This is a genomic window from Acinetobacter cumulans, from assembly GCF_003024525.3.
GTDB classification, from domain to species: Bacteria; Pseudomonadota; Gammaproteobacteria; order Pseudomonadales; family Moraxellaceae; genus Acinetobacter; species Acinetobacter cumulans.
This window is the reverse complement of sequence record NZ_CP035934.2, coordinates 2,650,726-2,708,396: the sequence shown is the minus strand read 5'-3', so window position 1 is coordinate 2,708,396 and position 57,671 is coordinate 2,650,726. Positions and strand designations below refer to the sequence as shown.

General features: G+C 40.3%; 48 protein-coding genes and 8 tRNA genes (2 of these 56 only partly in view). 38 read left to right on the top strand and 18 right to left on the bottom strand.

The features are described from left to right. The 3 genes from minC to C9E88_RS12750 form a co-directional block, all read right to left on the bottom strand. A protein-coding gene (gene minC / locus C9E88_RS12760) for a septum site-determining protein MinC (RefSeq protein WP_106985089.1) crosses the window boundary here: on the bottom strand, positions 1 to 245 show its beginning. It extends 481 nt beyond the left edge of the window; only the first 245 of its 726 coding nucleotides appear in the window; its start codon is at positions 243 to 245; its stop codon lies off the left edge, out of view. A 122-nt stretch (positions 246 to 367) separates the two neighbouring features. Next, complete coding sequence (locus tag C9E88_RS12755; RefSeq protein WP_106985088.1) at positions 368 to 1,426, bottom strand: preprotein translocase subunit SecA; 1,059 nt, start codon at positions 1,424 to 1,426, stop codon at positions 368 to 370. 19 nt (positions 1,427 to 1,445) lie between these two features. Next, the gene (locus C9E88_RS12750) at positions 1,446 to 2,369 is read right to left on the bottom strand and encodes an acyltransferase (RefSeq protein ID WP_106985087.1); all 924 of its coding nucleotides are present in this window, start codon (positions 2,367 to 2,369) and stop codon (positions 1,446 to 1,448) included. A gap of 246 nt (positions 2,370 to 2,615) precedes the next feature. Between C9E88_RS12750 and C9E88_RS12745 the strand changes: the two genes are divergently transcribed. Continuing rightward, positions 2,616 to 3,269, top strand: a complete 654-nt coding sequence (locus C9E88_RS12745; RefSeq protein WP_106985086.1) for a YiaD family glycine zipper/OmpA-like lipoprotein — start codon at positions 2,616 to 2,618, stop codon at positions 3,267 to 3,269. A gap of 139 nt (positions 3,270 to 3,408) precedes the next feature. Here C9E88_RS12745 and gigC read toward each other — a convergent pair whose 3' ends face one another. Beyond that, positions 3,409 to 4,287: a LysR family transcriptional regulator GigC gene (gigC, locus tag C9E88_RS12740; protein ID WP_106985085.1), complete on the bottom strand. Its 879-nt coding sequence runs from the start codon at positions 4,285 to 4,287 to the stop codon at positions 3,409 to 3,411. Positions 4,288 to 4,372: 85 nt separating this feature from the next. Here gigC and C9E88_RS12735 point away from each other — a divergent pair, with 85 nt between their 5' ends. After that, positions 4,373 to 5,134, top strand: a complete 762-nt coding sequence (locus tag C9E88_RS12735) for a ferredoxin--NADP reductase (RefSeq protein ID WP_106985084.1) — start codon at positions 4,373 to 4,375, stop codon at positions 5,132 to 5,134. 96 nt (positions 5,135 to 5,230) lie between these two features. Next, positions 5,231 to 6,031, top strand: coding sequence for a hypothetical protein (locus C9E88_RS12730; RefSeq protein WP_106985107.1), 801 nt, complete (start codon positions 5,231 to 5,233; stop codon positions 6,029 to 6,031). Between the two features lie 68 nt (positions 6,032 to 6,099). On the opposite strand, the gene C9E88_RS12725 is transcribed toward C9E88_RS12730, so the two are convergent. After that, the gene (locus C9E88_RS12725; protein ID WP_106985083.1) at positions 6,100 to 6,405 is read right to left on the bottom strand and encodes a hypothetical protein; all 306 of its coding nucleotides are present in this window, start codon (positions 6,403 to 6,405) and stop codon (positions 6,100 to 6,102) included. 449 nt (positions 6,406 to 6,854) lie between these two features. Between C9E88_RS12725 and apbC the strand changes: the two genes are divergently transcribed. The 7 genes from apbC to C9E88_RS12690 all read left to right on the top strand — a co-directional run bounded on the left by apbC (position 6,855) and on the right by C9E88_RS12690 (position 16,445). Next, entirely contained in the window at positions 6,855 to 8,126 is a 1,272-nt protein-coding gene (gene apbC, locus C9E88_RS12720; protein WP_106985082.1) for an iron-sulfur cluster carrier protein ApbC, read from the top strand. A 261-nt stretch (positions 8,127 to 8,387) separates the two neighbouring features. Then, positions 8,388 to 8,981, top strand: a complete 594-nt coding sequence (locus tag C9E88_RS12715; RefSeq protein WP_106985081.1) for a LysE family translocator — start codon at positions 8,388 to 8,390, stop codon at positions 8,979 to 8,981. A gap of 124 nt (positions 8,982 to 9,105) precedes the next feature. Then, positions 9,106 to 9,675 (top strand): dCTP deaminase, encoded by a 570-nt coding sequence (gene dcd / locus C9E88_RS12710; protein WP_067730924.1) that lies wholly within the window; start codon positions 9,106 to 9,108, stop codon positions 9,673 to 9,675. 242 nt (positions 9,676 to 9,917) lie between these two features. Beyond that, the gene (locus C9E88_RS12705) at positions 9,918 to 11,936 is read left to right on the top strand and encodes a hypothetical protein (RefSeq protein WP_106985080.1); all 2,019 of its coding nucleotides are present in this window, start codon (positions 9,918 to 9,920) and stop codon (positions 11,934 to 11,936) included. An 11-nt stretch (positions 11,937 to 11,947) separates the two neighbouring features. Then, a complete protein-coding gene (locus C9E88_RS12700) occupies positions 11,948 to 12,661 on the top strand; it encodes a hypothetical protein (protein WP_106985106.1) in 714 nt (237 codons plus the stop codon). A 26-nt stretch (positions 12,662 to 12,687) separates the two neighbouring features. Further along, entirely contained in the window at positions 12,688 to 15,021 is a 2,334-nt protein-coding gene (locus C9E88_RS12695; protein ID WP_106985079.1) for a DUF6160 family protein, read from the top strand. 26 nt (positions 15,022 to 15,047) lie between these two features. Further along, positions 15,048 to 16,445: a hypothetical protein gene (locus tag C9E88_RS12690; RefSeq protein ID WP_106985078.1), complete on the top strand. Its 1,398-nt coding sequence runs from the start codon at positions 15,048 to 15,050 to the stop codon at positions 16,443 to 16,445. A 50-nt stretch (positions 16,446 to 16,495) separates the two neighbouring features. Here the strand turns inward: C9E88_RS12690 and C9E88_RS12685 are convergent, their stop codons facing one another. The 4 genes from C9E88_RS12685 to C9E88_RS12670 all read right to left on the bottom strand — a co-directional run bounded on the left by C9E88_RS12685 (position 16,496) and on the right by C9E88_RS12670 (position 23,257). Next, positions 16,496 to 18,211, bottom strand: a complete 1,716-nt coding sequence (locus C9E88_RS12685) for a proline--tRNA ligase (RefSeq protein WP_106985077.1) — start codon at positions 18,209 to 18,211, stop codon at positions 16,496 to 16,498. 96 nt (positions 18,212 to 18,307) lie between these two features. Further along, on the bottom strand, positions 18,308 to 21,412 hold the full coding sequence (locus tag C9E88_RS12680) for an efflux RND transporter permease subunit (protein ID WP_106985076.1): 3,105 nt from the start codon (positions 21,410 to 21,412) through the stop codon (positions 18,308 to 18,310). Positions 21,413 to 21,435: 23 nt separating this feature from the next. Beyond that, complete coding sequence (locus tag C9E88_RS12675; protein WP_106985075.1) at positions 21,436 to 22,563, bottom strand: efflux RND transporter periplasmic adaptor subunit; 1,128 nt, start codon at positions 22,561 to 22,563, stop codon at positions 21,436 to 21,438. A gap of 49 nt (positions 22,564 to 22,612) precedes the next feature. Next, the gene (locus C9E88_RS12670) at positions 22,613 to 23,257 is read right to left on the bottom strand and encodes a hypothetical protein (protein WP_106985074.1); all 645 of its coding nucleotides are present in this window, start codon (positions 23,255 to 23,257) and stop codon (positions 22,613 to 22,615) included. A 289-nt stretch (positions 23,258 to 23,546) separates the two neighbouring features. Between C9E88_RS12670 and pilG the strand changes: the two genes are divergently transcribed. The 6 genes from pilG (at position 23,547) to C9E88_RS12640 (ending at position 32,155) form a co-directional block, all read left to right on the top strand. Beyond that, positions 23,547 to 23,930, top strand: a complete 384-nt coding sequence (gene pilG, locus C9E88_RS12665; RefSeq protein ID WP_106985073.1) for a twitching motility response regulator PilG — start codon at positions 23,547 to 23,549, stop codon at positions 23,928 to 23,930. Between the two features lie 28 nt (positions 23,931 to 23,958). Then, a complete protein-coding gene (locus tag C9E88_RS12660) occupies positions 23,959 to 24,327 on the top strand; it encodes a response regulator (RefSeq protein ID WP_106985072.1) in 369 nt (122 codons plus the stop codon). Positions 24,328 to 24,333: 6 nt separating this feature from the next. Beyond that, positions 24,334 to 24,870: a chemotaxis protein CheW gene (locus C9E88_RS12655; RefSeq protein WP_106985071.1), complete on the top strand. Its 537-nt coding sequence runs from the start codon at positions 24,334 to 24,336 to the stop codon at positions 24,868 to 24,870. Between the two features lie 46 nt (positions 24,871 to 24,916). Next, positions 24,917 to 26,989, top strand: a complete 2,073-nt coding sequence (locus C9E88_RS12650) for a methyl-accepting chemotaxis protein (RefSeq protein ID WP_106985070.1) — start codon at positions 24,917 to 24,919, stop codon at positions 26,987 to 26,989. A gap of 173 nt (positions 26,990 to 27,162) precedes the next feature. After that, positions 27,163 to 31,704 (top strand): hybrid sensor histidine kinase/response regulator, encoded by a 4,542-nt coding sequence (locus C9E88_RS12645; RefSeq protein ID WP_106985069.1) that lies wholly within the window; start codon positions 27,163 to 27,165, stop codon positions 31,702 to 31,704. Then, positions 31,697 to 32,155, top strand: coding sequence for a hypothetical protein (locus C9E88_RS12640; protein ID WP_106985068.1), 459 nt, complete (start codon positions 31,697 to 31,699; stop codon positions 32,153 to 32,155). Before C9E88_RS12645 ends, C9E88_RS12640 begins: the two co-directional genes overlap by 8 nt. Before the next feature lie 58 nt (positions 32,156 to 32,213). Here the strand turns inward: C9E88_RS12640 and dapE are convergent, their stop codons facing one another. The 3 genes from dapE to C9E88_RS12625 form a co-directional block, all read right to left on the bottom strand. Further along, positions 32,214 to 33,350: a succinyl-diaminopimelate desuccinylase gene (dapE, locus tag C9E88_RS12635; protein WP_106985067.1), complete on the bottom strand. Its 1,137-nt coding sequence runs from the start codon at positions 33,348 to 33,350 to the stop codon at positions 32,214 to 32,216. A gap of 130 nt (positions 33,351 to 33,480) precedes the next feature. Then, entirely contained in the window at positions 33,481 to 33,630 is a 150-nt protein-coding gene (locus tag C9E88_RS12630; RefSeq protein ID WP_106985066.1) for an entericidin A/B family lipoprotein, read from the bottom strand. A 142-nt stretch (positions 33,631 to 33,772) separates the two neighbouring features. Continuing rightward, the gene (locus tag C9E88_RS12625) at positions 33,773 to 34,630 is read right to left on the bottom strand and encodes a DUF1853 family protein (protein WP_106985065.1); all 858 of its coding nucleotides are present in this window, start codon (positions 34,628 to 34,630) and stop codon (positions 33,773 to 33,775) included. 119 nt (positions 34,631 to 34,749) lie between these two features. On the opposite strand from C9E88_RS12625, the gene C9E88_RS12620 reads away from it, so the two are divergent. The 11 genes from C9E88_RS12620 to C9E88_RS12570 all read left to right on the top strand — a co-directional run bounded on the left by C9E88_RS12620 (position 34,750) and on the right by C9E88_RS12570 (position 37,540). Further along, the gene (locus tag C9E88_RS12620) at positions 34,750 to 35,151 is read left to right on the top strand and encodes a YbaN family protein (RefSeq protein ID WP_106985064.1); all 402 of its coding nucleotides are present in this window, start codon (positions 34,750 to 34,752) and stop codon (positions 35,149 to 35,151) included. Beyond that, positions 35,151 to 35,648 carry a cell wall-recycling L,D-carboxypeptidase ElsL gene (elsL, locus tag C9E88_RS12615; protein WP_171356357.1) on the top strand — a complete coding sequence of 166 codons (498 nt, stop codon included), beginning with the start codon at positions 35,151 to 35,153 and terminating at the stop codon, positions 35,646 to 35,648. The genes C9E88_RS12620 and elsL overlap by 1 nt, the downstream gene beginning before the upstream one ends. A gap of 416 nt (positions 35,649 to 36,064) precedes the next feature. Continuing rightward, positions 36,065 to 36,140 (top strand) — tRNA-Val (locus tag C9E88_RS12610). 26 nt (positions 36,141 to 36,166) lie between these two features. Beyond that, positions 36,167 to 36,243, top strand: a tRNA-Asp gene (locus C9E88_RS12605). A 50-nt stretch (positions 36,244 to 36,293) separates the two neighbouring features. After that, positions 36,294 to 36,370 (top strand) — tRNA-Asp (locus C9E88_RS12600). A 22-nt stretch (positions 36,371 to 36,392) separates the two neighbouring features. After that, positions 36,393 to 36,468 (top strand) — tRNA-Val (locus C9E88_RS12595). 12 nt (positions 36,469 to 36,480) lie between these two features. Continuing rightward, positions 36,481 to 36,557, top strand: a tRNA-Asp gene (locus tag C9E88_RS12590). Between the two features lie 23 nt (positions 36,558 to 36,580). Next, a tRNA-Val gene (locus tag C9E88_RS12585) sits at positions 36,581 to 36,656 on the top strand. 43 nt (positions 36,657 to 36,699) lie between these two features. Next, positions 36,700 to 36,776 (top strand) — tRNA-Asp (locus C9E88_RS12580). 110 nt (positions 36,777 to 36,886) lie between these two features. Then, positions 36,887 to 36,962: transfer RNA gene (locus C9E88_RS12575), tRNA-Val, on the top strand. Between the two features lie 116 nt (positions 36,963 to 37,078). After that, complete coding sequence (locus tag C9E88_RS12570) at positions 37,079 to 37,540, top strand: DUF2750 domain-containing protein (RefSeq protein WP_106985062.1); 462 nt, start codon at positions 37,079 to 37,081, stop codon at positions 37,538 to 37,540. Between the two features lie 25 nt (positions 37,541 to 37,565). Here C9E88_RS12570 and C9E88_RS12565 read toward each other — a convergent pair whose 3' ends face one another. From C9E88_RS12565 to yccS, 4 genes are all read right to left on the bottom strand, one after another. Continuing rightward, entirely contained in the window at positions 37,566 to 38,336 is a 771-nt protein-coding gene (locus tag C9E88_RS12565; RefSeq protein ID WP_106985061.1) for a YdcF family protein, read from the bottom strand. A 119-nt stretch (positions 38,337 to 38,455) separates the two neighbouring features. Next, entirely contained in the window at positions 38,456 to 41,080 is a 2,625-nt protein-coding gene (locus tag C9E88_RS12560; RefSeq protein WP_106985060.1) for a PepSY domain-containing protein, read from the bottom strand. Positions 41,081 to 41,264: 184 nt separating this feature from the next. Next, positions 41,265 to 41,825, bottom strand: coding sequence for a hypothetical protein (locus C9E88_RS12555; protein ID WP_106985059.1), 561 nt, complete (start codon positions 41,823 to 41,825; stop codon positions 41,265 to 41,267). 85 nt (positions 41,826 to 41,910) lie between these two features. Beyond that, positions 41,911 to 44,085 carry a YccS family putative transporter gene (gene yccS, locus C9E88_RS12550; RefSeq protein ID WP_106985058.1) on the bottom strand — a complete coding sequence of 725 codons (2,175 nt, stop codon included), beginning with the start codon at positions 44,083 to 44,085 and terminating at the stop codon, positions 41,911 to 41,913. Between the two features lie 142 nt (positions 44,086 to 44,227). Here yccS and C9E88_RS12545 point away from each other — a divergent pair, with 142 nt between their 5' ends. Then, positions 44,228 to 45,439 (top strand): multidrug effflux MFS transporter, encoded by a 1,212-nt coding sequence (locus C9E88_RS12545; RefSeq protein ID WP_106985057.1) that lies wholly within the window; start codon positions 44,228 to 44,230, stop codon positions 45,437 to 45,439. Between the two features lie 50 nt (positions 45,440 to 45,489). On the opposite strand, the gene C9E88_RS12540 is transcribed toward C9E88_RS12545, so the two are convergent. After that, positions 45,490 to 46,197: a nitroreductase gene (locus C9E88_RS12540; RefSeq protein ID WP_106985056.1), complete on the bottom strand. Its 708-nt coding sequence runs from the start codon at positions 46,195 to 46,197 to the stop codon at positions 45,490 to 45,492. Between the two features lie 718 nt (positions 46,198 to 46,915). Between C9E88_RS12540 and C9E88_RS12535 the strand changes: the two genes are divergently transcribed. The 10 genes from C9E88_RS12535 (at position 46,916) to C9E88_RS12495 (ending at position 57,225) form a co-directional block, all read left to right on the top strand. Beyond that, complete coding sequence (locus tag C9E88_RS12535) at positions 46,916 to 48,229, top strand: DcaP family trimeric outer membrane transporter (RefSeq protein WP_106985055.1); 1,314 nt, start codon at positions 46,916 to 46,918, stop codon at positions 48,227 to 48,229. Between the two features lie 477 nt (positions 48,230 to 48,706). Beyond that, positions 48,707 to 49,948, top strand: coding sequence for a sodium/glutamate symporter (gene gltS / locus C9E88_RS12530; protein ID WP_106985054.1), 1,242 nt, complete (start codon positions 48,707 to 48,709; stop codon positions 49,946 to 49,948). Positions 49,949 to 50,017: 69 nt separating this feature from the next. After that, positions 50,018 to 51,493 (top strand): alanine/glycine:cation symporter family protein, encoded by a 1,476-nt coding sequence (locus tag C9E88_RS12525; protein WP_106985053.1) that lies wholly within the window; start codon positions 50,018 to 50,020, stop codon positions 51,491 to 51,493. A 351-nt stretch (positions 51,494 to 51,844) separates the two neighbouring features. Continuing rightward, a complete protein-coding gene (locus C9E88_RS12520) occupies positions 51,845 to 52,822 on the top strand; it encodes a patatin-like phospholipase family protein (RefSeq protein WP_106985052.1) in 978 nt (325 codons plus the stop codon). Positions 52,823 to 53,162: 340 nt separating this feature from the next. Then, positions 53,163 to 53,354 carry a hypothetical protein gene (locus C9E88_RS12515; RefSeq protein WP_106985051.1) on the top strand — a complete coding sequence of 64 codons (192 nt, stop codon included), beginning with the start codon at positions 53,163 to 53,165 and terminating at the stop codon, positions 53,352 to 53,354. Positions 53,355 to 53,652: 298 nt separating this feature from the next. Beyond that, positions 53,653 to 54,174: an acyl-CoA thioesterase gene (locus C9E88_RS12510; protein ID WP_106985050.1), complete on the top strand. Its 522-nt coding sequence runs from the start codon at positions 53,653 to 53,655 to the stop codon at positions 54,172 to 54,174. A 53-nt stretch (positions 54,175 to 54,227) separates the two neighbouring features. Next, positions 54,228 to 54,398: a hypothetical protein gene (locus C9E88_RS17555; RefSeq protein ID WP_162368844.1), complete on the top strand. Its 171-nt coding sequence runs from the start codon at positions 54,228 to 54,230 to the stop codon at positions 54,396 to 54,398. A gap of 109 nt (positions 54,399 to 54,507) precedes the next feature. Beyond that, positions 54,508 to 55,083, top strand: coding sequence for a TetR/AcrR family transcriptional regulator (locus C9E88_RS12505; protein WP_106985049.1), 576 nt, complete (start codon positions 54,508 to 54,510; stop codon positions 55,081 to 55,083). Next, positions 55,084 to 56,322: an MFS transporter gene (locus C9E88_RS12500; protein ID WP_106985048.1), complete on the top strand. Its 1,239-nt coding sequence runs from the start codon at positions 55,084 to 55,086 to the stop codon at positions 56,320 to 56,322. It begins immediately after the preceding gene. A gap of 3 nt (positions 56,323 to 56,325) precedes the next feature. After that, complete coding sequence (locus C9E88_RS12495; RefSeq protein ID WP_106985047.1) at positions 56,326 to 57,225, top strand: LysR substrate-binding domain-containing protein; 900 nt, start codon at positions 56,326 to 56,328, stop codon at positions 57,223 to 57,225. 429 nt (positions 57,226 to 57,654) lie between these two features. On the opposite strand, the gene C9E88_RS12490 is transcribed toward C9E88_RS12495, so the two are convergent. Beyond that, a protein-coding gene (locus C9E88_RS12490; protein ID WP_106985046.1) for a bifunctional 3-(3-hydroxy-phenyl)propionate/3-hydroxycinnamic acid hydroxylase crosses the window boundary here: on the bottom strand, positions 57,655 to 57,671 show its final stretch. It continues 1,591 nt past the right edge of the window; only the last 17 of its 1,608 coding nucleotides appear in the window; the start codon falls outside the window, past its right edge; its stop codon occupies positions 57,655 to 57,657.

Below are 57,671 nucleotides of genomic sequence, written 5' to 3'. Positions count from 1 at the left end.
GCGCGAGCTTGGTCTGCCAAGACACCGTCTGTTACAGCAATCGGCTGTAACTCAAGGCTAATCAGCAATTGAATCAGTTCAATAAGCTCTTGTTCAACACTGCTTTCAATGACCGCAAGCGTTCCGATTGGGAAGGCTTTTTGAAGCATTGGGCTAAGTTGCTGGCGGATCGCATCATGATCATTTGTGTCAAGGTTAATGCGGATTGCATTGACCATTCTGCCTTTTATCCGTATATCAGCCATAATTATTCCTTCAAACTTCTCACTGTTGATTTTATGTGGAAGTGATATTTTAAGTAGAGCAAATGCTAGAACAAAATGAGGCATTTCTCTAGCAGAAACAGCAATTATTTTTGAACTATAGATTAATCTTTAGCTTGATCTTGTGCTTGGAGTTCTTGTTGCCATTGTTTTACTTTTACTTGCTTACGAATGGCCTCTAAACTTTCAAAAACAGCCGAGCGAACCAACGCATCAAGTTTGTCATTTTTTTCAATTTCAATGGCACTAATCCGTGTTGCAATATCTGTATATAAATTAGGATGCCGTGCTGTAGACGCATTTGGTGATGCTAAAGGATCAATTAAGCCTTGGGTAATATTTTCACCTAATCGCTGTCCGATGCTTTGAATTTGTTGTTCTATACGGCCACCGACAATCGGGATAAGGCGCAGTAATTGCGTCAGCTCAGGCGTATCTTCAATTGCTTGATTGACAATTTGTCCCACGCTTTTTGCAATACGTTCACGATCGGCTTGTAGCTCACGACTTAAATTTTCTTGCAGAATTTCAGCCAGCGCTTGGGAGAATAAATCCCGATGATGCTGAATGACATTGCTGATTAAATCTTTATGTGTTGTGCTGGTTTGAAGCTCATGTTTGAGACCATCTAAAACCGTTACCACTACACGATCGGATAATTCCTCCATCACGACGCGATAGTAAAATAAGCCTTTTTCCTGCCAAGAGGTTGGAAAAATTTGATAACCCATTTCATAGAGGCGGTAGGCCACAACCCCTGCACGAAATAATCGTAAAAAGCGGAAATAGGGCACAATGGCAACAATTTCATACCAATGGATAAACGGAAAGAAAAACCAACGTTGGTGATGTTTCTGTACGATTGCAATTGCCCAGCGCGTGAGTAATTCCACAATCAAGAAAATTATGAACCACGCTTCTGTAGTAATTACCCACGGGTGCAAGTATTCACGATAAAATTCAAGTACACTCGGTAAATGGATGGCATTAAAGAACCAGCCCCCAATATTACTCATGAGGAAGAAGTTCATGCCTAAGCAGAACAAGTTAAAAATAATAATAAATACCATGAAAATGTCATAGGCCAAAAAAGCTTTGAAATAGAAGCTTTTGGGGTCTAAATGCTGGTATTTAGATTTTTTAACAGGGATGTTCTGCGACATAGAAGCGGGCTCCGTGTATTTAGACGACAGGTGAATATTTAGATTTCATTTCTGAAATCAATTGATCTTTCTCAGTCCAAATTTGATCTACCCATTGCTGGAATTTCTCACGGAATTCGGCATCTTCTTCATAATTACCACCTGCAACCCATGCAGGGATATCAATTTTACGTAAATTTACAGCAATTCTAGGCACCTCGCCCAGCCAAAACTCACCATAACCTGGTACACCATCAGGATAAACAATGGTCATGTCGACCAAAGCATCAATTTGATCACCTAAAATATTCAATGCGAGTGCTAAACCACCTGCTTTAGGCTTAAGTAAATTTGTAAATGTTGATTTTTGTTGCGCGTGTTTTTCCGCCGTAAAGCGTGTTCCTTCGAGGTAATTGAGCAAGGTAAATGGCTGGCTTAAAAGCTGTTCACAAGACTTGCGCGCTTCTTCCATATCACGATGCTTGAGCTCAGGATTTTTAGCAATTTGTTCTTTGCTATGGCGTTTCATCATTGGGAAACCCAAGATTTTAAATGCTTGACCCACGAAAGGAATAAAGATCAGTTCCCATTTGGTAAAGAAACGGGTGAGTGGCATACGTGTTAAGCCAAAATACTGATTTACTGTGGTATCTACCCAGCTTTGATGATTACACATCATCAAATAACGGCCTTGCATATTCAGATCAAGATCATCATCAATCGAGATATCCCATTGAGTGTTAACCAACACATGATCAATGAGCCAGTTATTTACACTCAGCCAACTGTTGGTGATTTTTATATTGGTTTCATCAACCTTTTTTGATTGTTTAAAGAGCTTGGTCAGTCCTAGAGCCAATACAGGTGGCCCGTGGAAAAAAGTACTTCCTGTGATAACCGAACCGACAGTCAGCCCGCGTGTGACTTTTTTTAATGCTGGTTGCTTCTTGCTGTGCGATGACATATAAAAGTCCTAATGGGGAATAGTCTAACGTTTGCCAATTCACACAAATATAGAGCGTGTTTTGAAAATAAAAAAGCACTTCAGAACAACTGTGGAGAAAATTTGACGAAGTTGGCATTATTTTCTTATTTAAATATTACAAATTGTAACTAAACGATTTATTATTAACAAAAAATCAATGGTTACTCGATTTTTTTTACTTCATCATTCCATCCATACAACAAAACACAATCAAGGAGGCATGCGATGCGTGCACTAGCAATTTCAGCAGCAGTAGCAGGGGCTTTGGTACTATCTGGCTGTCAAACAACAGGTAATAATATTGGCGGTATGGAATACGACAAAACTGCTTTGGGTACTTTAATTGGTGCTGCAGCGGGTTACGGTATTTCTAAAGGCAATGCAAACTCTAGTTCTCAAAACAACCGTGCAGCAGCAATTGGTGCGGTACTTGGTGGTGCGACTGGTGTTTATCTTGATAACAAAGAGAAAAAACTACGTCAACAAATGGCGGGTACTGGTGTAGAAGTTAACCGTAATCCAGATGGTTCTGTTGGTTTAGTTATGCCAGGTAGCATTACATTTGATACAAACAAATCAAATATCAAACCTAACTTCTATTCTACTTTGAACAAAGTTGCGCAAACTTTAACTGAAGATAACAAGAGCGGTATCTTAGTTACAGGTTATACAGACAACACAGGTAATGATTCAATCAACATTCCATTGTCTCAAGCACGTGCGCAATCAGTTGCTAGCTACTTAGCGTCTCAAGGTGTTTCTACTTCACGTATTAATACTCAAGGTCAAGGTGCAGCAAACCCAATCGCATCTAACGCTACAGCGGCTGGTCGTGAACAAAACCGTCGTGTAGAAATCAGCATTTATGCAGTTCAATAATTCAGTAAACTCTGAATCTTGAATTAAAAAACCGCCTTCGGGCGGTTTTTTAATTTATACATACATGTTTATACAATTAGATGTTGAAGTGACAGACCATAAAAAAGCACCCTTGGGTGCTTTTAAAATGAATTGAAACTTATTTTTCGCAGAACTTCATAAATGCCTTTAAGCCGGGGCCTTGGTATTTCTGACGATGCACCAGCATAAACAGTGGACGAGTTAAAGACCAAAATGGGGTATCTAAAACGACCAATTGACCTTTTTCACGTAAAGGTTCAATGGCAAGTTTAGAAATACACGACATACCCAAACCGCCAGCGACAATTTTTAAAATCGCTTCATTATGACCTAGGGTAAGGCGAATATTGGCATTCGGTAAGTCTTTTAAAATCGCATTGTCAAAAACTTCCCGTGTGCCTGAACCCTCTTCACGCAATATCCATTCAACAGAATTGAAATCATCTGCGGTTAATGCACGGTTGAGTTGTGCCAAAGGGTGGTTGGGCGCACAGCACACTGCCAATTCGTCATCACGCCAATGGATGCATTGAAGCTGTGGCAAATGACAAGAACCCTCAATTAAAGCCAAATCCAATTGGAATTGATTTACTGCTTCAATCATTTGGCGGGTATTACCCACTTGTAATTGTAAATGCGCTTGTGGCTGAATTTTTAAGAAATCAGCCATTAAATCAGGCATTAAGTAATCACTAATGGTTAAGGTTGCACCCAAGCGCAAATCAATACTTTGTAGTTCACCTTTGGCTGCTTGTTCAAAGGCATCACAGCGACCTAAAATTTCAAGAGCTTGAGGCAGTAAGAAACGCCCTAAATCATTGAGTTGCAGTCGTTTACCCAGACGGTCAAATAAAGGTGCGCCTAGCCCATCTTCCAAATCTGCAAGCGCCATGCTGGCAGCACTTTGTGTTAGCTTGACAGCATCACTGGCTTTGGTCACAGTGCCTTCTTGAGCGACTGCTACAAAAACAGCCAACTGGCGTAATGTCATGCGCATGAATATAGCCTTAACATTTAAAAAATATTAATAAAATATGCTGTCATGCTAACATGAGCACAGTCTTTCACGCCACGTCGAAATCATGTCAATTGAAAAATTTAGCTTAGAAAAGGTTTTATCTGTACATCGTTGGACCAGTACCTTGTTTAGTTTTACCATGACGCGACCAGCTCATTTTAAATTTACAGCAGGGCAGTTTGCGCGTATTGGCTTAAAAGTGGGTGACGAGCTGGTAGTACGTGCTTATTCAGTGGTGTCTTCACCATTTGATGAAACATTAGAATTTTTCTCAATTGTTGTACCAGATGGTGCATTTACTTCAAATTTACAGCATCTTCAAATCGGCGATGAGCTGTATTTAGAAAAAGTCCCTTATGGCTTTTTAACCTTAGCACGCTATCAGTTGCCTGCACCGAAAGACTTATGGTTACTGGGTACAGGGACGGGCTTGGCTCCATTTATCTCCATGCTTCAAGATTTTGAAACATGGTCAAAATACGAAAAAATCAATCTAGTTTATAGTGTACGTACACAGGCTGAATTGGCTTATGCAACGCGTATTGCAGAAATTGCTGAAACGTTTGGTGAAGGCCACACGGGCTTTAAATTTATTCCTATTATCACTCGTGACCCAAATGCACGATTGCATGACCGTTTACCAGTATTGATTGCCAATGGCAGCTTAGAGCAAGCAGCCGAGCTCAATTTCGATCCAAATACCACACATGTCATGTTATGCGGTAATCCGCAAATGGTCGAAGATACGAAAGAGGCCCTAAAAGCCCGCGGACTCACTATGAACCGTCGCGGCGAAGGCAATATTGCTGTAGAAAATTATTGGTAATGGCAACTCCCATGCGGGAATGTCTTTTTAATGAGCTTATTTTTAGATGTTCGATTTGCTGGATAGCAAGAGCATTTATACACAGAGTATTAGATGATGATTGATGACGATGATTTTGATTACGATGCACCAGTCACACGTATAGCTGCCCATAAAAATGAAGCGCAACAAGCTGGAAAAATCATCTTAGAAGATGCACAGCAGTATTTGGATACAATGACCGCAGGTGAGCATAGCTTTTTACAGAAACATTTGGCCAAACTTGCACATGAAGAAGGCTATTTTCAAGTGTTGGCGGAAGCTTTAGATCAGCCTGAGGGAAGTAAAATTGCCAATGACGCATTGAATGTTCTTTATTTCTGGCAACTGGTCAATGATGCCGATGACATTGCGCAATTTGATTTATTGGCTGTTCCAACAGGTGAATTTTTTCAAACTGAACTTTTTAAAGCCCTTGATGATATGCAAGTCGACGTACATCAAGTGCAGCGCCGTAATATTATAGAACAAGCTTTAAAATTGTATGCGCAAGGCATATATGCAGGGTGTATTCCTATACTTTATGCACAATTAGAAGGTTTGCTCACAGATGTTTTAGTTGCTAAAGGTTTTCTTGAGCAGAAGGACACCAAGTTTCTAGATGTTCATAAAATAGTACCTGGCTTAAAAGGTAATGAAATTAAGAGCCTATGGCATAAGTCAAAAATTGCCTTTGAAATGAATCCATACTTTGCTGAACTAGCAGCCTACAAGATGGACAGTAGCTCAACAGTCACATCAACGCGACACAATATGCTACATGGCACAGAATTAGCACATTTCACACAAGGCCGTAGCTTTGTGCTGTTTCTATGGTTATTTAGTGTGATAAGTTTTATGCGTGGCATAAAGCCTTAAATGCTGTGGAGCACAAATAAAGAAGGTAGCAGATATGCTACCTTTTTAATTATTGAGTTTTGAGTCAATTATTTATCCATATTTTCTACATCAATTTTAAATACATGCCCATCCACAATGGTAATGTTATAGCGAAAATTCTCAATTTCATAAGTATAATCAACCGCCAACGTATTAGGCTTTGTGGCATCTACTAAGGTGTATGACGTCACTTTAATCGGTGATGCTTTCATGCGATTTTGCATGTCCTCAAACTTATCGCCCAGAGTTAAATTTTGATGTTCAGGTGTTTGAATACTATTTGTGGTTTCAGCCCAAGACATGGTTGGAACTGTTAAAAATATACATGTAATTAATGCCCATGTTTTATGCATATTGAGGCTTCCCTAGAAAAAAATTAAAGCAATAAATAAAAAATAAACGTCAAGAAATATACCCAAACTTTTGTTATAAAACACAGTGGTCTTAGGCTTTAACGTATAAGTTTTGTTGTGTAGCTGATCTAAAAGATCATATAAAGATAAGCAAAATGTGCGCCATGCATAATTTTAGCCATTGGAATGTTTAAACGATTGCAATCTTCTGTATTTAAAATAAATACAAGGATGCTTTAACTCGACTGAATACATAATTTGAGTGTCCCAAATCAAAAAGGACAGAGGATAAATAGCGACACTTGGCAGAAAAAAGACCAAATAACCAACTAAAATGCTCGGTTTTATCTAATCTCAAGAATAATCTTATGATTGCAATGCTTAACCTTCGCTCTAATTGTCGTTACACTATGTAGAATTCGCAAATATTTGCTTTGGAGTAATGTTATATGTCGTGGCTTTCTTCGCTTAAATCTGTTTTTTCACCCTCTAAAGAGGTGAACGAAGAAGCTGTGCAAAATGTACTGCAAACCTATATGTTGCCTCATTCTCATCATGCACTGAAAGATCGTATTACCCAAGTGAATGTGGAAGGTGAAATCTTACAAATCACCATTAATACCTTTCCAGAAGAAAAAGAACAACTGCAACAAATTCATGATGAATTGGCGGATGCATTGGAACAATGCGGTATTAAAGAATTGAACATGCATGTGATTCAGCAAAAAACTGGACATAAAAAAGAAAGTGGTTGTGGCCATCATCATGCTGAAGGTGAAAGTTGCTCAAGCCAGCCCGAAGCTCAAAATACTGCACCAAAGTCAACTTTGCCTCCTGTGGTAGATGCTTCTGCGAGTACGTCTCAGTCTGCACCTGAAGCGGATCCAAATAATCCACCTATCCAAAAAGCAGCACCACAGCAACGTGATGTGCCTAAGCATCCACGTATTCAAAATGTGATTTTGGTGTCCTCTGGTAAGGGAGGGGTTGGTAAATCCACCACAACGGTTAACCTTGCCTTAGCATTGCAAAAATTAGGCCTAAAGGTTGGGGTTTTGGATGCTGATATTTATGGCCCTAGTATTCCAACGATGCTGGGTAATGCAGGCCGTACTCCAATGATTGAGTCGGAAAACTTTGTACCGCTAGATGCTTATGGTATGGCTGTACTGTCAATTGGTCACTTAACAGGTGATCATAATACGCCCGTGGCTTGGCGTGGGCCAAAAGCGACGGGTGCATTAATGCAGTTATTTAACCAAACTTTATGGCCAGATTTAGATGTACTGATGATTGATATGCCACCGGGCACTGGGGATATTCAATTGACTTTGGCACAGCGTATTCCTGTAACTGGCGCTGTTATTGTGACGACACCACAAAATGTAGCATTGATGGACGCAACCAAAGGGATTGAATTGTTTAACCGTGTTCATATCCCGGTCATGGGAGTGGTTGAAAATATGTCGACGCATATTTGTTCTAACTGTGGTCATGAAGAGCAAATCTTTGGTACAGGTGGAGGAGATAAGCTTTCAGAGCAATACAACATTCCATTGTTAGGCCGTTTACCACTGAATGTACAGATTCGTGAAAATGCAGATGCGGGCAAACCTTCGGTTATTGCTCAAGATGATGCTGCCGAAAGCTATATGGCTATTGCGGAAAAAATTGCAGCAAAATTGCCTCAAGCTTCGAAAGATAAAAGTCGCATTTTTTAAGCAAAATATCGCAACTCTATTTAAGTGAGTTCTGTTTTAAAAATGATCTAAAGCCTAGTAATTTCTAGGCTTTTTTTATGGGGCTTAATTGTGTGAAGATGCTTTTGACTGAGTAGTTTAATAAAATAGAGTGAGTTAATGTTTTGAAATATATTGATTAATGTCTCATTATTGCTGTGTTGCATGATCTTTTACAATATTTTTTTTGCTATCCTCAAAAAACTGATTTAATCTGCGCGCATATAGGCCTGAGCGTACGCTATGATTTCATGGTTTTTTATGGGTTGGGTCATCACCATTTTATTGACACCAGGTCCCACCAATACCTTGTTGGCATCATCAGGTTTACACGTCGGTGTTAAAAAGTCTTTCCGCTTGATTCCTGCTGAAGCCTTTGGCTATTTGCTGTCTATTAGCTTTTGGGGCTTATTGATTGGGAAAGTGACCGCTTATATTCCCGCACTGCCTCCTATACTGAAGCTGTTTAGTGCAGCATATATGTTGTATTTGGCTATTCGCTTATGGAAAACCGCGAACGCCGTACAAGATCTAGATCAGCCCTGCATTCGCGCTTGGGAGCTTTTTCTCGCAACCTTGTTAAATCCGAAAGCTTTATTGTTTGCATCGGCTATTTTTCCTGCGATTGCTTGGAAAAACTCGATGTATTACACAGCGCACATGCTGGCCTTTTTATTACTTCTGATTCCGATTGCATTTTTTTGGACATTTATTGGTTCGATGCTGGCATCCAATAAATTCCGTTGGCTGAATCAATATACGATGCAACGAACGGCATCGGTGGTACTGATGGGCTTTACGTGTCAGTTGAGTTATCTGACTCTTGCTAGTTTATAAAGGCAACTTAAATTTGCTGAGCATCAGTCAATTGGTATTCAGCAAAATTGATATATTTTCATTGTAAGGGTTTTCAGTTAAAGTACCATGCAATAATTGATGTACAGTATTTTGGATAGTAACAATGGCAATTAAGTCTGATCGTTGGATTCGCGAAATGAGCGAAAAACACGGCATGATTGAACCGTATGCAGAAAATCAGGTCCGTTTAGATGAAAATGGTGAAAAACTGATTTCTTACGGCGTTTCAAGCTATGGTTATGACGTGCGTTGCGCGCGTGAATTTAAAGTTTTCACCAATGTTCATTCTGCAATTGTCGATCCTAAGAATTTTGATGACAAAAGCTTTATCGATATTGAATCGGATGTCTGCATTATTCCTCCGAACTCATTTGCACTTGCACGTACAGTAGAATATTTCCGTATTCCACGTAATGTATTGACTGTATGCTTAGGTAAATCGACCTATGCACGTTGCGGTATTATTGTGAACGTGACACCACTTGAGCCTGAGTGGGAAGGTCATGTGACTTTAGAATTCTCAAATACAACAAATTTACCAGCACGCATTTATGCAGGTGAAGGCGTTGCGCAAATGCTGTTCTTTGAATCTGATGAAGTATGTGAAACATCATATAAAGATCGTGGGGGTAAATACCAAGGTCAAACAGGTGTAACATTACCTAAGGCTTAAATGAAATTTAAAGCATTAAAAAAGCAGGCAACAAAGCCTGCTTTTTTTGTGATTCATTCATCGGAAATTGAGGTGATTTAGCGAGTTTGTTTTGCATTTGTATAATAATTACGCATAATAAAAAGTTAATATAGCTTGGTATAGAACCCATCACAGGATGAGATGGACAAAAAAAATTGGTGCCAAGTAAAGCAAAAAATATAAGAAAGATGCGGTGCATCTGATAAGAAAGGAAGGTCACGATGACTCAATTAAATCAAGCATTCCGGTTCCGCCAGAGCTGTTTAGTTGCAGCAGTTAGTATGTTGCTTGCACCGTCTGTTTATGCACTTCAAGATTTGCCAGATGAAGCATTGTCAAATACGACAGGTGAGGGCGTTGCGTTGCTCCCTGAAAACTTCAAGTTTGTTTTTCAGGGGCCAAATGATCTTTCTACAGCTTCAAGTTATAACAAGACACCGGCTGTCACCAATCCAGAAAAATATGATACAGGTTTTATTCGGATTATCCCGCGTGGGGGTAATTATGAACAGTTATTCGAACAAAGCCGCCAAGCAGTCTATGATAATGCCTACTTTCAAAACTATACGGCAAAAGTGACAGGTTATTATCAGACCTATTACACTGATGTTTATAATGCTGAATACAAAAATGTATATAACAATACAGCCACAAGAGCCGCTGTCCTTCAGAATTTCACTACGACCTATAAAGCAACTTTTGAAAGCCAAAAAGTAGAAGAATTTGCTGCACAGCAGTATTATATTGATAGATATAATACGTTATATCAAGATAAGTACGACAGTTATAATTGGTGTTTTCATACCAGTAGTTTAGTTTGTAAGAATAAAGAAGAAACACAAGCTTGGGCTTATGACGAAGTCCGTAAGGAAATTCGCAACGATAAAGCAGCTGATATTCAAACTTATGCAAATGCACAGCTTGCACAAAAAACTGATCAGGAAATGGATTTACGTGCAATCCGTTCTGCAAAAGCCAAAGCACAGGAAAGTTACACTTCTAAAGAGTTAACCTTAAGAACCTCTGCTGTTGCGGCAGCAAATACTGCTTTAAACACGACCGATCATGTGGCGGCACTCAAAGCATCTAGAAGTAAAGCCGATATCTTTATTTATGGTTTAGCCTTGTCTAAAAGTAATGGCAATATGAACCAGCGTTTTAGTAATCAAGGTATTAATTGGGGCACTGCTGAAAATCCTTGGTTATTCCGTTCAGGTACAGCCAAAGACATACAACAATATAATGCACAAAATAAAGCCGATATTGCTTATATTGCATTAGAAGCACCATTAGCACAGGTGGGCGGAAATGCTACAGAAGATAAGATAAAATTGGGTTTCTGGACGGATATTTTCTCACGTACATTAGATTCAAGCAATAAAGTCAATCAATTGACTGGTGCACCAGCTGATGGTTTGGATAAAGACTATCGATTACGTGCACAGTTTGTTGCCAATGGCCTGAGCATTGATGGTTCACAAGTACGTTTGTTCCAAACTCAGCCGTCTACAATTACGCAGCAAAGTCAAACACTTGGTATGGCAAGTATATTACGTTTAAATACCAATGATGACCCATCAAAATTAACCATTAACGATACCAATCTAGATGCAAAAGGCATTCGTATTAGTACGGCGGCGAAGTCTGATACAGACGATGGCACAGCAAGTACACCTGCTTTAGATGGAAGTTTTGCACCTTTATTTAATGATAAAGAAGGTTTGTATTTATATAGTACAAACATTAACTTGGTACTAGGTAATATGTATCAGCCATTTATTATTGGTTCGGAAGGCAATAACATTATTTTGGAATTAACAAGAATTCCAAATGTACCCGAGATATATACCAAAATTTATAGCTATTATGCTGATACAGACGCGAATAATACACTTATTAAAAAAGATACGAACGGTGCACCACAGTTAAAAGGTGTGGATGGAGTGTATCGTACGCTCATGGGCTCTACATGTAATGTTGCAAGTTGTGGTACCAATACCTCGCAAATTACTGCGAATGGTACAACCAAAGACTATCAAGGGACGAATGCGACACACAGTAGTATTGCAATTGGTAGTGTTACACGTGATACCAGCACCAATATGTTAAAGGCGAATCGTGATCAAGCATCGACAGGTATTGTATTTAAAAATGCAGCAGGTACTGCGATCAATTTAGGTTCAGCAGCCATTGATGGCGTGCTCATTCAGCATTTAAAAATCAAAACAACTGGGCTATAAGGATGCAAGCTATGTTGAAGAAATCTTATCTCGCAGTTGTATTACTTGTGTCAGCAACTGCGCATGCAGGACTTACAGGCTTAGATGCCCAAGAGTTACAAGAGGTACGCGGTCAAGGCGGCGCTGATTTTAATTGGACATTGTCTTTAAACCATCGATATGCCAATGATTTAAGCAAAAAAGATATTTCATTGCATGACTTACAAACAGGTCAGGTTGCTAGTATTGATGATGCATACTATACCTATAGTTGCCAAAATAATGTGCAATGCCGTTTAGCGATTTCTCCAAATAACCATACAGAGAAAGGCAATCAGAAGTGGTTGGTTTTTAAACAAATCCAAGGCACCATTCAGGTTGAGAAATTCTCTTTAGAGGGCACCACGATTATTAATAAAAATGGTGACCCGCAAACAGCCATGAAATTGTCTTTTTTTGATGATAAGCCTTTAAAAATTCGTAACTTAGGATTTAATAATCTCTCAATTGAAGCAGATGAAGGTGATCAAAAGGGTTATTTAAAAACAACAACTTATGGTCAATATCAAGCATATACAATCGATAGTACAGGAAAGAAAACCACTTTTGCTACGGATATTCCTGCTTTTGATAAGGATACAGAAACAGGATTTATGGGTCTAAATATGCATGGCAATTTGCACATGACTGGAGACCTAAAAATATTCAGCTATAACTGTACAGGAGCTACGGGCGCACGCTGTTAAAGTATTAATTGAATAAGGACGTTGAGATGAACAAAATAATAAAATTAAATCTCCTCACAGCTTGTATATGTATTGCCAACCAAAGCTATGCGCTTGAGGCACTAAGTGACCAGACACTTAGCCATGTTACAGGACAGGATGGGATCTCGATTACACAAGAGGTTTCTCGTGTAGAGGTCAAACAAGCAAACTGGATTGACTATTCAGAAGCTGGAACCAAGCCTATTAAATTAGGCTTGCATGATGTGGTGATTACGCCAACTCAAGGCAATACCAATATTGTGAGTAAAGTAAACCTCGATGTAGGTACGACTCAATTGGCTTCCAATGCTAAAGGTACAGGTATCCAGTTAAGAGCAAGTGTTTCACCATTTACGGCAGTTGCATCTAAAATTATGCTGGTGTGTGCGCCCAACTGTGCCACAAATGAAAGTGATCAAAACTTAGGAAGTTTGACCTTTTCAACCATTTCACCACTTGAAGTTTATTTGGCAACAACCAATGGCTTATTTAATCGTAATGATAAAGCTCACTTAGAGTTGAGGTTGCAAAATGCCAGTATCTCTTATGGTCAAAATGGACAAAACCTCACACTCAAAGATTTCAACTTCAATCTGACCGCTGATGGTTATATGTACATTGATCCCAAAGATGGCATTGTACTTACCACAAAATCTGCTGATGGAAAGTCGGATAATTTTGTCCAACTTGTACGTGCTGAAGATAAAAGCAAAAATGTAGATGCGAGCCGTACGGGCACAGCAACCAAGCCGGGCGTAAATATTGATGTACGTTATGGTAAAGATGGCGAACAGGGTAATGTTATTCGTTTAGGTGCTTCGGGTGCCTTAACCAATGGCCGTATTATGCTGAATGCAAATCAGAGTGGTGTTGCAAACTTTAATACTGTAAATAAGGGATTAGAAAAATCTAATACTGCAGCGACAGGATATGGTTTTGCACAAGCAGGTGGTTTGCATATGGCCATGTCTGCTGATTTTACGCGAGCAGATAGTGGTCAGACTACAGTTTCTGGTCGAACGCCAACAACATTTGAGCTCGGCCATACAGGTACGGGTAGTTATGCGATTGAGTTTTCGAACTTAACACGCCTTAATGTGCGTAATTCAAGTGTAGTAGGAACACCAGTTAGCACGCAAAATGCGTATATTGATTTTGGCGATATTTACATTAATACCATAAGAACCAATTCTTTGGGCTTTATGATTAATGATCAAATTAAATCTATACTCAGTGCCAGTAGTAATGAGCTGATATATAACCCTTCGCCAAGTGCAAATCCACAAACGATGGCATTGATTGCTGTTCGTGGTATGGATTTTCAAGCGATTGCTCGTACAGCGCGATTTATTTCTGACAATAGTTTGCCAGTCAATAATGCAAATTCTGGAACTTGGGGCTTAGGTTTACCAATTTATAACCTGAATGCCAACTTAGGAATTTTTGCAAAACAATATGTGAACAAAGCAGGGGCGACAAAATCTGGTTTGGGTTATGACCTTGCTATGTCTACAGATGGTTATCGTTATGACAGCGTAACTGGAAATGCATATACCACTTCCATTTTGGTTTTAGATGGTGAAAAGCGAACCTTAAAAGACAGTAATGGCGTAATTTTGAAGGATGCGAGTGGTAATGCGCTTAAAGGAGAAGAGGTCAATTATTATGCGGGGTTGCGTAATATTGATTCTTACATCAAAGCCAATGGCGTGATTGGCTTTGAAGATAAAGAGATTTACGTTAAAGCCGATAGTTTATTAATTGCAGCCAAAGCCGAGATTGCAATTGGTCAGTTACCAGGATCGCTATATAACTGTTCTGGGACCTGTGGTACTAAAATTGTCCCAATTGATAATTTTGGTCGCAAAGATGATGTACTTGCATCGATTGCTTTTAAACTGGATGGGAAAGGTGAGTTATTTATTATTCCAGGTTTAGAAACAACAGACGGGACACCAGATACAAACTTCTTATCTTTACAAGCAAATTTTCAATTTAAACCATTAACAGATAAGAATGACCGCGGTAGTTACATCAGTTTAATTAATGAAGATGTAAAAGCTGATGGTACTGTGGCAAATGAATCGAGTATTAACCTAAATCGCCTACAAGGGGATCTTGGTTTAGAAACACGTATTCATATGCAAAAAGACAGCGTGGTTTTGGATAACCAAGTTAAATTTAATCGCTTGTCTACAAAGACAGACACCATTACAAATGGTGCTAAAGTGTTTATAGCTGAACTGGCAATTGCACCTGCAGGGGCAATGCAAAAAATCGCAGATATAGCAATTCCAGGTGGGGTAATGCGCAGTTCAATGGGTATTACACCACGATAATTATAGTTTTACAGGGAATGACAATAATGAAAAAAATATTAGTGGCGACGATCGTCAGTAGTTTGTGGGTTTCAGGGAATGCAACTTCATTTCAGGCGCTATCGGATTCAGAATTATCTTCGGTTGACGGTCAAGCTTTACTGAATTTTTCGAAAGATAATTATACTTATACCAATGCCAATAGTGAAAAAGTTGAATTCTTCAAACTTGGCTTGGGCGCAGAGATGGAGCTAAACACCAATATTAAATCGCTACAATTAGGCTGTGGTGGTGATAAGGGTGCTGGTAAATGTGATATTGATATTTCAAACCTTTCTATTAGTGGTATGCCTTCAAGTTTTGATGCCAATGGTGTGCCAGTTTATGATTCCAATGGTCGTGCGAGCACCAGTGCAAAAATCACCAACCCATTTATTGAATTTGCAATTAAAAATGGGGGGAAAGCATCCACACGTGAAGTCGTTGGCTTTCGTTTAGGTGCTGATGCCATTAGTGGGCTGTTGACGGCAGGTACTGACAATACAGTAAACCCCTCAGATGGTATTCAGTCTTTTTCAGGTTATATGAAAATGGCAGCCACCACAGGTGATGTAAATACCAAGCAGAGTACCTTTGGTGATTCAAAAACTGAAGAAATTAAAGGGAACCTTACAGCCAGTATCTTAGGTTTGGAATTTCCTCGTGAATTTAAAAGTGATTCAACAGCTGCAGACAACAAGGGTGTAACAGTTCCAAGTATTAATGTGAAATTTAATATGCCAGAAACCGTCGTTTCAGGTTCGCGTTTATCTGTTGCGAATGTATCAGGTATTACAGCAAGCATTAAATCTATTCCTTTAGCAGCCAATTCAAGCATGACGCAAGCGCAAAAAGATTTGTTTGCTAATGATCAGTTGTTGGTAACTTTTGATCCGATTCTAGGTTTGGCTAAAAAAGCAATTTTCAAAATGGGGGAAGGCTCAGATATTCAAAACCTCAATATGGAAATTGCATTTAATCAGTCTTTAAGTATGGTACATAATATTCCATTATCTGGTACAGGAGGGTATTTGTCCTTACAAAGTGAGACTTTGAAGTGGGCAGGTACTGAGGTGCAAGATACAGCCCAAAAAGGCTGGTGGATGTCCTTTAAAGACCCAATTCAGTTGGGCTATTTACAAGCTAAAGATCAAGTGGATATCTCGGCAGTACTACCTCAGGTGGCTAATTTAGTTTCGGACTTTTTATTAGATGAAAATAACCGAATTACAACAGGTACAGGAGAATCATTGGGTACCCTATTTAATACTCCTGTAGTGAAACTTTTAAATATTGATTTGGGTAATTATACGCAAGCGAAGCCAGCAACTATTGCTTTAAACTCGCAAATATTGCAAAACCAAACGGTTGTGTCGAACTGCTTTGGTGGTCTGAAGTTCTGTTAATCGGTGATCATAAAAAACCCGCATTAAGCGGGTTTTTTATTTAGAAAAAATTATTTAGCAATCTTAGCTAATAATTCTTCTTTAGTGATATTTACAGATTCAGCATCACGGCGACCTTTATATTCAAAAGTACCCGCATCCAAACCTTTTTCACCAATCACAATACGGTGTGGAATACCTGTGATTTCTAAGTCAGAGAATTTCACACCTGGACGTTCGTCACGGTCGTCTAGAATCACGTCATAACCTGCAGCTTGAAGTTCTGCATAAAGCGCTTCAGCAGCTTCAACAGTACGAGGTGATTTATGTGCATTCATTGGTACGATCGCAACTTCAAATGGCGCAATCGCTGCAGGCCAAATAATGCCTTTGTCATCAAAGTTTTGTTCAATGGCAGATGCAACAACACGGGTAACACCAATACCATAACAACCCATTGTTACAACTAATGGCTTACCATCTTTACCTAATACTTTACAGCCAAGTGCTTCAGAGTATTTTTGGCCCAATTGGAAGATGTGACCAACTTCAATACCACGTTTAATTTGCAGTGTACCTTTGCCATCTGGAGATGGATCACCTTCAACCACATTACGTAAATCATAAACTTCAGTGAATTGGGCATCACGCTCCCAGTTCACTCCAACTGCGTGTTGATCAACAATGTTTGCACCTGCCACAAAGTCAGATAATACAGAGGCTGCGCGGTCTACAATTACAGTAAGGCCTTTTTCAACCAAACCTTGTGGACCACAGAAGCCAGCTGTTAAACCGTATTGCGCCAGCTGTTCTTCAGTTGCAAATGTTAATGGTGATGCAATTAAAGGATGTTTTTCAGCTTTAATTTCATTCAGCTCGTGGTCGCCACGCAAGAATAATGCAACAACAGGAACTGCTTTGCCTTCTTCTGCTACGCCCTGAACAAGTAAAGCTTTAACTGATTGAGCTGGATCTGATTTTAAGAAAGCAGATACATCTTCAATGGTTTTTTGATCTGGCGTTGCGACCAATTCAAATGCTTTGTTTGGTGCAGCACGCTCACCAACCAATACAGCTTCAGCCATTTCTACGTTGGCTGCATAGTCTGATTCAGTCGAGAATGCGATATCGTCTTCACCGCTAGATGCAAGCACATGGAATTCGTGTGAACCTGAACCACCGATTGAACCCGTATCTGCTTGTACTGGGCGGAAGTTTAAGCCCAGACGTGTAAAGATACGGCAATATGCGTTATACATATTGTCATAGGTTTCTTGCAGTGACTCTTGGTCAACGTGGAAAGAGTAAGCATCTTTCATAACGAATTCACGTGAGCGCATTACACCAAAACGTGGACGAATTTCATCACGGAATTTAGTTTGAACTTGGTAGAAGTTTGCAGGCAATTGCTTGTAGCTTTTGAGTTCATTACGCGCAAGGTCTGTAATCACTTCTTCGTGTGTAGGCCCAAGTACGAAATCATTGGTATGGCGGTCTTTAAAGCGAAGTAGTTCAGGACCATATTGTACATAACGACCAGATTCTTCCCAAAGTGAAGCGGGTTGTGTGACTGGCATTAAGACTTGAAGAGAGCCTGCACGATCCATTTCTTCACGAACAATCGCTTCTACTTTATTTAATACGCGAACGCCTGTAGGCAACCAAGTGTATAAACCAGAAGCTAACTTACGGATCATCCCCGCACGAAGCATCAATTGATGAGAAATAACTTCCGCATCGTTTGGAGTTTCTCTTAACGTTGCAAATAAAAAGCGGCTTGCGCGCATGAACGGTGTCCTAAAAAGATTAAGCGTTAAAGCTGAGATTATACAATAAAAAATGAGGTGTACATTTTTCAAGTCACCTCATTGTGTTGGGTAAAATTATGACATGATTTTTTTAAATTGGCGCATCATAAAGATTTTAAAGTCATCTAAATAGGTGAAGATAACGGGAACCACGACCAATGTTAGGAGGGTAGAGGTAATTACACCACCAATCACGGCATGTGCCATAGGTGCACTTTGTTCGCCACCTTCACCTAAGCCGAGGGCTAAAGGGACCATACCCATGACCATTGCACTGGTCGTCATTAAAATTGGGCGCAGTCGAGTTTTACCTGCAGCAATAATTGCATCATAACGTGAAGTGCCTTCATCCATAGCTTTCTTAATGAAGTCGATTAGTAGAATCGCATTTTTGGTGACCAGCCCCATCAACATAATAATGCCAATGATGGAGAATAAGTTCATGGTCGATTTAAATAAAAATAATGCTAAAAATACACCAATTAACGATAGCGGTAGTGAAGCCATAATCGCTGCTGGATGAATAAAACTATTAAATTGTGAGCCCAGCACAATGTAGATAAAGACAATCGATAAAGTAATAGCTGTAATGGCATAACCTGCTGATTCAGCCATATCTTTATTGGCACCTTGGGTTGCAAAGCGATAGCCCGGTGGCAAGTCAAATTGATCTTCTACTTTTTTAATGTCTGCACCAATGTCACCCGCAGGTCGGCCCGCTGTATTGGCTTGTACCAAGACCTCACGTGCTAAATCACGGCGGTTAATTTGTGAGGCCCCTAAGGTTTCTTCAAAACTAGCCACTGAAGAAAGTGGTACAAGTACGGGTAAACCAGTGGCATCGGTTTTTTGCGAAGTGATATACATATTTTGTAAGTCAGTTGGCAAGCGACGAGTATTTTCGGCTAAGCGCACATTGACATCGTAGGTTTCGCCTTTCGGATCTTTCCAAGTGGTGATGTTGTCACCTGCAATCAATGGACGGACCACATTAGCGATTTGATTCACTGATAAGCCTAAGTCACTGGCCACTACACGATTAATATGTACACCTAAAGTTGGTTTTGGTTCTTTTAATGAGCTTTCTAAATCGACAATGCCATCAATTTTTGCCACTTCATGCATAAAGCGATCGGAAATTTTTTGAAGTTCATCAAGGTCGGGCCCTTTGATGGAAATCATCACAGGTTTTTGCCCGCCAGACACGGTTTCATCCGCGGAAGCCACAGAAGTAATGGTAATGCCTGCAACACTTTGCAATCGTTGGCGGAATTCATTGTTGAGCTGGGTGAGCGTTTGTTTGCGTTCAGTGCGTGGTGTAACACCTACACGAATACTAATATGGTTTTTACCACGATCTGTAACGCTATTGATTGATCCATACGTTGAACGAACTTCTGGATGTTCACGAATAATGGCATCGACCTGTTTTAATTTGGCTTGTGAATATTGCAAGCTGGCATCTACAGGCGTTTCAAATTTAATGCGAATTTCGCCTTTATCAGGTACAGGTACAAATTCTGTCCCAATCATTTTAGATAATGCCAAGGCACCAAATAGTGACGCAACAGCAACTAAAATGGTTACAAAACGGAATCTCAAGGCAAGTTTGAGGAGCTTTTCATAATGATGGCTCAAGTTATCTAATTTGCTTGAAATCCAGTTGAAAAAGCGCTGTAGGGCATTGGGCTTTTGATTTGGATTATGCTTTTCGGCCCAATGCGCGGAAAGCATCGGGTCTAATGTGAAGCTGACAAACATTGAAATCAGTACAGCTGTACTTACAGTCACACCAAATTGATAAAAGAAGCGACCAATAATCCCGCCCATGAAAGCCACTGGTAAAAACACAGCGACAATCGTCAGTGTGGTCGCTAATACGGCCAAACCAATTTCTTTGGTACCATCTAATGCAGCAGTCACATGGTCTTTGCCCATATCAGCATGACGCACAATATTTTCCCGAACCACAATCGCATCATCAATCAATAGACCAATACTGAGTGATAAAGCCAGTAAGGTCATCATGTTGATGGTGAAGCCGAAGGCCCAAATAAAGGTTAAGGTGCCAAGTAATGCAATAGGTAAAGTCAGACCTGTAATGGCTGTAGAGCGGAATGAGCCTAAAAACAGTAAGACAATAAAGATGGCTAAAATAGCACCTTCTACAATTGTGCGCGCGACATCTTTAATACTGCCACGAATCCCTTTGGAAGAATCAACAACAATCTCAGCTGTTGTGCCTTCTGGCAATTGGGTTTTAATACGTTCTAATGTTTTACGAGTATTATCCACGACCTGAATAACATTCGAGTCAGAGCTTCTTAAAATATCAATAGCCACGGCAGCTTTACCATTTAGGAAAGCGCTGGATTCCATTTCCGCTTGGCTATCTTCAATTTTGGCGACTTGCTTTAAAAAAATGGGCGCGCCATTTTTATTGGCAATCACCAAGTCACCAAAAGACTGCGGGTGGATCACACGCGATTTAATTTCGACGACAAGTTCAGAGGTGGCTTGATCGAGCGTACCGCCAGGTACTTCAATGTTTTCATTTTTTAAGGTATTCAAAACCTTATCAATACCAATACCAAAACTTTGCAGTTTTTGAGGCTCAATTTGAATACGGATTTGGCGTTGTGAGTCACCCAACAGGTTAACAGTCCCCACACCACTGACTGTTCTGAGCTGCGGTACGATACGTTGATCTAAATACGAGCTTAGATCACGCAGAGACATATTTTTAGATTCAAATACAATCGACATGACCGCACTAGCCGTCGGGTCATAGCGTTCTACAATGGGGTCATCAATTTCATCACGAAATTGAGCACTGACGGGTGCAATTTTGTCGCGAATATCTTGCGCTGCAACAGAGGAGGGCACATCTAAATTAAATTCAACGATAATTGTTGATAACCCTTCACTAGATTTAGAAATAACCTGTTTTAAACCAGAGATGGTGTTGATCTGATCTTCCATTTTCTTGGTAATTTCAGATTCGACCGACTCTGGAGATGCGCCAGGATAGTTGGTATAGACCACCACGAAAGGAAAGTCGACATCTGGAAACTCTTCGACGCCCATGCGTTGCCATGATGCGAGCCCTAAGACCATCAGACAGAACATCATCATAATGGTGAATACAGGGTATTTGACACTAATTCGGGTGAACCACATAACCGCTATCCTGCTTTGTTATTTTAGTTTTTGCTGATACTGACATCTTGTCGGATTTGATTGTCGCTAAACTTGACGCGACTTACGAGATCGCTATCTTCTAAGCCTGTTACCACAGCAATATTGGTGCTGTAGCGCTGTTCTAAAACTTTTATGCTGGCCTTAGCAATTTTATTTTGACGCACGACCCAAACATAAGGGTTATTATCGAGGTCTTGTACAGTATTCAGTGGAATTAATTGCCCCGAAACTTGATCTGAACCTAAAATTTGGCCTTCAACAAATGCACCAATACTCAAAGAAGTAATGGCTTCTTTGGGTTGGGCAAAAAATTCAATTTGACGGCTGGCAGGATCGGCAATCGGTGAAATTCGACTTAAGGTTGCATTCAATAGGTTATTGTTGCCTTGAATACGATATTCAATGGCTTGGCCAAGTTTTAATGCTGACTGCGAATCGCTTGGTAGTAGTGCCTGAATTTCTAAGTGTGCTGGATCGATAATTTCAAATAAAGTTGCGCCCGCAGCGACTGTTTGACCAGGCTCAACTTGACGCTTGGTAATTACACCACTGATTGGACTGGTAATTGTGCCGTCCTGATCTGCTTTACGCGCAATGTTGACATTGGCTTGTTGCGCATTGGTATTTTCTAATTGCGCTTGGTAATCCACTTTGCTTTGTTCGTATTCTACTTTTGATACAAAGCCCTGTTGTAATAAGCGTTCTTTACGTTGCACCATAAGGCGGGCTTGATTGGCCTGTGCTTGAGCTGAAGCTAAATTGGCCTGTGCTTGGGCAAGACGTGCTGCATTGTCTTGATTGTTAAGGCGGACCAGCACTTGACCTTTTTGCACAGTTTGACCCACTTGGGCATTCACTGCAGTAGCTGTTGCCGTAACTTGAGCTTGAATCGTACTTTGATTTACAGCACGAATAGTGCCTGTAAAAGTGGTCTTGCTGACAGAACTGCCATGTTGAATGCGCACTAAATCCTGCTGAATAAGTTCAACTTTAGTGATTGGTTTTTCAGTGGCAACGGGTTCACTTTTTTGACATCCGACGAGAGCAAGGCTTAAGCAAATTAAGCCAATTGAAGCTAAGCGCGCTTGTAATGTAAGTGGGGTATACGTTGAATGCTGTGCTGATTGCATAATCGTCCTTTATATTCAGCTGTCAACAGAAGCAATTGAAACTGCAAAATTATTCCATTGCTTTTAAGCGGGTGATAATTTTGTCGTATTCGGCTACTGTATTTCGATAGCGCGTTTGTAAAGATTGAATATCTTGTTTTTTCGCTACGATATTTTTTTGGTTATTATTTAAAATACTTTGTAATTGTGCAGGTACAGGTTGCCCTTTACGTGAGTATTCACGTTCTTGACGAACAAACATAATACGGTCTTCCTGTAATTGCTTTAATTGTTGTTGTTGGAAAACAAGTTGTTTCGAAATTCCAGTAAGTATTTCTTTCTTTTTTTGACTTGCTACACTGCTGTTATTATAAGCACTTTTTAGTTGTGTGTCTGCGGCTAATTTTTGGGCAGCCACGGCGCGCTGTGGCGCTTGCTTAATATCTGCTTCTGCATTATAAGGTCTATTACGTTTAATCACTTGCATATTCTGATCAAGTGCTTCGTAGCCATAGCGAATATGGTTAGGTGTAACATTGGTGCTTACATTTGCAACACCTTTACTATCATAATAACGAAACCAAGTTGCTTTTTGAGGGGGATTAGTCGCAAAAGTAAACGGAGTTAGTGATACCAATACTAAGACTAAAATGAGTTTCTGGGTCATTTTTTTATAAGCAATATAAGAGTGATTTACGCTAAACTGACTTCGCATTGGGCTCCCCAATATAAAGTTGACTAAATTACTTATTTTTAAGTAATAATAGTGCTATATTAGACTTAAAATAGAGAATTAAAAACTATTCCAAGTTAAAAATAAATTCTTGGTCATCGGAAAGTGTGAAGCTGTTAATAGTATTGAAAAATACTGTGTGCTTGAGCAGAAAATGTTCATTGAAAATGAAAGTAAATATATGTTAAAAATGTTAACAACTGTTAACTAAAAGTAACTGCGAATAAAATTCCAGCATTCTATATATCCATATTTTGGGAAGGGTCTTTAAATGGACGATAAATTTCAAAATCTAAAAGTCATGGTAATTGACGACTCAAAAACTATTCGCCGTACAGCAGAAACTCTTCTTCAACGTGAAGGTTGTGAAGTTGTGACTGCAGTAGATGGCTTTGAAGCCTTGTCAAAAATTGCTGAAGCAAATCCAGACATTGTGTTTGTTGATATTATGATGCCTCGCTTAGATGGCTACCAAACATGCGCATTAATTAAAAATTCGCAAAATTATCAAAATATTCCAGTCGTAATGCTGTCAAGTAAAGACGGTTTATTTGATCAGGCGAAAGGCCGTGTCGTGGGTTCAGACGAATACCTAACAAAACCATTCAGTAAAGATGAATTATTGAATGCGATTCGTAACCACGTAACTGCTTAATTAGTTTTATTTTTTATTGGGGAAAGGCATGACACGTATTTTGATTGTAGATGATTCACCGACAGAAACATTTCGATTCAAAGAAATTTTAGGCAAACATGGCTTTGAAGTTCTTGAGGCGTCAAATGGTGCAGACGGTGTAACAGTCGCACAAGCAGAACTTCCGGACCTCGTCCTCATGGATGTGGTCATGCCAGGTGTAAACGGTTTTCAGGCAACTCGTCAAATTGCACGTGGTTCAACAACGAAGCACATTCCAATTGTGATTGTAAGCACAAAGGACCAAGCAACAGACCGTGTTTGGGGTAAGCGTCAAGGCGCATGTGATTATTTAACAAAGCCTGTAGACGAAAAACAATTAATTGATGTGATAAAACAGCACCTCAATGCAGGATAAAGCTCTATGGCAGCAAATGGATTTATCGAATTGCTTCGAATTGCGAAACGTGGAAATAAAAACTACGTTTCAACTGAGAATGAAGTCAACCGATGGTCAGGCATTGCTTTTGAGATGATGGGGCAATATTTTGTTGCTCCTTTAGGTGAAGTATCCGAAGTGATCTATCCGCCTAAGTGTACGCCAGTTCCAAACACTCAATCATGGGTGCAAGGTTTGGCGAATATTCGGGGACGTCTACTTTCAGTTTCAGATTTGGCTCAATATATTACGGGTCATAGAAGTAGCTATACTCCGACTCAAAAAGTTTTATGCATTAGTCATAATGATCATTATGTTGGTTTGGTCGTTGATCAAGTTTTGGGTATACAGCATTTTAATAAGAAGAGTTATTTTTCTAAAGACGCTGAATTAGGCAGTAATTTACAAGAATATTGTCAGGGATATTTTCACCAGCATAACCAGCAGTGGCATGTCTTTTTATTCAGTCGTTTATTGCAAAATCCAAAATATATGAACGCATCTATAAAATTTATAAATTAACTGTCACGCATTTAACGAATGAAGACGTAAATCGGGGAGAAGCTGAATGGGCTTTAAACTTAAAAAGAAAAATACAGGTGAAAGCGCAGGCCGTCCAAGTGGCAATGCTTTATTAGCTAAGATTCAATCACAAATAGATCAGTTATCGCGTGTATTTGGTGATAGTGAAAAGTCAAAGCCATTGATTTACGGTGCTGTTGGTTCACTGGTACTGGCAACTCTGATTTTATTTTACCTTTTCTATAGCGTTCCTCGTAATAACGAACTTACGCGTAGCCTAGGTGAATTACGTCTTCTTTCACAAACCATTTCGCGTCAAGCAACCGAAGCAACCGCTTCTGGTACGCCTGAAGCAATGAAAAAATTAACTGAATCTCAAGAAAGTTTTGCTAAAAACTTGGAGACAGTTACTGATATTCATGCGAATACTGATTCACTCAAATCTGTAGAATCACAATGGAAAACAGTATCTTCAAATATTGATTTGATTTCTTCGCAACAAAAAATCATTAATCAACTTTATGATACGAACATTGCAATCGGTGAAACGATTCCGGGTATTCAGGCTGAATACAACTTGATGGTTGACCAAATGGCGCGTCAAGACATGCCATCTAACCAGGTTGTAATTGCAAAAAACCAAGTATTCATTGCGGAACGTATTTTACGTTCGATCAGTTCTGTACTTACAGGTTCAGACAGTTCACGTGAGTCTGCAGATGACTTTAGTGCCGATACAGAAACATTCGGTTCATACTTAAATGCACAGCTTAATGGTAGTGCAGAATTAGGTGTGCAACGTATTGAAAATGCTGAATTACGTGAATCACTAAAAGGCATTAAGTCTGAATATGATGATGTACTAAAATCAGCTGCAGCGACGATCTTGCAGAACTCACAACAAATTGTGAAAGTACGTCAAGCATCTTCATCAATTTTTGCTGAATCAGATAAACTATTAGATAGCTTAAATGGTTTGAAATCAGGTTCAGGTTGGGCAACAGTTTTACCCGCATTGCTCTTAATTTTAACGTTAATTGCCTTCTTGATTTGTGTATTCAAATTACTTTCTTTACGTGGTCAGTCGGATAAACAACGTGTAGGTCGCTTACAAGAAGAATATGACCGTAACCAAAACGCGATTTTACGTTTACTGGACGAGATTGCCGACTTAGCAGACGGTGACTTACGTTCATACGCGACAGTATCTGAAGACTTTACGGGTGCAATTGCCGACTCGATTAACTTCGCGATCGATCAGTTACGTGATTTGGTATCGCGTATTACAGAAACATCAGAAGAGGTTGCACAATATACGGCAAATACGCAGGGTATTACCAACCAGTTAGCAGAAGCTTCTGAGCATCAGGCACAAGAGATTGCAGGTGCCTCTGCCGCAATTAACGAAATGGCACTGTCAATTGACCAAGTATCTGCCAACGCTGAAGAATCAGCAGTCGTTGCGGAACGTTCGGTACAAATTGCTGCCAATGGTGCAGACGTTGTAAACCGCTCGATCGAGGGTATGGACACGATTCGTGAACAGATTCAAGAAACATCAAAACGTATTAAACGTTTGGGTGAATCTTCTCAAGAGATTGGTAACATTGTTGCCTTGATTAACGATATTGCCGACCAAACGAACATCTTGGCATTGAACGCAGCAATTCAGGCGTCGATGGCGGGTGAAGCTGGTCGTGGTTTCGCCGTGGTTGCCGACGAAGTACAGCGTCTAGCTGAACGTTCAGCATCTGCAACAAAACAGATTGAAGGCCTTGTAAAAACCATTCAAACGGATACAAACGAAGCCGTAATCTCAATGGAGCAAACAACTGCCGAGGTTGTACGTGGTGCGAACTTGTCTAAGGATGCGGGTGTAGCCCTAGACGAAATTCAAACGGTATCGAACAGCTTGGCAAAACTGATTGCAAACATTTCGGATGCTGCAAAACTTCAGGCTGCTTCAGCGGGTCATATTGCTACAACGATGAACGTTGTACAGGAAATTACGTCGCAAACAACGAGTGCAACATTCGATACTGCGCGTTCGGTTTCTGAATTGGCAAATATGGCCGAAACATTACGTGACTCTGTATCTGACTTTAAACTTCCAGACTAAAGTTAGCGCGCTTTGGGGAAAGGCATACCGTGCAATTGAGCAGGGTATGCCAATAAGAAACAGACTAAGCATCGGCAAGATGAACTTAACTTTTTCTAAAGTTAAGTCTCGCGTGATGGTCACAATTAAGTTTGAGCACCCTTCTTGGTGGCAAAACGTAAGAAGCCTTAGCTATGAAAGAAATATTAAAAAATTTAGTCGAAACGACAACGCTTCCTGAGGATAGCTATCTCGATCAAGATGCAGAAATTTTAGAAATTTTTGTTGAAGAGATCGAGGAGATTTTTGGCGAGCTTGATAATTTATTATCTGATTGGCTGGACAAACCGCAAGATAAAGACTTGCTCACGACAATTCGTCGCCATTTCCATACCTTAAAGGGTTCTGGTCGTATGGTGGGCGCAAAGACGGCGGGTGAGGCGGCATGGACAGTTGAAGATACTTTGAACCGCGTTATTGGTGGTTCGCTTACGCTTAGCCCAACGATTCAACAGTATGCTCAAACGGTTTTAAATGTTTATCAATATAAGCTGTATCCAAGCTTTAAAAATGTCACCGAGCTGACGGTTGATTTGCGTCCGATTGTCCTTTTAGGACAACAATTACAACAAGGTCTAAGCCCAGAGCCAGCATTACAAGAGCTCTTAGGTTTGGCAACTCGCTTAAAGTCCTCTTCGGATGTCACAGGTCTAGAGCTTGATACAGTTGAGGCAGTTGAAACAACAGAATTTGTAACACCTGATTTGGCAGCGATTGAACTTCCTGCTGAAGATAATTTAATTGCAGAAACAGTTGCGATCTTCATTGAAGAAGCAGAAGAGCATCTGCAGACAATTGAAAACTTCTTGAAACAAGAAGATACCAAACATCAAGATTATAATGCCTTAATCCGTGCGCTACACACTTTGCGTGGTAGTTCATCAATGGCACAAATCGATCAAATTTTTGAAGCAAGCTCTAAAGTTGAAAATTTATTCAAAACACAGCTTCAAGAAGAAATCGGTTCGACTTCAAAAGAAACTGCATTGCTGATTCAGTACTCTGAGTTTGTACGCGACTTTTTACATACCTTACGTAAGGGTGAAACAAGCCAGTTAAATGCAATTTACAATACCTTCAATGATGCATGGAATGATTATGGTTTTGCATCTGAAAGTATGGAGTCAGATATTCAACCACAAGGTTTAGTATCGAAACTCATTGAATTAAATATTGATTTGTTATTGGATGCTGAGTTTGAGTTTGATACGCGAGCTAAAGCTGAATTCCCAGAATACTTAGAAACACTGAGCACGCAAGCAGATGAACTACTTGCACATACTGATAATCGTGCCTCTGTGGGAATTCATCAGTTTACCACTGAGCTAAAATCAGGCTATGACAATCTACGTCAAAAACCGCAGCTGTTAAATCTGGATTATGCTTATGAGTTATTTGCTCAAGCACATCAAGAATTTATTCATTTATTTGATACCTTGGCTGCAGGTCAGCGTGTAGTATTATCAGATGAAGCACAAAAGTTGCTGAGTGATTTAACTGCATTTGTACAACAAGATATTGAAGATACAGCTGAAAGTAGCAATGTATTGTCTACATTAAGTGCGAAAGTTGAAATTGCACCAAGTAGTGCCTCAACAGCTGTAGAGTCAAGCAGTCTCCATGTTCCTGCGCCTGCTGAAACCAGCACTGCAGGTATCGATTTTGCGACCTTAAGTCAAAAATTAGCTAAAGATCAAGCCAAGCATCAATCTACAGACTCAAATACTGACTTTGATCCAGATTTGCTTGAAATCTTCCTTGAAGAAGCTGATGAGTTATTGTCGGGTATTGATAGCGACTTAAATACTTGGAATAAAGATCTAACAAATACAGGATCTTTAAATAATTTAATGCGCTATTTGCATACGCTGAAAGGCGGTGCAAACATGATTTCAGCGACCAATATTGGCTTAATTGCACATGAACTAGAGTCTATCTACGAACGTGTAATTCGTGGTCAGATGCAAGCTACTGTGCCATTGGTACAAGTCATTCGTTTGGTGCAAGATGATCTTTCAGATCGTATTCAAACGATTCGTGATGTGGGCGTAGACTACGCTGCGACTGAAGCTGTTGATATCCTTACCCATATCCAAAGCATTGTTGAAGGTCAGGTCGAATCAAGTGCGACTGTGGCAAGTACTCCTGAAGTTGTGGACATTGAGGTGCACCCTGCACCAGTCGAAGACAGTCCAGTCATTGAATTTGAAGTACCAACTGTTTCAATTGAAGCGATTGAATTTGAAACACCTGCTGTGATTGAACCAGTTGCTCAAGTCATCGAGCCAAGTTCTTCAGTAGCAAGTGCTTCTACATCGGTGGACGATGAACTTCTTTCAGTGGTGGAAGAAACCTTTCTGGAAGAAGCTGAAGAGATTCTGGAACAAGCTGCTGAGTTATTAATTCAATGGTTTGATCAGCGTAGTGACCGTAGTATTTTGCTTCAATTACAACGTGCAGCCCACAGTATTAAAGGTGGCGCGCGCATGGTTGAAAATGAGCCAGTCGCGGCTGTTGCTTATCAGTTGGAAACAACGTTTGAGCAATTCGCGGTTCATCATTTTAACTCAAACGCTTACGACGACTTACTACAAACAACACTCAGCTGGTTGAAGCAAGGAATCTTCGAAAAAGATTACAGCAACTTCGATAGTATTAAACGTAGCTTAGAGTCGATTGAATACGTTGATGTAACGGCACAGTTGCCAAGCCGCCGCAGTGTGGATGGTCAAGGTTCAGCAACACGTAACTTTGAATTTATTCAGGGTGATGGTGTAGAGCCACCTTCTATGCAAGGTGAATGGACAGATACATTAGCCACTGATAATAGCAATGAAATGATTCGTATCTCAGCTGATTTGGTTGAGAAGATGATTGACTTGTCAGGCGAAAACTCAATTAACCGTTCGCGTATTGAGATGGATTTGGGGCAATTGGGTAATACGCTCAATGAGATGGAATTGGCAATTAAGCGTTTAGCTGACCAGCTACGTCGAATGGACGGTGAGCTTGAATCACAAATTCTTGCTAAGCATGGTACAGAAAATTCGCGCTATGCGGATTTTGACCCATTGGAAATGGACCAATATTCGTCCTTAAACCAATTGTCAAAATCATTGGCCGAGTCTGCATCGGATTTGGTCGACTTTAAGAGTACGTTGTCCGAAAAAATCCGTGATACAGAAGGTTTGTTATTACAACAGTCACGTATTCAGGCAGAAATTCAAGAAAGTTTAATGCGTACTCGCTTGGTTCCGTTCTCACGGATGTTACCTCGTTTACAACGTATTGTGCGTCAAACCTCAACCACCTTAAACCGCCCAGCGGAGTTGGTGGTGCAAAACACCGAAGGTGAATTAGACCGTACGATCTTAGAGCGTCTGGTTACGCCTTTCGAGCACATGCTTCGAAACGCGATTGACCATGGTCTAGAGGAAACGACAGATCGTATTGCGTTGAATAAGCCTGAGGTGGGTCATATTGTTCTGAACATTAGTCGCCAAGGTACAGACGTTCTTGTGTCATTTAGCGATGATGGTAAAGGGATTGATGAGAGCAAAATTAAAGAAAAAGCGCTCAGCCAAGGTTTAATTAAGGCCGATCAAGTACTCGACAAGCAAGAAATTTTGCAGTTAATTTTCCATCCTGGTTTTAGTACCGCGAAGGAAGTAACCCAAATTTCTGGTCGTGGTGTAGGTCTGGACGTAGTACAAAGTGAAATCAAAGCTTTGGGTGGTCATGTGAGTGTTGAGTCTGAATTGGGCAAAGGCACGACCTTTACGATTCGTGTACCAACCACAGTGGCTGTAAGTGATGCCTTGATGGTGAAAGTGGGTGATCAACAATTTGCGATTTCGTTGGCACAAATTGACCGTATTGTACGTATTGGGCCATCTGCTTTAGAAAGCTATTTCAATAGCAAGGCAGATACATTCAAAATTGATAATGAAAATTACAAGTTACGTTATCTATCTGAATTTGTGTCAAACCAGCCAGTACCACGTTTAAGCAGTGTTTCTCATTCATTGCCTGTACTTTTAATTAAAGGAAACAGTGGTCAAACGATTGCATTATTGGTTGATCAATTAATTGGTTCGCGTGCTCAAATTGTGGTGAAACCAATTGGTCAGCAGTTCTCTAATATTGGAGCAATTGCAGGTGCAACGATCTTAGGTGATGGTCAGGTGTGTTTGATTTTAGATGGTCAAAATATTGCCCGTCAGATTCAAACGACGCAGCGTCTTAAACATGTGTCTGATTCGCGTGATCTGAGCCGTCATGGTAATGCACGTCGTCTTGTGATGATTGTCGATGACTCCGTAACGGTACGTAAAGTAACGTCGCGTCTGCTTGAGCGTCAAGGCTATGACATCATTACTGCTAAAGATGGTGTGGATGCGATTGAACAGCTTGAAAATGTAAGACCAGACTTGATGTTACTGGATATCGAAATGCCACGTATGGATGGTTTCGAAGTAACCAACTTGGTTCGACATCACGACATCCACAAAGAATTGCCAATTATTATGATCACATCGCGTACGGGTGAAAAACACCGTGAGCGTGCGTTCAGTTTGGGCGTCAGCCACTATATGGGTAAACCATTCCAAGAAGCGGAATTGCTTGCTAACATTGAAGCGTTGATTGCCGAAAAACAGGAGTTGATCTATGACTGAACAAACTTCGGTGAATACAGTAACTGATAAAATTAATCAGCAAGAATTACAGCATTTAATTACTGTTTCTACAGGGTTTATTGATGCTTATATTATTGAATGTCATGGTAAAGAGCCGATGCTTTTACCACAAAACATCATTTTATCTGCACTAGACAGCGAAACCAAAGTGCAATTCGTGCAATGGCATGAATTGAAACTCCCTGTATATGCGGTCAACCAACCAGAGCGCAAATCTGGTGTAGCATTGGTGATTGAAGGTGAAGACGTACAGCAACGTTTTGCATTGATGTGCGATGAAATGCCAAAAACGATTCGTTTACGTATTTCTGAAATTGTAGATGAAGATAAGACTTTAACCGATCCTGCAATTTTCCAATATGTGCGTATGGGGGAGAAAGTTTTTCATATCCCAAATATGAACTACATACAAACGCAGCTTCAATCCTAATGTCATGAGGCATAAAAAAAGGAATTCTACGGAATTCCTTTTTTGTTTTATGTAAAAATTAAACAGCCAATAAGCCTTCTAAAATTTGTTCATAAATTTCAGCTAGAGGCTCGAGATCGGCCACATTTACATGTTCATTGATCTGATGGATTGTGGCATTTAATACGCCTAATTCGAGCACCTGAGCGCCAGTAGGAGCAATGAAGCGACCATCAGATGTTCCACCACTGGTTGAAAGCTCAGTCTCAACACCTGTCACATTTAAAATGGCAGTTTTGGCAGCATTGACCAACTCGCCCACAGGAGTGAGGAAAGGTAAGCCAGACAGTGTCCATTCAATGTCATATTCTACATTGTGACGGTCTAAAATTTCTAAAGTACGTGCCTTTAACTCTTCTGCAGTGACTTCTGTTGAGTAGCGGAAGTTAAATAATGACGTCATAGTCCCAGGTACAACATTGGTTGCGCCTGTGCCAGAGTTAATATTTGAAATTTGGAATGTGGTGGCAGGGAAGTATTCATTGCCATTGTCCCAAACAGTTTCACACAGTTCTGCAATCGCTTTAGATGCCGTATGAATTGGGTTCACTGCAAGGTGTGGGTAAGCCACATGGCCCTGTTTGCCTTTAACTGTTAATTTGGCATTGAGTGAACCACGACGGCCATTTTTAACAATGTCACCAAGAGTATTTGTGCTCGATGGTTCACCCACCAAACACCATGTCATTTTTTCTTGGCGTGCTTCAAGTGTTTCAATGACTTTGACCGTACCATTAATAGATGGGCCTTCTTCATCCGAAGTAATTAAAAAAGCAATAGAGCCTTTATGGTTAGGGTGCTTTGCAACAAAGCGCTCAGAAGCAACGACCATTGCTGCCAAGGCAGTTTTCATGTCAGCACTACCACGGCCATACAGTTTACCGTCGCGAATTTCGGGTTGGAATGGATCTGAACCCCAAGCATCTAAATTACCCGTAGGTACAACATCGGTATGTCCTGCAAAACAAAACACAGGAGATTCAGTGCCTTTACGTGCCCAAAGATTATCTACGTCGTCAAAACGCATATTTTCAATCTTAAAGCCAATATTTTCCAAACGTTCAGCCATAATGTTTTGGCAGCTGTGGTCTACTGGCGTTACTGAGGGTTGACGTAAAAGCTGTAGGCTTAGATCGAGTGTCGCTGATGAAGTCATGCTGAATCTTTAAGTCAAAAATGTCGCAATATAATAGGCGAATCATGACGATAAGGAAAATTTAAACATAAAAAAACCCTATTTAAATAGGGTTTTCAATAATCAGCCGATTAAGCCGATTTTATTCGCATTAATTGCGACGAATTTCATCAGAAGTGCGCTCTGCTGTGCCTGTTACAGCTTGCCCAGCCTTAGATACGTCTTGACCCACACCCTTTACAGTATTACAGCCAGCTAAAGCAAAGGCTACAAGAAGTGAAGCAGCAATAATTTTCTTCATGTGTTTCTCCAGTTTTACGAATAATAAATTTTCTCCGTAAAATTAGATTAAAAAATACACTGCGTGAAAAGTATGCAATTTTTATAGGTGTTCGGTAATTAAATGTAATAAAAACAAATCTCGAACTGTTTAAAATTCAACCTTAATGGGTTTGTAATAAATTTGGTTGACGATACATATAGTAATTTTCTTGATGTGATTGCTTATAAAGACCATCCGTCCACCAGTATGCAGGGATACTGCTAAGTGCAGCGTGTGCACAGATCCATTCATGACGTTGCAATCGATAATACTGCTCACTTGGATGAGGGATGTGATGGCCCCAGTGACCAATTCTACGCGCTGGATTGACCCAATCGGGTAATTCATGTGATTTATCTACGGGTAGATAAAGCTGTCCTTTGAGCATGCAGTATTTACGTTGTATGCGGTGTTCTAAAGCGTCGTTAAATTGAAACTGCTTTTGTGTGAAATGATGGAGCTTTCTACTGAGTGTGTCACTGCGGTTGAGACCATACCAAGAGGGCAGTGAACAATCACCTTCAGCAAGATAGTATTTGAGCGCAATTTCCCAATGTTCAATTTCTTGGGTTTCTAAGTTGCGAAGGACAAAATCAAGTTCGCCTAGCGTTTTAGGGCCATCAATTTTTTGAATGCTGTGTCCAATTAGTTCGTAATGATGGTAATCACGATCAAGTAGCCAAAACCAAATCAACATTTCAAAGCGCAGGCCAAGACGGGTACTTTTGAGTTGGTGTATAAAATCTAATAATTCAGTTGGGTCTTTATCTAAAGCCTCTAAGCGCGGTATATAGCGCGTATAGTGCTGTTGCCAGATAAGATCATCATGCAATTCAAATTGGTGTGTAAGTGCGAGCTCTGGTGGAAGTTGAGTTAAAATATTTGGACTAGCAATGCTAAAAGCCAGTTGTCTGACACAGGGCTGCTGATAGCTTAACCATGGCTCAAAATAGCAAGACGGCAATGAGATGTGAGTCATGGTGGTCTAGGCCTCAATATAAGAATAGCATCAGTATGCTATGACAATAATGCAGAATTGCAACGGTGTAGCTTAAAAAACGCTTTATACTAAGCGTATTGTACGAATTGGGTCTGGGTATGAAAACGTTGTTTTGGCGAAGCTTAGTGTTGATCTTTGTTCTATTGGGCTTCATCGGGGCACTTTTACCTGGAATGCCAACAACAGTATTTTTGATATTAGCGGCATGGGCGGCCTCAAAAGGTTGGCCACAGATGGATGCATGGCTGTTAAATCATCCTAAATATGGCGCAACGCTTCGTGCATGGCGAGAAAATGGCACAGTGCCACGTAAAGCAAAGTGGTTCGCATCGATCATGATGTTTATAAGTGCAGTGGTCATGCTGTTTACCAATGCACCTTTGGCCGTCAAAATATTTACCGATGTAACCATGCTGGCGGTTGCCATTTGGCTATGGCTACGTCCAGAACCTGAATCACGTGCTAAAACCACAAAAATTGAAACAGAGAAAGCGCCATGATGGAATTTAGTCCAGATCAAGTTGACGTTGTGATTGATTTAGATCAGCAACGTTTAAGCCTACCCAAATTCAATAAAAGCTATCTTATTTCGAGTGGTAAAAATGGCATAGGTGAAACTGAAAATAGTGGTAAGACACCAAGAGGTTGGCACCGTATTGCGGAGAAATTTGGTGCAGACATGCCACAAAATACAGTTTTTAAAGCACGCCAAGCCACGGGTGAAATCTATAGTCCTGCTTTAGCTACGCAATATCCTGAACGTGATTGGATTTTATCCCGCATTTTATGGTTGGCGGGTTTAGAGGCTGGTTTTAATCAAGGCGAGGGATGTGATACCTATCAGCGCTATATTTACATTCATGGTACGCCGGACACAGAACCGATGGGAGTTCCTATTTCACATGGCTGTATTCGTATGCGCAATACAGATGTGATGGAATTATTTGAATTGATCCCAGTTGATGCGACCGTATATTTAAAATCAGCACAAATCTGATGGTATATGCACGACTCATCTATTTATGATATAAGCGAAATGCTTAAGACAAGCGTTATAGTTTTCATTAATAGCAATTCAATTGATGGCCTAAATTTAAATAGCAAGTCCAAAAATGCTTTTTAAAAACAACGCTGCTTAAAAATGATGCGATTTTACAGTGAAAATTGAATATCACGCTAAATAAATATACCGTGAAGGCTAGTCGATATAAAATAAAAAGCATTTTTATGTGCATTCATTACATGAAATGAATGCATTGAATTAAAAAATAAGCAGAAAATGTTGATTTTTATAGCAGATTACTTATTTTTTAATCAGTCAAACATAAAAAGTGGAAAACTGGCATAAAAGCGTTTGACACTGGGTGAGGATTCTCTATAATGCACCTCATCAAGCGATGAAGTGCTTTGAAAGGGCGCTTAGCTCAGTTGGTAGAGCGTCTGCCTTACAAGCAGAATGTCGGCGGTTCGATCCCGTCAGCGCCCACCAAACTCTTTCATTGTTAGATTTATAGTGCAGCGGTAGTTCAGTTGGTTAGAATACCGGCCTGTCACGCCGGGGGTCGCGGGTTCAAGTCCCGTCCGCTGCGCCACTTTAAATCTAAAAACATCGTTTGATCCGCAATAGCGATATTGTGTAAGTGCAGCGGTAGTTCAGTTGGTTAGAATACCGGCCTGTCACGCCGGGGGTCGCGGGTTCAAGTCCCGTCCGCTGCGCCATTTACACAGTTTAGCATATTGAGGGCGCTTAGCTCAGTTGGTAGAGCGTCTGCCTTACAAGCAGAATGTCGGCGGTTCGATCCCGTCAGCGCCCACCAGATTCTTGTGATGCAGCGGTAGTTCAGTTGGTTAGAATACCGGCCTGTCACGCCGGGGGTCGCGGGTTCAAGTCCCGTCCGCTGCGCCATTCCTAGAATCAAAACCCTTAAAGGGCGCTTAGCTCAGTTGGTAGAGCGTCTGCCTTACAAGCAGAATGTCGGCGGTTCGATCCCGTCAGCGCCCACCATATATCTTTAAGATATAATGTGCTTCCTCGGAAGTAACGTGATGCAGCGGTAGTTCAGTTGGTTAGAATACCGGCCTGTCACGCCGGGGGTCGCGGGTTCAAGTCCCGTCCGCTGCGCCATTTATCTTAAGAAGTCTTAAATTCCTGAGATTTAAGATGTTTCAAATACCAAGACTACAAATTTCGTTTGTCTTGCGTCGTAAAAACAACAGCGTTGTTTTTATTCCTCAGGGCGCTTAGCTCAGTTGGTAGAGCGTCTGCCTTACAAGCAGAATGTCGGCGGTTCGATCCCGTCAGCGCCCACCATATTTTCTATATATCTCAATTTAAATAGTATTAAGCGCACTGCTTTGATATTGCCTATTGCATAATTTTTCCATAAAATCCGTAATGTATAATAATTTTAATTTGTATGGACAATAATGAGAAATCCTTATCAGCGCAAGGCCGCGTCTAAAACACAAAATACAACTTTTAATCCTCAAGATATTTATAAACAATTTATTGAACACCTTGTTGGTCAGGGCAATTTAATCGCACTGTATCAAGATGGCTGGGCTTTGTGTGCAACACCAACAGGCCAAAAAGCATTTGCTGTGTGGCGTAATAAAAGTTTGGCTAAACTGCTGATTAAAGACAATTGGGCAAAATACGAAATTCAAGAAATTTCACTTAAAGATTTTATTGAAAAAGTCATTCCTTTTTTACGTCAAGAAAATACTGCTTTGTCGCTGGATTTAACACCAGAAGGGCAGAATATTTTGGTTGCCCCTGAAAAAATGTTACTAGATTTAAAAAATTATTTATATCAGGTATATACGCAGCGACCAGAAGTCTTTAAAGAAATGGACTTTCCTTTACCGCGCAATATCCGTTTAAATTAATTTTATAGCAAGCCAATGGTGCTGATTAATATTCACCTAATGCATATCCACTGATATAGGCAAAATATTCTCTTAGCCAAGCGTTATAGCGTAAGTATAGCGGTGTTGGAGCGGATACTGCATATACCTGACGATATGCTTGGTGGTGGGCAATTGCGATAGCACGGGGCAGGTGAAAGTCATTGCTGACTACTGCAATAGGTTGATTTAAATCAAGATCTAGTTTTGCTAACACTGTTTTACTATAGGCAAAATTGAGTTCAGTACTGGTACTTTTTTCTTCTAAATAAATACGTGAAGCTGGAATGTGCTGCTGTTGTATCAGATAACGTTGCATAACCGAAGCTTCAGATACTGTTTTATTGAGTCCAATTCCACCAGTCATTATCAGTGGGATATTCGGATGATCAGTTGCTAATCGAGCTGCGGTGTTTAAGCGTTCAATGACAGCAGGAGCTGGTTGGTTATTTTGAATACCGCCGCCCAGCACAATAATTGCTTTTACATTTGGAATGTACTGCGTTTGATTACTGTAGTGTTGCATATAAGCAAAAAATCCCAGCAAACTAATAAGCCACAGCCAAAATATTCCCCATAAACACATCCAACTACGTTTAAACCAGATTTTTTGCTGATATAAGATCTTAATCTGAGGGCTTAAAATAGTAATTAGGATTAACGTAGCTCCAAGCAAGAGTGGAAACAGCACCCCAAAATGGTCTTCGCCTAAACAAAGTAGCCAAATGCTGTCGATGCAAAGCAGTAGACCAACGATTAATACAACTATTCTTTTCATAATGGATTAGGAGTTAGGTGCTCAAGATATCTGTGGCAAGTGTACTGGGTTTGGCGTGCATAAAAAACCGAGCAATGATGCTCGGTTTCTTATTCAACAAGTTATGCCTTCCGAGTGCATTAATAGACATCTCGACGATAACGGCCTTCTTGTTTTAATTGATCAATGCTTGCTTCGCCCAAGATATCTTGTAGCGCTTGATCTACATCGGTTGCCATTCCTTGAATGCTACCGCATACGTAGATTACAGCACCTTGTTCAACCCAAGTGCGAAGTTCATTGGCTTGCTCACGAAGTTTATGATGAACATAAACTTTTTCTGCTTGGTCGCGTGAAAAAGCAAGGTCAAGGCGTTTCAGCATGCCAGTATTTTGCCATGCTTCTACTGTACTTTGATAGAAGAAGTCATGTTCACGTTGACGTTCGCCAAAGATCAGCCAGTTTTGGGTAAAGTCTGAGCGAATACGTGCACTGAGTAGACTCATAAGCCCAGCAATCCCTGTACCATTACCAATTAAAATTACGGGACGATTGTCGGAAATTAAATGGAAAGATTCGTTGGTACGAATACGCATAGCGATTTGCTCACCTACCTGCGCATGTGCTGTTAACCAACCCGAACCTAGACCTAATTGACCTTGGGCATCAGATTGTTGGCGTATCACCAAACGCAGTACATGCTGTTCTGGAATACTGGCAATCGAGTATTCACGTGATGGTAGGCGCGGGAGCTGTTCAAGCAAATGATCTAAGTTGGCAAAGGGCTCAACTTCAATTGTTAAATCACGATCCCATAGCATCTGTTCAATACATTGCTGTGTAGTATCCACGATGGCATGCGGCGCAATATGATGTTGTTGCATGAAGGCGTGAATGCGTTCCTGGCTATTGGCTGGTTGTATCTCGGCAATATCACCTGCTTGCCATTGCACATCATGCGTGGCTTGCAACTCAATATTAAATGCAGGCGCGCCCAAGCTATTTGGGTTAAGTAATGTGCGTTGTTTTAGTTGCCATTGATCAAAGGTTTTTTCAATGGTCATGGCTTGCAATTCAAGTTTTGTACTTTTAGCTAAGGCCTGATTCCACTGCTGAATCGCTTGTGCATTGGCATTGTCCACTTCAATGAGTGGGAACAAAGCTTGAGCAGTATTTTGCTTCAACCATGTATCAAGACGATGACCAAAGCTACAGAAAGTCTCAGGATATTCTTGTGAGCCCAAAGCCAAAACGGCATAACGAACATGGCTTAAATCCAGTGTTTGCGTCATGATTTTTTTCTCAAAACTTGCCGCTAAATCAGGTGCTTCGCCTGTACCATAGGTGCTGGCAACCAATAAGATTTGGCCATTGGATTTGAGATCATCTACGGTGACGTGCTGTAGTGCTTTAACGGACGCAGGTTGGCGAGCTTCTTGTAGACTTGTTGCAGTACGCCAAGCCAATTGCTCAGACACGCCTGTTTGCGAAGCATAGATTACCAGCCAAGGGCTTGCATTCGGATCAAGACTGACTGCTGTTAAGCTCTGACGTGCCTCTTGTGTTAAGCGCTTTTGCTTACGGCGTTTGAGGTACAGCATCCAACCCGTTACAAAGAACAATGGCATGATCAAAGATGACAGCATGGCAAAGAACTGATAAACAGGCCCGAAGAAACTACCACGATGCACAGGAAGCATGCTCGTCATAATTTTTTCATTCAGCTTTTTATCTTCATACAGTTCTAATTTTTCAATAGATGTCGTTTGATAGTTATAGCTGGCTTTGTTGCGTGCACGTTCGTGCTGTGGCACAGCGTCTACAAAGGTGAGTTCGACCGTACCATTTGATTTTTTAGGAATATTCAGCGTTAAACTCGAGTATTCACGTCCAACCTTTTGGTTAAAGCCAGTCCAGGTTTGTGTAAGCGCATAGCTGATTTGTTCTGGTGCTAAGCCTTTTTTCTCAGATGGATTCTTTTTACCCTCGGAAGTAGGGCCTGTGCTTTCAGCCCGCTGCACATTTGTAGGCGATCCTTTAGCTTCTGAACCTTGTGCTCTCGGACCTGCATTGGCTTGCATTTCAGGTTGTGGACGCTCTACACCTAAAACTTTAAACATGCCATCACGCCACCAGCCATAAGACCAATACAAGCCTGTACATGCCAAAACTAAATAAAAAATAACCACCCATGTGCCAATCACTGCATGTAAATCCCAAATAAAGTTACGGCCTTTTAATTGAGGTTTAACTGCAAACCATTGCTTTATAGAATGCTTTTTTGGCCAGCGTAAGTATAAGCCACTGAGTAAAAAATAAATCAGAATGAGCGTACAAGCACCTGTAATTTGTTTACCCACAGGGCCAACGGTTAAATTACGATGCAATTGCTGAACAAATTGGAAGAATTCTCGGCCTTTAACTTCTGGAAGTACGGTCGCGTCATAAGGATTAATCATCATGTTATAACCACGACGTGCACCTTCTTTGACGATATTCACAGTAGAGGATGCTGAAGCTTCTGATTCAATCGTGATGCTATTAATTTTGATTGAAGCATCTGTACGCTGAAAATGTTGATAAATTTCAGCAGGTGTCATTTTGGGTGTATTGGGCACCTGAACCGTATAACTGTCCGCATTGAGCCACTTTTGGATGGGCTGTTCATAAGAATACAAAGCGCCAGTAATACCCATGAGGGAAAGAATCAGGCCGGCACTAATACCGAAAAACCAGTGGAGTTGGAAGAGGATCTTTTTAAACATGCGAGGGGTGGCGTGAGAGTTCGAAATGAGAACTATTATAATCTGAGAAAGTGTAAAAATAATGTGGATTACAAATAATATTTATTCTCATTTACATTTTAATGCATTGATTCAAATTTTTAAGAGAAGGATCAAGCATAAAAAAGCCCCCAAAGAGGAGGCTTTTTTAATTCAACAGCAAGAATTAAACAGCTTTTGCTTCGCCTACAGTTTCTTTTAAGTGTTTGCGAATCGTGTTGAATGAGAAGTTTTTACTGTCTAGACGGTTAGGTAAAATATATGCACCTTGTTGGCCTTTAATTTTAAAGTTCACCAAGATGAATTCAGGTGTGTTGTACCATTCATAAATGTCTTTCCAGCCCACAGTCATATTGCCCATTTGTAGGCCAACTTGTTGCTGCATCGATAGACCATGTGGTTGTACACCTAAGCGTAAACCTTTGATTTCTTGAACAGGTGTTTCTTTCAGTTTACGTTTAACATACCACTCGATACCAAATTTGCGTACCAAGAAGTAAATCACAACACAGACGATAGCAACCCAACAGAAAATAGTTGAATAGTTTTTTAATAAAATGATGCCAGCCATCGCAAGCACTAAAATAGCGCCCATGATGATCCATGCTTTGGTGCCAATTTTGAAGTTGCTACGTGAAAGAACCAATTGCGCGTTGCGTTGTTCTTCTTCAGAAACTTCATAAGGTATAGGCTGTAAAGTGTAGGCGTATAAGTTTTTCGCGGTCATAGTGAAACTAACAGATTTTTAACTCCCAAAAGTTTAGCATTATTTATGCCGATTCAGGGAGCATATTGTGTCAAAAATACTCAAATTATAATGAGGCCAATTCAGTCGACTTTTGATCATGGTCATGACTTAAATTTTGCTTTAACTGACTGAGTTGTTTCAAAATACTAAACATTAAAGACAGTTGTTGCAAAATAATCAGTGACTTTTGGTCTTCGTCATTTTGTAGTGCTAAACGCTGACGAATCTGACTAATCATATTCTGTGCGCTTAAGTCTGGGACTTCATCTTTTAAGAGTGCGCCTTGAATATCATCCAGTGCTTGTGCCATCAGTTGTAAAATTTCAGGGTCTTCAATTTTTGCACGATGTGCACCTAAGGCTGCAATATAGCTAATGAAAGTGTGGTTAAGACATAAAAACTCAAAAGCGAGCGCTTTTTGATGGCTGTCAAAATCTGGTTCTGTGGCAAGCGTTGAAATTAAAGAGGCGACATCTGCATCGGTATTATGCGCAGCACGACGCACAATGCGATAATTTAAACCATTGTTGCGGCCATGTTTATATTGTTCTACCACCTCGGTTAAATAATCACACTGTGCTTGTAATGAACGATTGATGGTGCGCCCCAGACGGCGGAATTTCCAATCGGGGAAAATAAAACTCACACCAAACCAGGCCAAGGCACAGCCAATTAAAGTATCAATCATACGGGGCATGGCTGCTTCAAAGCCTAGACCATCTAGATTAAAGTTTATCAGCGCTAAAATGGTGATAAATGCAGTGGCTTGTGCATATTGCTTACTGCGAAGCTCAAAAAATAAAATACCACTCAAAATCAGTAGGAGCAGTTGACCTTCGACTGAGGGAATAAAATACAAAATTGCATAACCCAAGATAATCCCAATCAGCGTCCCGACAATACGTAAATACAGGCGACGTTTAGTGGCGTTAAAGTTAGGTTGGCTGACAAACAGCGCAGTAAGCAAAATCCAATAGCCATATTCAATATTGGTTAATTGCACAAAGACATAGCCAATAAACAGCACAACGGATAATCGGATGGCGTGACGGAACAGCACAGATTCAGGTGTAAGATGTTGTTTTACTCGTACGACGACGTCATCCCAGCCTTTGAGATCATCATCTTTGAGTTGGTTTTCGACATGTTTCACTTTATCAAATTTAATATGGCGCTCTGTTTCAACGTTTTGTAATTGCGAGTCGATGGCTTTTAAATTTTGGTACAGCGAAAACAGCGCATTGACCCAAACTTGGTCATAGTGTTGTTCTGCGCGTAGTTTATCCAAAGAATGGCGTAAATTACGAAATGCATGTTTGAAGCGGGTATTATGATGATAGGGTTGACGATGTAAAATACTGATACTTAAATCTTTACAGGCTTTGGCTTGAATGGAAAGCACACGCTGAAAACGAAATAAAATGTCGCTATGTTCAAAAATCTTGGCCAGCTTTTGGTAGTCAATATGTGCAGAATCGGCACGCTCATGAATATCTTGTGCGACAAAATAATATTGCAAACTACGACGCGTATCTTTTTGACCACGGTCGCCTTTAAGTCGGGTCAGGAGCGCTGTTTTCATGTCATTAAAAATGGCAATCAATTTACCGTTTTCTAAGGACAGCTCAATCATACTTTGCTGATAACTTGTGGGCGTCATATCGACATCAAACAAGTTGGATTTGGCAAAGAGGAAATCGCCTAAAGATGAATAGCTTTGAGCTAACTTATCTTGTGCTTGGCGTACAGGAAAGAGTAAAAAACTAATGGTCGAGATTAAGCCATACCACATGGCTCCAATAACCAGCAGGCCTGCTTGGGTGTACCAATGCTCAAATAAATGCACACCTAACATAGAATAAACAGAAATCACTAAGCAACCATAAGAAATGGTGGCATAACGTCTACCCAAAGAACCCAATAAAATCCACCCAATACAGGACACAATCAGCCCAATCGCAAAGAGGATGGGATAAGGAAACAACACATAAATGGAAACAGCGGTAATGAAAAAGCCTATATAGGTATAAAGCTGATTCATAATGCGGACAGAGAAGCGATCGTCAATATCACTGAGGCCTGCTGCCACCACACCTAAGGTTAAGGGAATGGTATACAGTTGGTTACCATAGAAATAAGGGACGAACGCAGTCCCTGCAAATGCAATCAGCATCCGCAGTGTGTACATAAAGGTGGTGTTATAGGTTGCCTGCTGAATGCGGCTAAGCCAAGAGTTCAATGTCGATCCTTTACGTAGCGATAGACTGAGTTACAGTGCTGAGAATGTGTGAAATTTCACGATGGTCTTAGTCAAATCATACTATGAGCAGTGTAAACTTGTCTTCATAGTGCCTATTTAAAAATGAAATACCAATATCAATATGCAGAAGAATATCACGACACCCACAAGTTACTCTAAGCCTTGGATTTTACTCTTAGCGCTCCTTACGTCTTTAGGGCCACTTTCCATTGATATGTACTTACCCGCATTGCCCGAAATGGCGATGGACTTGGGGGTAAGTACGCAAATGATTTCCAATACTTTACCTGCATATTTTTTAGGTTTGGCTTTAGGGCAGTTAATTTATGGACCAGTGAGTGATCGTATTGGGCGTAAAAAACCACTGTATTTTGGCTTGAGTTTGTATGTTGTTGCTAGTTTGATGTGCTACTTCACGCAAAATGAATGGAGTTTAATTGCCGCACGTACTTTACAAGCTTTGGGTGGTTGTGTAGGTGTGGTCATTGCCCGAGCAACGATTCGTGATCGTTTGGATGTACAAAGCTCAGCGCAAGCCTTTTCGAGCATGATGATTGTGATGGGGATTGCCCCAATCTTAGCACCAACGATAGGGGCTTGGATTTTAGGATTTTTTAGTTGGCATTCGGTCTTTGGCTTCTTGGCTTTTATGGGATGTGTATGTTTATTCTGTGTGCATTTTTTCTTTAAAGAAAGTTTGCCCACCAGTCGACGTTTGGAACTGAGCTTTAAGCAAGTGCTACAGCTGTATGCCACAATTTACCAAGACAAACGCTTTTTATACCCAATGCTGATTGGTTGCTTCTCAGGTGGGATCTTGTTTTGTTATATCAGTGCATCCGCGAGCATTTTGATGGTTGACTTTGCCATGTCGCAACAGCATTTTGCTTATGCCTTTGGCTTTAATGCCTTTGGGATCATGTTGCTATCGACATTGAATAATGTATTGGCAAATAAAACCACGGTATATGGGCGCTTAAAACTAGGATTGAGCATTCAAAGTTTTGGGGTGCTAGTTTTATTACTCAGTGCAGTGTTTGTGCAGAGCTTGCCTTTGGTGATGTTGGGTATGTTCTGTGCGGTATCTGGCATTGGCCTTACAGGTCCGAATGCAATGGCTTTCGCTATGTCACATCAAGGTGCACGTGCAGGAACAGCCAGCGCCATTATGGGCAGTATGCAATTTGCCTGTGGCTTGTTGGGTGGTGTCATTCTCAATTTCTTAATGTGGAGTGCACAGCTCAATATGGCTGTGCTGATGCTTGGTTTTGTTGCTGTCGCATTTATGGCTTATCGATATATGCGCATCGACCAGCAACAAACTGCAAGCTAAATTGTCGCTGGGTGGCTGTACGGAAGTACGATGACATGCCCAGCACGGGCTTATTCATCTACAAATACGGCAAACTCATCGACTGCAACGCGTGGCGTTAAAAACTGATTCACAATCGCGTCAGGATCTGCGTAGCCCAAGGCCATGCCACAGACCAATTCTTCATCTGCGGGTGCGCCAATCGTATCTAAAACTAGCTGATGGAAATGATTCCAAGCGGCTTGCGGGCAGGTATCAAGGCCACGTGCTTTGGCAGCCAGCATGACATTTTGAATCATCATGGCGATATCCATTTTAGAACCAACTGCTAAAGACTCATGCGCCGTAAAAAATAGCCCGACAGGCGCATCGAACAATTTATAGTTACGCAGTTGCTGCGCCGCCATTTTTTCTTTTTCGCCTTTTTGGATGTTGAGTAAGCCATACAAGCCCCAGCCATTTTCACGGCGACGTTCAATAAATGGCGAAAGCCACTGCTGTGGATAATAGGCAAAAGTTTCTTGGTATTGCGCTGACAAAGCAGGGTTTACAAATAACTCATTTTGGGCTGTACATACACGTTCAACTAAAAGGTCGCGTGTTTGACCACGCACCACATAGACTTTCCAAGGCTGGGTATTGGTTCCTGATGGTGCACGACTGGCAACATGCAAAATCTCTTTCAACATTTCGGTAGAAATAGGGGTATCTAAAAAAGCACGTACAGAATGGCGTGACCTGATTACGTGGTCGACAGCTTGGGTGAGAGACGAATTCATGGGCATCCTTTTATTTTAAAATTGTGATTTTTTATGGCTGTCTTGGACTGAGCAGTGCGTAAGTTAGCTCGTTTATTTACTGCGCTGTGTTGAAATGTGCAAGATTGTGCGCTGTGTGGAATAAAACTAAAACAGAGTTGATGAATGGTTAAATACCTTTTTGATATAAAAATATACCTAAAAGGTTGGTGGTGGGTCGAAATGTGCAAGCATTAACGTATGGACATGACAAAGAGATGACAGGGCATCAAGTGTTTAAGCTGTGATGCGACATAATCAAAGCATACGATTGAGGGTTTATGCCAAGCTTGGCAGAAATATTGCGTATAGCTAAGACTAAAGCAGTGATGGTCAGGCTGGGTAAATTTAGCTCAAATATCCAACATCTTTGATGCAATGCAGTTGTATCGATAGAAGGGAGTAGGTTGTTTGTATGGATATTAACCTATTAAACATAAAAATGGACGAGCTTCACGCATAATGCGAAAGCTAATTTTTCTAAGAACTCTTCCTAATTTGCTCGATTAGTTTATATGATTAAATTATAAAGCAATGGGTTAATGCTTAGAAAAATTAATATAGAATCTGCACATCAACTGTGGGGGAAAGGGATTTTACTTAAAATGTAAAATTTCAAAAAATAATCGTCTTTCAGCATAATTTTTGCATGCGATGTATGCAATTTAAAATTTAAAACAAAGATTTCTTTGGAGGAAATATGAAACTTGTACAGCTTAAAGCGCCAGTACTTAAAGTGAGTTTAGCAGCGGCCGTTACTGCAATTATGTTGAGCTCAGCGCAAGCCGCAACAACTGAACAAAAAGAAATTGCACAACTACGTGCAGAAGTTGCCGAGCTTAAGGCATTAATCCAACAACAACAGCAAGTACAAGTTCAGCAACAAGCTGACATTCAACAAGTAAAAGCACGTCCAGCACCAGTGGCTGCATCAACTGCATCACCATTGTCTGGTTTTAAATCTAAAGCGGGTGCAGAAGTTAACCTATATGGTTTTGTACGTGGCGATGCAAACTATATTATTGAAGGTGCAGACAACGACTTTGGTGGCGTAAACTCATCTAAAAATGACGTGAGCGACAAACTCCGTTCAACTGCAAAAACAACACGTCTAGGTTTAGACTTTAATACTCCAGTGGGCGATGGCAATAAAGTCGGCGGTAAATTGGAAGTTGACTTTGCTGGTACAAACGATGCACTACGTATTCGTCATGCTTACTTAACGTATAACAGCTGGTTATTTGGTCAAACAACATCAAACTTCTTGTCTAGCCATGCGCCTGAAATGATCGATTTCAGTACCAATATTGGTGGTGGTACAACGCGTGTACCTCAAGTACGTTATAACGTAAAACTTGCACCACAAACGCAATTGTTTGTTGCTGCTGAAAAAGGCGATAGCAAATATCCATCTTATGATAAAGATGGAAAACTTGTTGATACAGCGACTAAATATAGTGCACCAAACTTAACTGCAAAAATTACACAAGGCTTTGCAGAAGGTAAAGGCACAGCTTCTGCACGAGCATTGGTTGAAAACTACAAATCTGCAGATGATAGTGCTGTGGCTTGGGGTGTAGCAGCAGGTGCGAGCTATGCGGTGAATGAACAGCTTAAATTGACTGGCGACGTATCTTATTCACAAGGCAACAGCAACTACTTATATGGCGCAAATTCAGCATATATTGTTGATGGTAAAAACATTGAACAAAATGAATTTACTGCTGTACAAGTGGGCGCAACCTATAAATTTAACGAAAAACTTCGTTCAACTTTAGGTTATGGCATTATTTTAGCGGATGACGATACTAAATATGCAAAAACACTTAAAGCTGCTTCAGATGTCAGTGCAAATGCCAACAAAGAACTACAACAGGCTTGGTTAAACATTATTTATTCACCAGTTAAACCGATTGAGCTTGGCTTGGAATATGTAGACGGCAAACGTGAAACATTTGCAGGTAAAACATTTAACGATGACCGTGTTGGTTTAATGGCAAAATATAGCTTCTAATACTGAAGTATTAGATGGTTAATTAAAGCCAATATAAAACAGGAGCTTAATGCTCCTGTTTTTTGTTTTTGAAGTAAATAAAACTTAAAATTGAGTAAAAAAACAGCGTAATTTAAACACTTTATTGTAAATAAAGAAGCAATTGTTTCAAAAAACTGCATAATGTCCAACTTTTCTTCATATTGAACTTTTGGCAGTGATATTTCTGCATCAATATGAAATGGAATCTGTGCTTTAAATAAGCCAACTCCATAATTTGTGCCCTAATTTCATTTTGTGGGCATTGCGATCATTCCAGCGGGCTTTAAATCAGTGGCTGTGAATGGGAAGTCTAACTCAAGAATGCACGAAGTTTGTATGACTCAAGCTTTTGGATACGCTGTACTTTAAGTTACTAAAATGAGCTTGAAGTCTAGTCTAATTCAATGGCTTATTAATCATATAACAACAACTAAGTGCACCTTAAGGATAATGATGATGGAATTAACATTTAACGCATTTTATACCTTGATTGCGGCTGTGATTGTGCTATTGCTCGGTCGCTTTTTAGTGAATAAAATCGATTTTCTTAAGCGCTATAATATTCCAGAACCTGTTGCAGGTGGTTTAGTCGCTGCCATTCTCTCTCTTGTTGTGCACAGTCTATGGGGATTTAGTATTTCCACAAGTGCACAACTACAAACCAGTTTCATGCTGATCTTCTTTGCTTCTATTGGCTTAAGTGCGAACTTTGCAAAATTAAGAGAAGGTGGTATTGGTCTGGTGATCTTCTTGATTGCTATATCTACTTTTATTGTCGTGCAAAACGCAGTAGGGATGAGTTTAGCAACTCTCCTAGGTCTAGATCCTTTAATTGGTTTAATTGCGGGTTCAATTACCTTAACGGGCGGACATGGTACAGCAGGTGCTTGGGGCGAAATCCTTGAAACCCAACATGGTATTCAAGGTGCATTGGCCTTAGGTATGGCGAGTGCGACCTTTGGTTTGATTATTGGTGGTATTATTGGTGGTCCTTTAGCCAAGTTACTGATTAACCGTCACAATATTTCAGCACCGCGTACTCAAGAGCAAATTGCGCAAAGCGATGAAACACCACTGACTGATATAAATTCGACAGAATATGTTCCATTTGAATATCCACATCGTGTTCGTTTAATTACTGCAGATAATGCGATTACAACGTTAGGGCTTTTTGCTGCATGTTTGGCCTTTGCTGAATTTATGACGACTTATAGCAAGGGTACATTCTTTGAATTACCGACCTTTGTTTGGGCACTAGCAGGTGGTGTTATTCTGCGTAATGTGCTCGAAGGTATTTTTAAAATTCAGATCTTCGACCGTGCTATTGATGTTTTTGGAAATGCTTCATTGTCTTTGTATTTGGCGATGGCGCTTTTATCTTTAAAACTTTGGCAATTGGCCGACCTTGCAGGTCCACTTGTTGTAATTTTGGGCGCGCAAACTTTAACAATGGCCTTGTATGCAGCCTTCATTACTTTCCGTGTGATGGGCAAAAACTATGATGCTGCTGTATTGGCTGCGGGTCATTGTGGATTTGGTATGGGTGCAACACCAACTGCTGTTGCCAACATGCAAGCCATTACCAATATGTATGGACCTTCGCATAAAGCCTTTTTAATTGTTCCACTGTGTGGTGCATTTTTCGTAGACTTGATTAATGCGACAGTCATTCAGTTGATTCTTAAATTCTTTGTCTAAGAGATAGGAAAAAAGCCTCTATGTAGGCTTTTTTCTTTATAGAGTCGCTTAAAATTTGGGATATTCAGAATGAACGATCAACTTAACGATAGCTTGTTGAAGTGGATTAATACCTTAAACACCCCATTGTGGGATTTTTTGGTGGTGTTTTTAGTTGCAGTAGGTATTTTTTATACTGTGGCAACAGGTGCAGTACAAGTTCGATTATTTGTACATAGTATTAAAGTCATGAAGGGCAGCCGTAAGGCAGGTGATGACCAACATGGCATTACCCCCTTTCAGGCATTTGTAACTGGCCTTGCTAGCCGTGTGGGTGTGGGTAATGTTGCAGGTGTTGCCATTGCCATTGCAATTGGTGGTCCTGGCGCCGTATTTTGGATGTGGTTAACCGCATTTTTAGGCATGAGTTCTGCTTTTGTAGAGTCCTCACTTGCGCAACTTTTTAAGGTACGTGATAGCCAAAATAAACAGTTTCGCGGTGGGCCAGCATATTACATTAGCCAAGGCTTAAAACAAAAATGGTTAGGGATTGTGTTTGCCATAACCCTTATTTCGACCTATGGCTTTGTATTTAATGCGGTGCAAGCCAATGCTATTACGGGTGCAACTGCACATGCTTGGGGATGGGACAAAGCTAACCTTGTTTTAAACCTCGGTGGCTTTGATTTTGTAGTTTCATGGGTGGGAATTTGTCTAGTTGTACTCACGGGTGTGCTTATTTTTGGTGGTATTAAGCGTATTGCCAAAGTTGCTGAAACCTTTGTACCTGTAATGGCGATACTGTATTTAATCGTGGCCCTATATATTGCCGTGATTAACTACGATATTTTACCGTCAATCTTCCAGCTCGTTTTTAGTAAAGCTTTTGAGTTTGATGCCGCTGCGGGTGGTTTCTTTGGTGCTATGGTCTCTATGGCCATGATGATGGGTATCAAGCGCGGTTTGTTTTCAAATGAAGCAGGCATGGGGTCTGCACCCAATGCAGCAGCAGCCTCTGATGTGAAACATCCTGTGAATCAGGGTTTGATCCAAATGTTAGGCGTATTTGTTGATACCTTTGTGGTGTGTACCTGTACGGCGATTATTATTTTAGCATCAGGCTTATATGAAAACGCTGGCTTTGAAGGGGTGACATTGACGCAAATGGCCTTAGAAAGCCAAATTGGTTCATGGGGCGATGACTTCCTAGCGATTATTTTGTTTATGTTTGCGTTCTCATCTGTGATTGGTAACTATGCTTATGCAGAAGGTAATGTACAGTTTATTAACAATAACCGCCGTGTGATGTTTAGTTTCCGTGTGATTGTGCTGGTGATGGTCTATATCGGTTCAATTATGAGTGTACCTGTGATTTGGAACCTTGCAGATTTGTTTATGGGTGTGATGGCAAGTATTAACTTATTTGCAATTCTATTGTTAACACCATTCTTATTGATGCTGATGAAAGACTATTCATCACAACTCAAGAAAGGAGTAAAAGAGCCAGTGTTTAAATTAGATGATCATCCAAAATTTAAAGACAAAGTAGACTCTGATATCTGGTAAATTGCATCTCTGCGGAAGCAATTTCAGCATGTAAAAAGCCCTAATTCAATTGGGGGCTTTTTATATGGGAGCTACATCATGCAGAACATGTATACATAGCGATGCCGATGATTAAAATTTTATCATGATGCAAGATGGTCAAGACATTAAAATAACTGACCCACTTGTCATCATTCTCTATGGTTTCTCCATGATTTAAAGCACAGAGTGACTTATACTTTTTGTAATAGAGTCTTAACGTTTCATAACAGTGCAAATTTAGGGATCGTTCTAGACTAGGCGTCTTTATAAAACGAATAATATGTTGGATCAAGTGTCGTGAATATAAACACAGTTTTAATAACGTGTCTGATGACTGGCGTTGTGGGTTGTCAGAGTATTGGTGCACAAGCCACAAAAGCAACAGATCAGGCCTTAATATCGAGCTCAAAGAGCACACAGGGTTCAGGTGAAATTGCGGAAGCCCATGTGGTACCGAATCAGGTCGATTTTAAAAAATTAAAACAGCAAAACAAGCGTCCAATCGTCGCATTGGTCTTGGGTAGTGGTGGTGCACGTGGCTACGCCCATATTGGTGTTATTCAAGTGTTAGAACAACACGGCATACGTCCAGATTTTATTGTTGGTACCAGTGCAGGCAGTATTGTGGGTTCAATCTATGCCTCTGGGAAGTCTGCAGATGAACTACGTGACATTGCATTGAATATGAAGCCTGCAGATGTTCGCGAGATTCGTTTAGATAAAAAAGGCGTATTGGATGGCAAAAAAGTAGAAGACTATGTCAATACGCAAGTCGATCATGTCCCTTTAGAAAAGCTCAAAATCCCAATGTATGTGGTGGCAACCGAACTGCAAGAAGGACATAAAGTGGTGTTTAATGCAGGAAATACAGGACAAGCTGTACGCGCATCCGTATCAATACCGAGTATGTTCATTCCTGCAGTAATTCAAAAGCAAGAATACGTTGATGGCGGTTTGGTGAGTCCAGTGCCTGTGGACACTGCACGCGAACTAGGCGCTGATATTATTATTGCTGTCGATATTTTGGCGAAGCCTATTCATACTGAAACCAGTAATGTATGGGGCTTGTTTAACCAAAACATTAACATCATGCAGTTTTATTTAGCCAAAGAAGAAATGAAACGCGCAGATGTTGTGATTCAGCCAGACTTACGTGAAAAGGCACATATTTTTGATGTGAAAGGCCGTGAAGCGACTATGCAGGCTGGGGTGGAAGCAGCAGACGAAAAGCTTAATGAGATTTCATTGGCTTATGCTAAACACCACTATCCGCTGAATCAAAATATTCAATATACAGTTCAGCAGTAAGGCCTAATCTATATAAGTCAACTGGGTTAATTTATTAAAAAAGAGTAGGTATATACCTGCTCTTTTTTTATAGTGCAAAAAATCATATTCAACTGAAGTTTATAGTCTGCAACTTTTTTAGTTCAAAATATTTAATAAAAGCAGAATATATTTGATTAAAGCATTGAATTGTATTTATTATTTTTGATTAATCTGTAAAAGATTATGAATAAGACAATTTATATATTTAACCTATATATTCACATATTTAAGTTTACCAGTGTATTGAAATTCTCTAGACTAAAATCCAAAGTTTAATACTTTAAATCAATAAAACTGAGTCCAGAAAAAAGAGTGCTGTATGCAAAAATTTCAAATTGGTGACCGCGTAACTTTGGCCTCTATGCCAAATTATATTTTCGTGGTGGTTCAGCTCAAGATTGATGGCTCTTATGTGATTGAGTCACCTGAAGGAAACGGATCTACATTAACCTATGACAACGTTTCAGCGGAAATGTTAAAAAGTACTTTAACGACAGGCACACAGTCATAAAACCATTTTATGGGGTCCGCATAACACCTTAGGGGCAGTAATATATACAGATTGAAACTTTAAATAGATGGCTTTAAGTCATGGTAGATGTGCCTCAACCGAATCATAAATTTCCCTGCACCCTGCATATTATTGATCTATAGTGATTTATACCTCTTGATATATATTTTCTTGAATGATGGTTGAATCACTATAAATAATAATGATGGTTTTTTGCCGATTTGAACATTTTATTTGGCTTAAAAAAGTTATAATAATCTCAATAATCTTTGTTCTATCACGAGTCTAGAGAAACGCGATGTCCCCATTAGATCAAATTGCTCCAGCATCAGATGACCAATCCGAATTAACAATGTCGGTACTAATGACGCCAGATATGGCGAATTTTTCCGGTAATGTTCATGGCGGTACAATTCTGAAGTTACTGGATCAAGTTGCATACGCTTGTGCGAGCCGTTTTTCAGGTAGTTATGTAGTGACTTTATCCGTAGATAAAGTGAATTTTAAAGAGCCGATCCATGTGGGTGAATTGGTGACTTTCTTGGCTTGCGTGAATCATGTGGGACGTACTTCCATGGAAATTGGTATCCGTGTTGAAGCTCAAAATATTCAAAAACGTACTGTGCGCCATACCAATAGTTGCTATTTCACCATGGTTGCTGTGGATGAAAATGGTAAACCTAAGCCAATTCCACAATTAAACTTAGACAATGACTGGAAACGTTGTCGTTTTGAAGCGGCTGAGCAACGTAAAATTGCACGTTTACAAGAAAACCATCATCCATCTTGTAGTATTTACAAAAAATCGATGCACAACTAAATGCAAGGTTTTTAAAAATAAAAGGTCGCTTCGGTGGCCTTTTTTATGCGCTGATGATTGTGCTGTGCGGGATTCAACAGGCATTGAAAGCGAATACAGGCCAAGAATTTTCGTACTTGGCTATGGTGTTTACTGAATCTCAATATAATCCGAGTATTCCACTAAAGTTTAAGCCAGATTGGTCGATTAGCAGTAGTACATGCAGTCAATTAAGCTTAAAATAAAACGATACGTATCGTTTCGATATTCTGAAAATATATTGTAGAAATTAGCTTGATTGCATAGCACTCATACATTGAAAGTGCGATGTGATGCATACCGGATAAGCGTGTTATGAATGATGCAGAAAAAACATCAAGACGTAAGCAATGCATACTTAAAGCAGTGAATGAAGCTTTACTCGATGTCGACTACAGTAAGCTCAGTATTGAAGATATTGCAGCACGTGCGGGTGTAGGGAAGTCGACGATTTACCGCTGGTGGAATCATAAGTCTGATTTGGTTTTTGATGCTTTCAAAGAAAATACTGAGTCAGTCTTTGATTTGGACTTTAGCCAAACAGTGCAATACAACTTAACACAACAGCTTTTGAAATTATCTATTGCACTGAATCATCAGGTCGGTCGTGCATTGTTGGTGGTGATGGCTGAGCATCGCGAAGCTGCGGGTGACTTTTTTAAGCAGTATTTATTACCCCGTCGTGAGCAAACACGAAAATTGATTCAGTTGGCTATAGCACGTCAAGAGATTTGTGCTGATTATGATTTCGAGTCGATGCTCGATATGTTGTACGGTGCAATTCATTATCAAATTATTTTTTTCAATGCCGTACCTGATCAGCCTTATATTGAAAAGATTATTCAGGTTGCACTGGCACCAATGTTATTGGCTGAGCAGGGTGGCGCATAAATGGCTCAAGATATACAGGTGACACCAGAGCATTTATGGAATCGCTCTTTTATTTTGTGCCTATGCAATAACTTATTTCTGTTTATTTATTATTTCGCCACGCTCACGGTTTTGCCTATTTACATCATGCAAGATTTGGGAGGCAGTGTAAAAGAGGCGGGTTTAGCCCTCACGCTATTTTTGCTTTCTTCCATTGCGATTCGGCCATTTTCAGGCTTAATTGTGCAAAAGTGGGGGAAAAAACCATCACTGCGTTATGCAGGCTTATTGTTTGTTCTTTTTACCTTTAGTTATTTGCTCATTGATAGTTTATGGAGCTTATTGCTGGTTCGTTTTTTACATGGTTTTTGGTTCAGTATTTTGACCACGGTCAATGTCCCTGTAGTGAATGACTTTATACCCGATCGCCGTAAAGGTGAGGGTATGGGCTATTTTGTGATGTCGACCAATTTAGGTGCGGTATTTGGCCCTTTACTCGCGCTCAGTATTATTCAGTTTTCTAGTTTTACGGTGTTATTTGCATTACTTACAGGCGTCACTTTTATTGGTTATGCATTTTGCTTAACGCTTAAAGTAGAAGAAAACCCGACAGTAAAAACGGTGAATAGCAGTTCAGCTGAAGTAGCTGCGCAACAGCCACGCAAAGGCATTGCTTTACACGATATTGTGGAAACCAAAGTTTTACCAATTAGCTTGGTGGCCATGCTGGTGGCATTTTCATATTCCAGCATTACCAGCTTTATTACAGCATTTGCAGACAGCAAAAAACTGTTGGCCTATGCCAGTTTATTTTTCATTGTTTTTGCCGTCTCTATGATTACTGTGCGCCCTTGGGTGGGCAAGCGCTATGATCAGAAAGGACCAAGCTCAGTTATTTATCCATCGTTTATTGCCTTTTTTATTGGTCTGGTCATTGTGAGCTTTATGCAAAACCAGTGGATTTTATGGCTATCTGCGGTATTTATTGGTGTGGGATATGGATCATTGTTTCCATGCATGCAAACGATGGCTATTCAGGCTGTGTCAAAGCAACGAATGGGGCATGCAATTTCAACATTTTTTGCTTTATTCGACATTGGATTGGCAGTAGGCTCGGTGATTATGGGCTTCCTGATTGCCAAATTTGATTATCAATTTACCTATTTATTTTGTGCTTTGATGGTGCTGTTTACCTTACTGATTTATCGTGTATCGGCAGTTCCAGCAAGTGTACAAGCTCAAACATCCAACAAGGGGTAAAATGTGGAATTGCGTCATTTACGTTATTTTGTAGCTGTGGCTGAAGAGCTCAATTTTACCAAAGCAGCACAGCGCATGTGTACAGTGCAACCTTCGTTAAGCCAGCAAATTAAAGACTTAGAGCATGAAGTGGGTGTGCAGTTATTAATACGCTCAAACCGTAAAGTGGAGCTGACGGAAGAAGGTAAGGCTTTTTTAAAAGAGGCACGTTTAAGTTTAGAACATGCAGAAAAAGCGGTGATTGATGCTCGTCAAATTGCACAGTTAAACAAAGAACAGTTAAATATTGGTTTTGTACCTGTGGCGGAAATGAAAGTTTTTCCGTATATCATGCCAAATATTCGTGCGAAGTTTCCTGAGCTTAAAATCCACTTTCATAGCTTAACCGACAGTGATCAGCTCAAGGCCTTACAGCGTGGCGAAATTGATATTGCTTTTACGCGATACCCTGCAGACTTGGCAGATATAGAAACCATTCAAGTTTTTACTGAACCGTTGGCACTTATTATGCCCAAAGACTGTAGCGCTGCGCAGCAACGACACATCAGTATTAAAACGTTTAATCAGCAAGATTTTATTGTGAGTGATGAGCACTCATCTCCTGAGTTATATCGCATTATTCAAGGTTTCTTTAAGCAATCGAAATTGGATGTCAATGTGGTTCAATATTCGACCAATATTTTGCTCAATGTCAATTTAGTCGGCATGGGGGTGGGTTGGAGTTTAGTCCCTTCTTATGTGATCCCTTTATTGGGCGATAAAATTGTGGTGAAAAGTACGATAGAACCTTTGCCCATGATTGGGCTTTATGCGAGTTATCATAAAGAGAAACGCAATGAGGCGATTGAACTGATTTTGAAGGTGTTAAGAGAACAGTTCTATATGGATTTCTCACCGCTTTAAGCATGCAGTGATGTTTATTTTAAAGCCAGTCTCTAGACTGGCTTTTTTGTACAACGATTCTCTTAATTCAATTTATGGCGAGGCGAGAAAATTACTGTGATAGCAAAACATGGCCAGAGAACAAGTTTAGAAAATGGTTTTTCGTTCTATCCTAATGGCTAATTTTTAGGCGAAACGCACTGTATAATTTTAATTGTGCGATTCAGCAAAATTTGCAGATAACTTTGCTGTGGCTGATATGCATATCTATAAAAATATAGAAGTATTCACGTCTTGAATTACTGTTATGAATTAAAAAGACTCACGAGCAGAACTCGAGCTACCTGAGATTGCTAAGAGCAATTTTTGCGAATGCATAAAAAAGGCCACGCATTAGCGTGGCCTTTTTATCTGTGATCCCCTAAAAAAGGGGATCAGCAATGTCGTGCATTATTTTGCATGCAACT

Coding starts and splice junctions, on each gene's coding strand:
- C9E88_RS12500 (WP_106985048.1), top strand. CDS start 55,084: ATGGCTCAAGATATACAGGTGACACCAGAGCATTTATGGAATCGCTCT.
- C9E88_RS12510 (WP_106985050.1), top strand. CDS start 53,653: ATGTCCCCATTAGATCAAATTGCTCCAGCATCAGATGACCAATCCGAA.
- C9E88_RS12660 (WP_106985072.1), top strand. CDS start 23,959: ATGACACGTATTTTGATTGTAGATGATTCACCGACAGAAACATTTCGA.
- C9E88_RS12625 (WP_106985065.1), bottom strand. CDS start 34,630: ATGACTCACATCTCATTGCCGTCTTGCTATTTTGAGCCATGGTTAAGC.
- C9E88_RS12565 (WP_106985061.1), bottom strand. CDS start 38,336: ATGAAAAGAATAGTTGTATTAATCGTTGGTCTACTGCTTTGCATCGAC.
- gigC (WP_106985085.1), bottom strand. CDS start 4,287: ATGCGCATGACATTACGCCAGTTGGCTGTTTTTGTAGCAGTCGCTCAA.
- C9E88_RS12560 (WP_106985060.1), bottom strand. CDS start 41,080: ATGTTTAAAAAGATCCTCTTCCAACTCCACTGGTTTTTCGGTATTAGT.
- C9E88_RS12630 (WP_106985066.1), bottom strand. CDS start 33,630: ATGAAGAAAATTATTGCTGCTTCACTTCTTGTAGCCTTTGCTTTAGCT.
- gltS (WP_106985054.1), top strand. CDS start 48,707: ATGGAATTAACATTTAACGCATTTTATACCTTGATTGCGGCTGTGATT.
- pilG (WP_106985073.1), top strand. CDS start 23,547: ATGGACGATAAATTTCAAAATCTAAAAGTCATGGTAATTGACGACTCA.
- C9E88_RS12640 (WP_106985068.1), top strand. CDS start 31,697: ATGACTGAACAAACTTCGGTGAATACAGTAACTGATAAAATTAATCAG.
- C9E88_RS12695 (WP_106985079.1), top strand. CDS start 12,688: ATGAACAAAATAATAAAATTAAATCTCCTCACAGCTTGTATATGTATT.
- C9E88_RS12745 (WP_106985086.1), top strand. CDS start 2,616: ATGCGTGCACTAGCAATTTCAGCAGCAGTAGCAGGGGCTTTGGTACTA.
- C9E88_RS12705 (WP_106985080.1), top strand. CDS start 9,918: ATGACTCAATTAAATCAAGCATTCCGGTTCCGCCAGAGCTGTTTAGTT.
- C9E88_RS12645 (WP_106985069.1), top strand. CDS start 27,163: ATGAAAGAAATATTAAAAAATTTAGTCGAAACGACAACGCTTCCTGAG.
- apbC (WP_106985082.1), top strand. CDS start 6,855: ATGTCGTGGCTTTCTTCGCTTAAATCTGTTTTTTCACCCTCTAAAGAG.
- C9E88_RS12755 (WP_106985088.1), bottom strand. CDS start 1,426: ATGTCGCAGAACATCCCTGTTAAAAAATCTAAATACCAGCATTTAGAC.
- dcd (WP_067730924.1), top strand. CDS start 9,106: ATGGCAATTAAGTCTGATCGTTGGATTCGCGAAATGAGCGAAAAACAC.
- C9E88_RS12725 (WP_106985083.1), bottom strand. CDS start 6,405: ATGCATAAAACATGGGCATTAATTACATGTATATTTTTAACAGTTCCA.
- C9E88_RS12690 (WP_106985078.1), top strand. CDS start 15,048: ATGAAAAAAATATTAGTGGCGACGATCGTCAGTAGTTTGTGGGTTTCA.
- C9E88_RS12655 (WP_106985071.1), top strand. CDS start 24,334: ATGGCAGCAAATGGATTTATCGAATTGCTTCGAATTGCGAAACGTGGA.
- dapE (WP_106985067.1), bottom strand. CDS start 33,350: ATGACTTCATCAGCGACACTCGATCTAAGCCTACAGCTTTTACGTCAA.
- C9E88_RS12680 (WP_106985076.1), bottom strand. CDS start 21,412: ATGTGGTTCACCCGAATTAGTGTCAAATACCCTGTATTCACCATTATG.
- C9E88_RS12650 (WP_106985070.1), top strand. CDS start 24,917: ATGGGCTTTAAACTTAAAAAGAAAAATACAGGTGAAAGCGCAGGCCGT.
- C9E88_RS12540 (WP_106985056.1), bottom strand. CDS start 46,197: ATGAATTCGTCTCTCACCCAAGCTGTCGACCACGTAATCAGGTCACGC.
- elsL (WP_171356357.1), top strand. CDS start 35,151: ATGGAATTTAGTCCAGATCAAGTTGACGTTGTGATTGATTTAGATCAG.
- C9E88_RS12715 (WP_106985081.1), top strand. CDS start 8,388: ATGATTTCATGGTTTTTTATGGGTTGGGTCATCACCATTTTATTGACA.
- C9E88_RS17555 (WP_162368844.1), top strand. CDS start 54,228: ATGATTGTGCTGTGCGGGATTCAACAGGCATTGAAAGCGAATACAGGC.
- C9E88_RS12735 (WP_106985084.1), top strand. CDS start 4,373: ATGTCAATTGAAAAATTTAGCTTAGAAAAGGTTTTATCTGTACATCGT.
- C9E88_RS12750 (WP_106985087.1), bottom strand. CDS start 2,369: ATGTCATCGCACAGCAAGAAGCAACCAGCATTAAAAAAAGTCACACGC.
- C9E88_RS12685 (WP_106985077.1), bottom strand. CDS start 18,211: ATGCGCGCAAGCCGCTTTTTATTTGCAACGTTAAGAGAAACTCCAAAC.
- C9E88_RS12700 (WP_106985106.1), top strand. CDS start 11,948: ATGTTGAAGAAATCTTATCTCGCAGTTGTATTACTTGTGTCAGCAACT.
- C9E88_RS12620 (WP_106985064.1), top strand. CDS start 34,750: ATGAAAACGTTGTTTTGGCGAAGCTTAGTGTTGATCTTTGTTCTATTG.
- C9E88_RS12505 (WP_106985049.1), top strand. CDS start 54,508: ATGAATGATGCAGAAAAAACATCAAGACGTAAGCAATGCATACTTAAA.
- C9E88_RS12555 (WP_106985059.1), bottom strand. CDS start 41,825: ATGACCGCGAAAAACTTATACGCCTACACTTTACAGCCTATACCTTAT.
- C9E88_RS12675 (WP_106985075.1), bottom strand. CDS start 22,563: ATGCAATCAGCACAGCATTCAACGTATACCCCACTTACATTACAAGCG.
- C9E88_RS12545 (WP_106985057.1), top strand. CDS start 44,228: ATGCAGAAGAATATCACGACACCCACAAGTTACTCTAAGCCTTGGATT.
- C9E88_RS12535 (WP_106985055.1), top strand. CDS start 46,916: ATGAAACTTGTACAGCTTAAAGCGCCAGTACTTAAAGTGAGTTTAGCA.
- C9E88_RS12670 (WP_106985074.1), bottom strand. CDS start 23,257: ATGCGAAGTCAGTTTAGCGTAAATCACTCTTATATTGCTTATAAAAAA.
- C9E88_RS12525 (WP_106985053.1), top strand. CDS start 50,018: ATGAACGATCAACTTAACGATAGCTTGTTGAAGTGGATTAATACCTTA.
- C9E88_RS12515 (WP_106985051.1), top strand. CDS start 53,163: ATGCAAAAATTTCAAATTGGTGACCGCGTAACTTTGGCCTCTATGCCA.
- C9E88_RS12730 (WP_106985107.1), top strand. CDS start 5,231: ATGATTGATGACGATGATTTTGATTACGATGCACCAGTCACACGTATA.
- C9E88_RS12570 (WP_106985062.1), top strand. CDS start 37,079: ATGAGAAATCCTTATCAGCGCAAGGCCGCGTCTAAAACACAAAATACA.
- C9E88_RS12520 (WP_106985052.1), top strand. CDS start 51,845: ATGACTGGCGTTGTGGGTTGTCAGAGTATTGGTGCACAAGCCACAAAA.